This window comes from Prosthecobacter sp. (assembly GCF_049294395.1).
GTDB lineage: Bacteria > Verrucomicrobiota > Verrucomicrobiia > Verrucomicrobiales > Verrucomicrobiaceae > Prosthecobacter.
Genome location: NZ_JBAQCR010000346.1, coordinates 1 through 57,671, shown reverse-complemented (window position 1 = coordinate 57,671; position 57,671 = coordinate 1). Strand labels below are relative to the sequence as shown.

The window sequence follows — 57,671 nt, the reverse complement described above, 5'->3', positions numbered from 1 at the left end:
AGTCTTGAAGGAGTAGGGTTTGTCAGTGAGCGCACCAGAGCCGGTGCTGAGAGTGCCGGTTCCTTCTTTGAGGGACCCCTGCCATTGAGCGGATGCTTTTTGTTTCATGATCGTGTGGATGAGAGTTTGTCGGGAAAACCCATCCTACGATTGGCGGTGAAATCAGGACTTCGAAATTCGTGAGACAATCACCTCAGAGGTCTTCCGGTCGATGGAATACAGCACTCCGGCTTCACCGCGATCCCAGGCGAAGGCCTGGCCGTGGGCGCTGATCGGTATCGCGCTCTGCCAGAGCAACACGTCACCCTTGGCCGGGAGATCGAGCACATACAGCTCCTGCGCATCATGACCGGTGATGAAGAGATGCCCGGCAGGACCAAAGCTGCCGCCAGAACTGCTGTTCTTGCCAAACTTAGCCACCACTTCGCTCGGAAATTTCAGTTCTCCGAGCTTCTTCCACTGAGCATCAAACATCACGATCCGAGTCTTCGCAGGATCACCAGTCTTCGCATACTGCGCAAAGCAGGCGTACCAAACTCCATCGCGACGGTCCACCCAGGTCAGCGAGCCGTTGGCGTCCGTCAGGTCAATGGACTCCAAATGCTGCATCGTCTGTGGATCCCAAATCTCCACGGAGCTCGTCATCGGCATCGCGGGGTAGTTCGAATGGGCACAGTAGAGGTTTCCATCAAGCACGAGCCCTGCGTTCAGATGCTTGATGCGCCCATCCTTCGCTTCTTTCCAGTCGCCAACGCGTTCGCCGTTGTCTTTGCGATACTTGCCGATGGCCGCGTTTGTGATCGCATAAAAATGGATGCCATCTACCGCCACGCCCTGATGCGCCTCCTCGGCCTTGAAGCGCTTTAGCTCCTGGTGCCGCCATGCAGATTTTCTTGCGGGCTTGGGTTTGGGATTTAGCAGTTCCTGGATGCGCGCCTCTTCTTTTTTCAATGCAGCTTTCGGCACGGGCATGGGCTTTAGGTTCTCACTCACCAGCGGCTCATCAGGTGGAATCGCACGCCAGCGAAGATTCTTGAACCACACATCGGCGCCATGATCCTGCAGCCAGAGATTGCCGCCGCGTTTGGTCAGGTCGGTGCCGCGATAGCTCACCAGTTTGACGGCGTCTTTCCAGCGAGGATCAGCATAGTCGAAATCGACCACTTTCTCTCCGTTCAACCAGTGCTGAATGACGCTGCCCTTGCAGATGACGCGCGCCTCATTCCACTGCTCAAAGGGCCGCACCACATCCTTGGTCGGGGCCATGCAGAAGAACAGTGAGCCCGCGCTTTGCCGCGGATTCTCGCCGTAGGGACTGTTGGCGTTGTCGAGCAGCTGATACTCATATTGACCCGGCCGGTAATACACACCGCTGTTGCAGCCTTTCGCCACCTTCCAGTCAAAGCGCAGCTCGAAATCATCCGGCACCTTCGCCTTTTCATAGGTCAGCGGCCCGCCCTTCTTCACCCGAGCGATCTCACCGTTCACGACCTCCCAGTTGCCACCATGCTTCCAGCCATCGAGTGATTTACCGTCGAAGAGAGACTCAAATCCGGGCTCCACCGCCAGAGCGGAGCTTGCGAGTGTCAGAGAAAAAAGAAGTAGTTTCATGCGTGGTTCAAAGTGCGGTTTACCTGCCTGCGGAAGCCATTCAAGCGCAGCGAGCCATCAGCCATGATGTCGAGCATCGAGTAGCCGTTGTTTTCCAAACCGCTGCCTTCCACCATCGCGACGAGCGTGGTGTAGTGGATGCCGGCGATCTGCTGATAGTCGTTCTTGTGCGAGTGGCCCTGGAACACAGCGAGTACTTTGCCCGACTTCTCCAGCAGCGCACGCACCTCGGCGGCGTTGCGCACGGCATGCGCTTTGTCCATGTCGAGCCGTTGATGGGCGAATACAATCACCGGACCGCCTGCCTTGGTCAGCGAAGCCTCCAGCCATGCCAGCTCCGCATTGGGAAGGTTGGCATCCTGCCAGTTGAAGTTCTTCCGTTCATACGGCGTGCCATCCTCACGGAAGCAGGCGTCGAGAATCAAAAACGTCACACCCTTCTCTTCGAAAGAGGCATGCCCTCCCGGTGCCTTGGTGTGAGCGGCAAACTCCTGCTTCGTCAAAGTGCCGACGCAGTGATTTCCCAACACGTAGTGCCTGGGCATCGAGAGCTTCATGAAATGCGACTCCATCGTCTTCAGCCATTCAATTTCACGCTCCACCGAATCCGCCTGATCGATGAAATCACCCAACTCGATCACCAATGCCGGTTTTTCGCGGTTCATCACTTCCACGGCCTCATCCAGCTTCGCCAGCGCCTCGCGGTAGAATCTCGTTTTCGTCGGTTCCTTGTCGGCGTAATGCAGATCTGTCATCAGGCCGGCACGCAGCAAGGGGGCAGCCGCAGCATCGGCTGCGAAAAGTCTGCCACCCCCGAAACCTGCGAGGCAAAGGGAGCTGTGATGGAGGAAGGCGCGGCGAGAAATCGAAGACATGGCGTGTGAAAACGAGACCCAGCCCTTTCTTTTTGCCGTCAAATCATCATGCCTTTTCGAGGATACCCTTCACATGCTGCATCGATTTACCGAAGCAATCATGCACATAAGCCATGGCTTTCTTTACTTTGGCCTGGGCCGCAGGGTAATCGGCATCAATGGTGAAAAGCGTCTCCGCCATCTTTTCCGCCGGTGTTTCGTCCATTTCCAGCAGCCACTCTCCAAGACCGATATCCTTGAACATCCAGCACTTCGGCGAATGGAACTCGGAGTAAGTGTGGATGACCGGCGTACCATTGGCCAGGGCGATGATCGGCGAATGCGGCTCGTGGCAGACGATGGTGTGGGCCCGCGCAAAAATGGAGGCGGCTTCATCCGCGTTCCAGAAGTACTCCAGGTTCACCACATGCTTCTGGATCTCCGGCGGCAGCTGATCGTGAATGAGGCGCTTGTTGTGCTCCATCTCCTTCTTTACCTCGGGGGCGATGAGCACTTTATGCCCGGTCTTTTTGACCCACATCGTCACCAGTTCCCGATACTTTGCCGCACGACGCTCATCATCAGCGATCTGTTCGGCGGTGGGATGCAGCGGATTGAGCTTCGGGGTCCGGGTGTCATCCACGCCGGGCAGTTTGGCGGTGTTGGTGCGCAGTTGCAGGGTGATGAACTTCCGCTCTTCCAGCCCGAGCTTTTTCATGGTCGCCAATCCGCGCTCATCATCGCGAACATCAATGCCGAGGCAGCCATCCGGGCCAAACTCAAGCACAGGTGTTTTGATGCCTGCGTTCTTGAGGATACTCAACGTTTTGGTTTCACGCGTGTAGATGAACGAAGCCGCATTCAGCAAGGCGATACGTTCCTCCGCGCCTTTACCCTCCACCATGCTGGCAAAATACGACTGCCCAAACAGTCCGTAGGGTTTGCCTGCCTTCTGACAAAACTGCATGAAGCTGATGTCCTGACCCATGCCAGAATTGCGAATGAAAAGGTCACATCCGGCAATTGCCTGCCGCAATGCCTCATCCTTTTCACCTTTGCCCGTCAGGCTTCCCTGCAGGATCTCCACCTTGGGAAAGCGCGTCTTGAGCATCGCGGTGACGCGCTCGTCCAATTTCATCGCCCACAGCACCACCTTCACCTCCGGCAGGTGCTCTTCGATGACACGAAGCGTTCCCGGCGTGTGACCGATGTCACCAATGTTCACTGTATCCCAGGCAGACTGCAAAAGAAGGGTCTTCGGCTTGCCGTTGGCGGCAAAAACAGAACCACCAAGCGCGGCGGTGACAGAGGCGATGAAATGACGGCGGGTAGGCATGGTTGGGAGGCACTGAAGCTGAATTGAACGTTAAAATTCCGGCGGGCCGTTGAGATGCTCGCACTTCTCCGGCAGTCCGGGAATGAAATCGACCACCTGCTTCTGGGCGCGCAGCTTGTCCTGCAGTGGGGCCAACGGCACCTTCTGCACAGCGACATCGTCCTTCACTGCCAGCGCAGCGGCAATGCCTGCGGCGTGACCAGTGATCATCCACACGCTCTCCAACCGCAGCGTGCAAAAGGCCACATGGGTGAAGCTGGCAGCGCCGGGCACCAGCAGGTTGGTGCATTCGGCGGCTTTCGGCGTCAGCGCCCGATAGGGAATCTGATAAGCATAGCCCATGCGCCAGATGCGCCCCTCATTGACGAACTCGTTTTCATTCAAAGCCACACGCTGAACGTGATGGCAGTCGATGAAATGGCTGCTCATGCCGATGCTGTCCGATTTGCGACGGTCTACCTGCACATCCTGCTGCGTCACGACATATTCGCCGCGCATCCTGCGTGCCTCGCGCACATAGAGCTGATAGGGCAGGTGGCCGTTGTCAGTGAACTCATCCTTGTGCAGGCCCAGCGCCTTCATCTCCTCCTGCATGCTCGCAGGCACTGCGGCATCGGCGGCAAGGAAATGCAGCAGACCGAGCGTGTAATCCATGTGGTCCTGGTAAATGCGGGTACGCTCTTCGTACGTGGCATCAGGCCAGTCAAACTGCCCGCCAAAGTGTCCCAGGGAGTAGATGGCGGACTGCTTGTTGTTCATTTCGAACTTGCCATTACGGCGTCCGTAGAGGTCAATGATGTCCGCAAGCTTCACCGGCTTCTTTTGCTGGGTCTGATCGCGGAACCAACCGGCCAGCAGTGCGTAACGCTTTTCGTCGTAATGCTTCGGCGCGGGGATGGGCACCTGCAGCTTGGGATCCTTTGCCACCGTCAGGCGAAAATTGTAGTTCATCGGTGCACGATGAGCATCGCCTTCATGCAAATCTTTGGCCCACGCACTGATGCCAGGCAGCAACGTTCCAATCTCGTCCACCGTCCGGGCTTGGCGCGCTGTCTTGTCAAAACGGACGCCCGCAGCCTCCTCGCCAAACTCCGCCTTCGCCTCGCGACCGACGGCGTATTTGACACCCGCACGCGCCATGAGATCGCCTTCGTAACCTGCGTCGATGAAGACTTTCGCCTGAAGCTTGGAACCATCCGTAAGGGTGACCGCAGTGATGCGCGCGCCATCTTTTTCCACTTTATCCACCGACGCGCCAAAACGCACCTCCACCCCCGCCTCGCGCAGCATGTCGAGATAGGTTTTCTCAGCGACACTGGACTCAAAGAAATACTCCGGTCCACTGGTCTGATAGTGGGCACCAAGGCGGCGATAAAATTCATCCGCAATCCCACCGATGGTCCATTTCAACATGTGCTCGCTCTCGGAGGTGTTGATGCCGCTCGTGCTCAGACCGCCGACATGCTTCGTCGGCTCAATGAGCACCACCTTGGCCCCTTCACGCGCCGCCACGATGGATGCCGCAATGCCACAGGGCACTCCTCCATACACCACGATATCCGCCGCGTTGAGGTGGGTGACGCAGATCAGGCAAGCAAAGAAAAATGTCTTCATGGTGGGTGCTTCAGTTGTTCGACTCGATAAGTTGCAGTGCATCCAGTATCACGAACCCTTCAGTGCCGCTATTGCTGACAGTGATGACGGTTTCAACGCCGCTATCAAGCTGCACGCTGCCGATCGTTCGAAATGCTTCTCCTGCAGCCAGAGGCCGTGTTTGATCAACAATTATATCAGTCTTGCGCCCGTCGTTTTGAATCGTCACCGGCACCTTTGTCGCTCGCGTTTCATGAGGTGAATAGGCCATGCGTAGTTCGTAGCGTCCTGTCTTGGGTGCTTTGCAGCGTAAGATGGCGATGCACTGGCCGTCGGCGCGTTTGTCGTCATGGAGATAGCCGGTACCGATATGCGGCTTGAAGCCGGAAGAGCGGCTCCACTGGCCTTTGAGTTCAGCCTGCGAGTCATCGAGCACAATGCCGGGCAGACTTTTCGGATCGACGTTCATCACCCCCTTGGCTTCGGGTGGAACATCCGGCAGCACGGGCAATTCGAGCACCTGCTTCTGCGCCAGCAGTCTCTCACGCAGCGCGGGGTATGTCAGCTTCTGAACGGCGATATTTTGCTTCGCACTCACGGCGGCGGCAATGCCTGCGCTCTGGCCTAGAATCATCCACGTGGGCTCCACGCGGATCGAGGAAATGCCCACATGCGTGCAAGACAGCGCAACGGGCACCAGCAAATTGTCACATTCGGCAACCTTTGGCGTGATGGCGCGATAGGGAATGTGATACGGATACCCATGCCGCCGCCCCCCCATGCGCACCGGCATGATGGTCCCTTCATCCAAGACCATGTCTTTCGTCCCCACTCGCTGGCAATCGTGTGAATCGATTGGAAAGGATGAGACGATGATGGCATCGTCCTTCTTCGGCTCGTCCATGATGTCTTTCTGCGACACGACATATTCGCCGATCATGCGCCGCCCCTCGCGCACATAAAGCTGCGGCGACCAGTGGTCATAAGCAGCGAATTCATCACGACAGAGACCAATCTCCGCCATCTGCTGCCGCAGTTGCTCTGGCACGGCAGGATCGGTGCTGAGGAAGTGATGCATCTCCAGCGTGTACTGCTTGTGCGCCTCCCAGATTTTCGCGCGTCCGGCCTCATCCGCTTCGCTCCAGCCATTGCAGGCACCCACGAGCCCCATGGAGAATTGCTTCCCGATGCCGTTGTTTGCATCAAATTTGTTGCCCGGCAGCGGATACAAATCCCACAGCAGATGCGGTCTCTTTTCCTGCGCAAAGTAGCGCCGCACGACTTCAAAGCGTGCGGGGTCATAATGTGAAGGCTTTGGAAACGGCACGCGGTTTGCGGCATCTTTCGTGACGCACAGGCGGAAGCTGTACACCATCACATTCTTGTCGCCGGCTTCGTCTGGGCCTACATCAGTAGTGGTGATCAGAGGCAAGGGCTTGCCAGCGGCATCGAGACCGGAGATTGGGAGCTTTGCCTTCGAATATTGCTTTCCAGCCAGAGATTCGCCGAACTCCTGGCGCCCTTCGCGGCCGATCGTCCAGCTCACTCCGGCGGCAGCCATCAAATCTCCTTCATAGGTGCCATCCACGAAGACCTTGGCGGCGAAGTCGCCGTCAGTCGTGACCAGTTTAGTGATGTGTTTGCCTTCCTTTGCCACTGATTGCAAAACCCGCTTTGTCAGCACCTTCACTCCGGCTTCATCCAGCATCTGCTGCGTGATCTTGGCCGCCACATGGGGCTCGTAGGTCCAGGGTTTGTGATCTTTGTCACTTACGGTGTAAGGCAGTGCAACACTGCGCATCTGGTAGTCTTTTTCGATGCGTGTATGCCATTCTTCGAAGAGGCCGAGCACCGTGGTGCGCACCGTTTGATTGGAGTCGCTGAAGCACAGGCCGCCGGTGTTTACGCCGCCGACATGCGCGGTGGGTTCCAGAAGGATGACAGAGGCTCCTTCACGCGCGGCGGCGATGGCTGCACAGAAGCCGCCTGGGGTGGCTCCATAGACAATGACATCCGCCTCCGTAGCGGCGTGGGCTGAGAAACTGAGTGCAAAGAGAAGCGAGACGAGGCGAGTCATGGCTCTCATAAGAACACGCCGCTCTCATTTTGGACATCATTTTGTCCGCTCGATCACGGCGCGATGCGCGGTCTCCTGTAAATAACGGGCGTCCGTCGGATCCAGTGCCTTGGGCATGAAGGTGTTGCCCACGGCGCTCTCGCCAAACAGTACCTCGTACCAGACGCAGGCACCGAGGTATTCGCCAGCCATGCTGGCATGATGGCCGTCCATGCCGAGTGCGATTTTACCACCGTTTTTGGGCTTGGCCCAGCGCCAGCCGACGTGCAGAGAGTGTGTCTGATTCGGCAATTGGGGCTGCTTGGCGGTCTTGGAATCAAAGGTGGTGTCGGTTTGATAAGCCCAACTCGGATCGGTGTCCGCGAGATGGAAAGCGTCACCGGTAGGGATGATGCCGGCCCCGAATTCGGCGGCGATTTTGTCATAGGCGGCGCGCAGGCCTATGTACATTTCGTCCTGTGACTTGAGATCACCCGGCTTGGAGAAACGTGGATCGTCTTTGCGGTATTCCCAGGTTTCATGCACCAGCAGCTTTGCCTGCGGCGCGTGTTTGGTGATGTAGTCGCGCAGCCAGCCTGCGTAAGGCTGATAGGTGGCGAGGTCGTGGCTCTTGATGCTGGCCTGCTGGATGGTGACGTAGTCCCACTTTTGCAGCTCGAGGTTTTCCTTCAGACCACGACCGCTGGTGTAGAGACCCGCTTTGTCCTTCGGGTCTGCTTCATGCTTCTGCGCTTTCTCGGCGTGCACCTGAAATGAGGCACCGCCGATGACCAGAGGCTGATGGATGAGTGTGTGACCTCCTGCTTTTGCAAGATCACCAAGGTAATGGGTGGCGTTGGCGGAGAAGCTGTTGCCAATGGTAAGCAGCTTCACCGTTTTGGCCTCGCCCGCGACGGACGAGGCGCAAAACAGCAGCGCGGCGATCAGAGCGAACGCTTTCATACCCTTCGGTGATTAGTGGCAGCCGCAGCCTTCGCCACAACCTTTGGAGAACACTTCGGATTCGGCAGGCACGGCACCACGCTCGAGGCTTTTGCCGACGAAGCTCGTCACCACTTCGGCAATGCCGCGCAGAACGTCCTGGGCTTCGATGAAGCTGAGGATGGCGGTGTTTGCATCGCACTGATCCTGCAGATCGGTGAAGCGGGAAATTTCTTCTCCACTGGGCTCTTCGCCGTTGTGCTGCTTCTGATGCAGGGCGCGGCCGAGCGTGGCCATCTCGCGGTAGAGCGACACGGCTTCCTCATTGGCGAGGAAGGCTTCCGCTTTTTCGCGGGCATTTTTCACGTCGGTGTCGGCCACGAGGGTTTCGCACAGTTCGACGATTTTGGATTTGATTTGGGGGGATGCGTTCATGGGGGAGGCGAGATTATAGGGGAAACGCCTTTGAACAGGAAAAAGTCAGACTTTTTCACCATGCCCGCGCCGTGGCGAGGTTCCGTTTGAAGCCCTCGCGCACCAGCGAGAGGTCCGAATCCATGGCAATCCAGGTGAAGCCCAAGGCTTTGAGCTTCTCCTTGTCATCCGCATGCCGCACGAGAATGCCGCAGCCTTTGCCGTGGTCATTGGCGGCTTGGACGATGCTGTTTACACAGTCGTCGTAGCTGCGGGGTGACTGCTGTGCCTTGAGATCGAAGGACAAATCGGCGGGACCGATGAAGAGCGCATCGATGCCCTCCACGGCGGCGATTTGAGCTGCATTCCCCACGGCCTCGGCGGTTTCGATCTGGGCGAGGATGATGGGTTTGGGCATGTCGCCGTCTGGAAGACGCATGCCATAGCCATAGGCGCGCACGGTGCGTGACACGCCGCGATGGCCCTGTGGGGGATAATAAGCCGCGTCCACACAGTGCCGCGCTTCCGCGACTGTGTTTACATGCGGGATCATGATTCCTTGCGCCCCCCAATCAAGGACGCGGGCGATCAGATCTGGATGCGGGGCGCTCACACGCACGATGGCGAGGGTGTCGCTGCCACGCAGTGCGCGCAGTTGATCTGGGAGCGCGGCTTCGGATTCGCAGCCGTGTTCCAAGTCGATCAAAACCCAGTCGAAGCCGCACTCGGCGGCAAGTTCAGTGACCGCAGGTGAGCCGATGGAAAGAAAGGTGCCGATGTGAGTTTTCATGGTCGAAGAATGTCGATGCTGCTGGAGTTGCGCAAGCCCTGCAGTGCGAGGCCGAGACGTGAATGGGTGAATTCGCGCAGCGACTGGCCGGAGGTGCCGGATGAGATGAGGAAAAAGCCATCGTCACGGTCAAAGTAGCCCGCACCCACGCGGATCACGGATTTGACGATCATGTTGCGCAGCAGATGCAGCCAGAAACGGCGCAGATAATCGGGAGGGAAGGCACGGATGCTTTGATAACCCTCAAAGGCCCGGCGTAGAAACGCATCGTCATGGAAGCAGGCGAGGAGCGAGAGATCGTCCATGGGATCGCCGCTGATGGCGTCGTCAAAGTCGATGAAGGCCGAGATCTCACTTTCGCTGCCGAGGATGTTCCAGAGGGCGAGGTCTTTGTGAACGAAGCAGCCGGTGTCGAGTTGGAGGAGCGACTGATGATTTTCGATCTCGCCGCGGATTTCGTCGCTCTGAGATTGCGTGAGGAAGCCTCGGGTCACGAGGAAGGTCAGATGCTGATCAAGGCGAAGATGAAAGTAGTCGGCGTAGGTGGCGTGATAGCCACACATCGACTCATCCAGGATTCCAAAGCCCGGCAGCTTGATCGTCTGCCATTTCGCCACTGCCTCGCCGATGCCGAAGGCGATGCGTGGCACATCAATGCGGCCCTGCTTGAACCAGTGATTGAGATCAGGGTCAAAGATGCGCTCCATGGCCTGCCAGGCGAATGGGACACGGGAGCGCGAAGCATCGCAGGCATACACCCGAGGCGTCATTACTCCTGCCTCACGCACTCTCGCCAACAATGCCGACTCCACGGCGAGCTGGCCGTCCTTTTCAGGGCCGTTTTCGACACGCAGGAACATCGCTTGTCCGGCCACCCTGGCATCCCAGGTAAGGTGGTTGCCCTGACCGATTCCTGTGCTCAGCTCAACGACCTGCGTCACAAAGTGCCGCTGCAAAGCCTCGCCAAGCTGCTGCTCGATCTCAGCATCCGCCGCGCCGCGAATCTGCGTGCCGTGAAACGCCGCAGGGCGGTCGCATTTCCAGTAATAGATGTCGCGTCGGCTCATGATCAGGCATCCGGCGTGCGGCGCTTCCACCAGGCGGCCATGAGGCCGCCGACGATGTTTTGCATCACACCGCTGAAGACGGCGGCTGCAGCAGCGAGTGGCAACAAGGGAAAATGTTCACGGGCGAGCGCGGCTGCCATGCCGCCGTTTTGCATGCCCACCTCGATGCTCACCGTGCGAGCGACAGATTCAGGATACCGCAGCACTTTGGGGATGAGGTAGCCGACAACAAAGCCCATGACGTGGAGCAGAAATGCAGCGAGAGCCAGACGGCCAAAGTGTGAGGCAACGGCGTCGGCACTGGCGGCCACGATGCCACCGCTCACCAGGGTAAAAGCGAGGACGGCGACGGTGGGACCGCAGGCACCGATTTGATCGGCAGTGCGCGGCAGTTTCCAGCGAATGAGAACACCCAAAACGACGGGAGCGACTGTGAGCTGCAATGCTGACAGGCACAGGCCCCAGGCATCCACCGGCACATATTTTCCGGCCAGCGTGCTGGTCCACATGGGGGTGAAAAAGAAGGCGAGCAGGGTGGATGCGAGGGTGAGCACCACAGAAAGCGCCACATTCGCCCGGGCAAGATAGCTGATCATGTTGGAGGCCATGCCGCCGGGACAGCTGGCCACAAGGATGATGCCCACCGCGAGTCCGGGCTCAAGTTTCAGCAGTGTAGCAACCAGCCAGCCGGTGAGCGGCATGATCGTGTACTGCGCGACGAAGCCAAGCGCCACGCTGCCGGGCATGCGTGCGATGGCCTTGAAGTCATCCAGGCTCAATGTGAGCCCCATGCCTAGCATGGAGGCCGCGAGCGACCAGAAGATCCACGGCTTGTCGAACCACAGCATGGTCTGCGGAAAGAAAAACGCGAGCGTCGCGAGGCTCACAAGCCACACGGGGTAGAGATTATTAAACCAGTTGAGAAAGCGGGTCATGTTCGGTGATACCAATAGGATGTGGAGTTGATCAAGGATGGATTTCGCGCAGTGCAGCGCCCGTGCCGCTGATCAGCAGCACCAGTTTTTTGAAGTGCAGTTGTTCACCCGCCTTGACCTCTTTGCGATAAAGGCTCACGCGATTGATCTCTCCGGGGAAAAGCTGCACCTCGGGTGCTTCCACCTTCGTGAACCCGGCGCTGGCGAGTGCTGCTTCCTGGCTCGCAGCATGCGGTCGAGGCGATGGTGTGAGCGCGTAAAGCGTGCCCGGCTTGGTGACCTCCGCGTCAACCTTCTCGATGCTTGTGCGCAAAAACGGCAGGCCGCTGAGCTGCTCAAAGAAGGCTTCAATCACGTAGTCACGGTCCGTGAAGAGCTTCACACCCACCTTCATCACCGCAGCTTCCTCCGGGGGTGGCGCAGGCCAGACGATGCGCTTTTGCCCAGCCTGTGGCTCGAACTGCCCCACGTCTTCGAGTTTGCCGAACATGATGCGCTCCTTGCGGCTCGCGTCTTTGTCGCCCTGTGTCACGACGAGCCAGATCACCCCGTCGTGCTCATGAAAGGTCGGATATTGAAAGGACCGCGGCGTCTCGAAGCGGTATTTGCGCTCCCACGTTTTGCCATCGCGCGAGACGTCCACATTGAAGACGCTGCGGCTCACGCCCTGGATGCGTGTGGACTCCTGCCAGCCGAGGTAGTAGACGCCGCCAAACTTGTCGAAGGTGGGTTTCGAGTTCGCGCCATTCGGCACGATGTGCAGCGGCTCGCCCACGCTCCATGTTTTGCCATCGGCACTAGTCGAGAAATGGTAGTTTCCCTTGTCGTTGCGGCAGATGGCCATCCAAGTGCCGTCAGGCAGACGGTTCACGGCAGATTCGCTCAAGGCTTCCGACTGCGGCTCATTGTAGTGCCCGAGCACCTCAAAGGTCTTCAGATCTTCATGCACCCGAGCGAGAGCGTTCTGTTTGCCGCTGAAGTTGTTCAGGGCGACGTAGGTCTTGCCGTCGAACTGCTTGAACGAATCAAAGATGAAGAAGGAGGAGTCCAAGGCCTTCTTGGCAAACCCCTGCGCCGCTGCATCGGCATGAAAATACTGGGGCTGGAAGTCAAAAGTGCCCGCAGCCGTCTTCAGCTTTGCCTTGTGGATGGTGGGCAAGAAGTCGCCGGACTTCAGATCAAAATCGCGATACCACATCTGCGACTGCCGCTTGCCCGGATCTTCACTGGTGAAGTAGCAGCGCAGAGTGATCGCATCCTTCTGCAGGATACGCGGCACGAAGCATGCGCCCACCGGCAGAGTTTCGTTCTCAAAGCGCTGTTCGCCCCTGGCAAAGTCGATCACTTTTTCCAGAGCAAGCGTCTTGAGATTCACGATGGAGAGGGTCGCGTAAATTTCCGGCCAGCCTGCGCTCTCCCCTGCCCTCACGTCATTGGCTTCGGTCACAATGTAGGCGCGCTCCCCGACACAGACAAACTCGGCATCATGCGCGCCCTTCACGCGTGGCGAGGAGGTGTTCACGAGGCGCTGCATGACAATGTCTCCGGCCAGCGCCGGATCCCATTTCGCGGGCACCACTTGGGGCTTCTCCAGCTTGCTGATCGTCTGTTTCAGGCTCACCGCGCCAGATGCATTTTTACCGGCGAGGACATCTTCCTCACGGAACTTCGCGAGGAGGATCTCGCCTTCGCCCTGGCGGTCGCGGTCATACGTGATCCAGATGAGACCCTCGCGATCCTGCACGCCATCGGGGTAGGAAACGCCTTTGCGCTCATCCAGCAGAAGGCCTTCGTTCCAGGTCTGCCCGTCGTCGGTGGAGATCTGGGCGGTGAGGTGGCTGCGTGTCCTGCCAGTGAAGCCGTGATGATTCACAAGCAGGAGATTGCCGGATGCGAGGCGGCGGATGAAGAAGCGAGAGCCGGGATTTGGAATGGTGCTGGCTTTGGCCTCGGTCCAGGTGCGGCCTTTGTCTGACGAGTGGCTTTCCCACAGGAAGCCACCGCCCGTGCGGGTGAGCAGCCAGAGGCGGCCATCCTTCAGTTCAGTGATCATGCACTCCAGCGCCCACTCGGGGGCTTTGAGGGCACCGTGAAGTTTCCATGTCTTTCCCTCATCCGTGGAGATGCCGACGCCTTGCAGTTGTTTCGGCCCTGCAAACCAGTCGTGCACCGGCTCGGTGGCATGCGTGACGGGCATGATCCATTCACCGGTGGAAATCACCGTGGGCTTGTTCATGCGGAAGGCATAAGGGCCTTCGTAGCCCACGCGGAACTCGGCACCGAAGACGGGTGGGGTGACATCGGGATCGTCGCAGATGCGTGCGTGGACGTCATGCACGGCGGTGTCCTTGTTGCCACGATTGAAGACGTACCAAAGGCGGCCTTTGGGATCGATCCACAGGGTGGGATCAAAGCAGCGTGTGCCGTTTTTGGGCCCGGCCATGACCTGCGGTTTGGAAAAGGTCTTTGCCTGATCATCGCTGTAGCAAAGCAGGACGCTATTCTCGGGAGACGGCTCCTTGGGACCACCGGTGAACCAAGAACAAAAAACACGACCTTTGGCGGTGCGCTCCAGCCCGGGTATGCCCTGCCATGTTTCGTGGCGCTCGCCGAAGGGTAAGGCGGCACCGGAACAGGCGGTGATGAGGTAAAGGAGAAAGCAGAGTTGGCGGAAAATCATTGGCTTATCAAACGTGGGGCCGGGCAGGCTTTCATTGCGGATCGGGTTGATAAAGTGTTATGATAACACGGCACGCTTTTCGCCACCGAAGCCGCTTGAAGTGTCACCCTCCCACCGCAGCCTGAATCATCCCCGAATCGAATTCCCTCCATGTCCTCTTCTGACCTCCGCTCCCTCGAACCCCAGGCACTCTGGAACTGCTTTGCCGATCTCAACGCCGTGCCGCGGCCTTCCAAGCGTGAGGAGCGGGTCGTGGGATTCGTGCTGGGATTCGCCACGCGTCATGGACTAACGGCGCAGCTCGACAGAGCCGGCAATGTGATCGTCAAAAAGCCAGCCTCGGCGGACCGGCAAGGCCGCCCTCCGGTGATCATGCAGGCGCATCTGGACATGGTGCACAAGGCTGCGGACGGACTGAAATTTGACTTCGACCAGCAGGGAATCGACATGTGGGTGGATGGTGACTGGGTGCGCGCACGCGGCACCACACTGGGCGCGGACAATGGCCTCGGTGTGGCGGCGATCCTCGCGGTGCTTTCTGCGAAAGATTTGTCGCATCCGCCGATTGAGGCGCTCTTCACCCTGGATGAGGAGCAGGGCATGGGTGGGGCCCTGGGTCTGGAGCCCGGTCTGCTGACGGGCAAGACGATGCTGAATCTCGACTCTGAAGAGGACGACACTTTCACCATTGGCTGCGCAGGCGGCATTGACACGACCGGCTGTTTTGAATACACCGAAGTGGCTCATGATTCGGCCGGCCCCATGGCCGCCATCCAGATCACCGGACTGCGAGGGGGGCACTCGGGTCTGCAGATCCACGAAGGACGTGCGAATGCGATCAAACTCATGGCACGTCTTCTCAGCGCCTGTGGCGAAGATGTTGTGGCCCTTTCCACGATGCGTGGCGGGAGTGCGCGCAATGCCATACCGGCGCAATGCGTGGCGCAGGTGGTGATTTTGGACGAGGTCCGATTTGCAGAAAACTTCGAGCGCGAAGCTGCTGGGATCCGTGAAGAATTTCGCCTGATCGAACCCGGGCTGAGCATTGCCGCGACACCCATGGAAGCGGATGGCGGCGAGGTGGGGATCATGGGTGTAGAGCATCAGAAATCCCTGGTGCTGGCGATGCAGGCAGTGGTGAACGGGGTGTATCGCATGAGCCCGGTGGTCCCAGGGCTGGTGGAGGCGTCTTCGAATTTTTCCACCATCGCGCTCGGTGGAGGAAAGGCAGAGTGGGGCAGTCTGCAGCGCAGCTCGGTGGAATCGAGCAAGCTCGACGTGGCCCGTGCTTTTCGTGCGCCTTTTGAACTCATCGGTGCGGAGCTAAGGTCTGGCGATCCATACCCCGGCTGGAGCCCAAGTGCTGAATCACCCATCCTGGAAAAGATGAAGACGATCTACCGCGAGCTCTTTGGCCATGAGGTCAAGGTGGGCGCCTGCCATGCCGGACTGGAGTGCGGCGTCATCAGCATGGCCTATCCAGATCTCGACATGATTTCCTTTGGACCGAACATCCATGAGGCGCATTCGGAGAAAGAGTGCGCCAGCATCTCCTCCACGCAGAAGTTCTGGAAGCTGCTGACGGCGACGCTGGCAGATCTTTAGCATTGAGCGCCGTACCTTCCCGGAGCTCTGAGGTTGTCTCGATCTACGCCTTCCAAAGCCATGCCAGTCACCACCGCGCCCACGCTCAAGGACATCGCCCGTGCGACCGGCTTTTCATTGATGACCGTGTCCCGCGTGCTGCGCGGAGCGCCCAAGGTTTCCGCCGAGAAGCGTGAGCTGGTACTGAAGGAGGCGAAGCGGCTGAACTACCAGCCCGACCCGCACCTGGCGCGCATGATGCAGGTGGTGCGCGGCAAGAAGCAGCAGCGTGTGCGGGCGGTGATCGCGGTGATCCGTGAGGATGTGCCGCAGGATGGTTTGCTGGGCCCTTCGTACCAATACGTGCCGATCGATGACATCCGCAGCCGTGCGCATGGCCATGGCTACGCCGTGGAGGAGTTCTGGCTGGGCAAGGACGGGCTCACGCCCAAGAGGCTGCAGAAGATCCTGCACGCTCGGGGAATCGAAGGTGTGATCGTATCGCCGCAGAGCATGCAACTGCCGTGCAGCAAAATGGACTTCTCCCCCTTTGCTGCGGTGACCTTTGGCAATGCGATGAGCAGCCCGGCGCTGCACATGTGCGCGGGAAACATGACGCTGGGCATTCACATGGCAGCGGATCAACTCAGCGCGCGAGGTTACAAACGCATCGGCGTGGCGGTGACCAAGTGGATCGTGAACCGCTCGCAGTTTGGCTACAGTGGCGGCTTGTTTCACTGGCAGCAAAGCCTGCCGCCTGGGGACCGAGTGCCGCTGCTGCTGTTTCCGAGCAATGACATCAGCAAAGGATTCGACGCATTTGCCAAATGGATGCGTGAATATGAGCCGGATGCGCTGATCACCTTCGACACGCATGTGCCCAACTGGCTGCGGAGGCTGGGGCTGCGCGTGCCGCAGGACATCGGTTTTGTGGCGCATGACTGGACGCCCAAGATGCAGGAGTTTGCGGGCATTTACCAGCAACGCGAACATCTCGCAGCAGCGGCGGTCGATTTGATCGTGACGCAGCTTTCGCAGCACGAGCATGGAGTGCCCGCAGTGCCGCGTCAGATCATGATCCCGCCCAAGTGGGTTGACGGACCGAGCATACGGTCATTGCAGTGATTTAAACGCGCTGCCCCATCTCCTTCAGCCTGGCCTCGCCCTCGCTCCACGGGATTTCGTGTGGCATGCGCTTGGAGGTGGCGGCGAGTGCGGCGATGACGCCGGCACCTTCGCCCATGCCGACGGCATTGCCGGTCACGCGATAGCTCGCATGCGCGATGAAATCACCACTGATGCAGCGACCGGCCATCATGAGTCCATCGACATCTTGCGCGATCAAGGCGCGCAACGGGATGTCGTAGGGCTTGACCTTGATGCCGGTGGCATGCGTCGCTGCTTTCTGATTGTGGTCAGCAGTTGTGGCATGGATGTCCACGCCGAAGGTGGCGCGCACGACGGCGTCATCGTAGCGCGCGCCTTTGATGAGGTCTTCCTTGTTCACGACGTAACGTCCGACGATGCGGCGGCCGTCACGCACGCCGATTTGCTCGGCGGTGGCGACGATTTGAATGCCCTCCCACGGGCCACCGAGGCCGCGCAGGCCATTGACCATGAGGTTCATTTCCGCTCGAGCGCGCACGGTGGCGGCGGTGATCTCGGCGGCGTCCCAGGGCTTGATGCCGAATTCCTGATTCATCATGGCAAAAACGAGGTTTCCACTGACGTGCCAGAGGGTGGCTCCGGCGTAAGATGGGAAATGGCCGGTGCTGACGATGGCGTCCTTGATGCGCTTTTTCTTTTCACCGTCGGTGTTTTCGCCGGGCTTTGGCTGGCCGAAGCGCACGAACTCGCGAAGTTGCTCGACGTCTTTGACGACGAGCAGGGCATTGAGAGAAAGGGGCTGGCAGGGACACTCGGCGGCTTCGCCAATTTCGAAGGCGCAGCCTGCTTGGAAGCCGAGATCGCCATCGCCTGTGGTATCGATGAAGACGGGGGCTTTCCATGCCTGGCGACCCGATTTGGATTCGGTAACGATGGTGGTGAGGCGCTTGCCTTCGCGGAACGCAGCACAGACTTTGGTGTGATATTGGAATTTCACGCCGGCTTCGACGCAGAGCTCTTCGAGCAGGAGTTTCAGGGCTTCGGGGTCGTAGCAGAAGCGGCTGGTGCTGGTGGAGTTCGCGCGTGCGCCGCGTGCATCGAGCTTGTCGCGCAGCTCTTTGGCAAAGCCGGGTTTGTTGAAATCGAGGAAGTATCCCAGGAGGCCCGCCGTCCAGATGCCGCCGAGGCAGCCACGCCATTCAAACAGGCGGACCTTTGCGCCCGCGCGTGCGGCGGTGATGGCTGCTGTGACGCCTGCGGGTCCGGCACCGCAGACGATGACATCGGCATCCTGCGCCAGGGGGATCTCGTGAGCGGGTTCGGAGAACATGCCTGCTTTTGGAGCCGCGTCAGCCGCGATGAGCGGACTTTGGCTGACCGCGCCACCAGCAAGGGCGGCGTGCAGGAAATGACGGCGGGAAACGGGGGCAGGTTTCATGGGCCCACTATCACGAAGGGTGCGGCGTGGAGTTATCAACAGAGTTTTCCCCTCAACGCACAAAGATGAACTGCTGCGTATTGATCAGCGCAAAGACGAGGTCCTCGATGTTCAGGCCTGACTGCACTGCTTCGGCCCAGGCGGACTTCTCTGCAGCCGTGGGCGAGCGTGAGAGAAGGGTCTTGTATGCAGCGGCGAGCTGTTCATCAGGATATTTCGCGGCAGCGAGGTTGAGCTTGAGCTGAGTGTGCGGCTTGAGGATGCTTTGGAACAGTTCGCTGTTCATCAGGACGAGAGCCTGGGGCATGCTGGCGTCCGAGTTGGCATTGTCGATGATGTCGCGATCGCTCTGGCCGAATTCGCGCAGGTAGTGACCGCGGGGGGCGGGAGATTCGAGATCGGCGGCGCGGGGCCATTCGCGGGCCTGGGCGCGGCGTGACTTGAGGTAGGCGTCCGTGTCGGTGATGCCGAGGCGTTTGATCTCGTCGCGGAAGAGAGCTTCGCGCGCCTGTTCGGCGGCTGCTTCCTCGCGCGGGATGGCTTGATCAATGTCGTAGCCGGGCACGTCGATGTAGGCGCGATTTTGGCCGGCTTTTTTGAGGTCTTCGAGCGTGGGAGCTTTTACGGGAATGGGCGGCGGAGCGGGCTTGCCGGCCTTTTGAGTGTAAAGGCGGGCCACGGCGGGGACGACAACGTAGTCGTGAATGCCGGTGCGGGCAGTGAACTCCAGCGAGCGGATTTCGAGATTGAGCTTTTCGAGCAAGGGCTTGTCCTTGGCCTTCTGCGCGGCGGTGTATTGATCCCGCAGCACCTTGGAACGTGCGGCGATGCGTTCGTAGCCTTCGGAGGCCTTGGCGGCGCCGTCGAAGATTTCCTGCGAGGTGAGGAGATCGAGGGCGTCGCTGAGCTTGCCGCGATAGACGATTTTTTGCGCCATCTCGCTGTCGATTCCCTGCCTGCGCGGCAAGTCCGGCGTGGGGTGAATGAGCGTGACGAAGGAGTCGTAGATCTGCTCGGCGCTCATGCGGCGGAGCAACGGGCCGGTGAAGTGGCAGATTTCTCCGGGCAGGAGTTCTGCGCGTGAGACTTCGTTTTGGTAGGCCTGTGTATTGTACAGCGCACGCTGATAGGCCTTCACATCGTAGCGGCAGTCGCGCATGAACTGCTCCAGATGTTTCATGAGCGCGGGATTTGATGCCACGGTGCTGTCGAGGATTTCATCGACAGGCTCGATCAAGCCGACACCGAAGACTTTCTTCCAGAGGCGATTGGCGATCACGGTGGTGAAGCGAGGGTTCTCGGGAGAGGTCATCCAGTCTGCGAAAGCTTTGGTCGTTTCGCCGATGGGCTCGCACTTCACGGATTTGCCCAACATGGTGGCCGGGGAGATGACGTCCTTGGGCTTGGCGTCAGGGTATTGGTAGTCGTGCGGGAGCTTGAGCAGGCGGGTGGGAAGGGCCTGCACTTTGCTGTAGCGGACGAAGTCGCCGAGGTTTTCAAACACACGGCCCATGTTGCGCGTAGAGGGCTCGAGTTCGGGCTTCTTTCTCGCCTGCACCATCAATTCAATTGCGCCTTTCTGCTGGGTGATTCCCGTGAAGTTTGTTTCCAGGGGATAAGTGAACGCCGCCATCTGGTAGAACTGCATCTGCGTCCATTTGTCGAAAGGGTGGTTGTGGCACTGCGCGCACTCGATGCGGGTGCCGAGGAAGACGCGGGTGGTGTTGGCGAGGTTGTCCAGCGGCATGCCGATGTCGCGCATGTAGTAGCCAATGGCGGGATTGTCCCAGACCTTGCCCTGCGCCGTGAGGAGCTCGCGCACGAAGGCGTCATAGGGCATGTTTTCGCGGATGCGCCTCTTCACATGCTCGAGGTAGGGCTTCGAGGTCATTTCCCCCTGCCCGCTGTTCGCACGTGTCTGCACGCGCAGCAGGTCCGCCCAAAAGTGGAACATGCGCTGATTGTAGCCGTCGCTGGCAAGAAGCTGGTCGATGAGCCTGGCGCGCTTGTCTTTGTTGGTGCTGGTGCGGAAGGCTTGGGACTCTTGAAGGGTCGGGATGCGGCCGATGATGTCGAGGTAGAGGCGGCGGACGAGTGTTTCGTCACTCGCGGGAGGATTCGCGGTGAGCTTGTGCTGCTGCCAGTCCTTCGCGAGGAGGGCGTCGATCTGCTGCGAGGCCTCGCTGGCGTTCGCATTGATGACCAACCCTAGCGTGATGAAAAGCGTGCGCGTGAATGCTTTCATAAAGGACAGACAAACGCCGCTCAGTCCTTGCCCTTGGCTTTTTTGAGCAGCTTTTTTGCCTTCTTTTCCGCAGACTTTTCGGCACCGGCCACGGGATTGTTGGTGGTGGGCAGGTGTTTGGCCAGCTCGGCCTTGGTGCCGGCGTATTGCGGATCTTGGGCGAGGTTGGTCCATTCGTAGGGGTCCGTGGACTCGTTGTAGAGTTCTTCATCGCCATTGGCGTAATGAATGTAGCGCCAGCCTTCGGTGCGCACGGTGTGGTTGTTCAGGCCGTAGGTGGTCACGGCGGGTGTTTCCCAGGCGGAGGCCGGGTCGGCAAGGAGCGGCCTGATGCTTTTGCCCTCCACATGCGCGGGTGTGGCCAAGCCGCACAGGTCGGTGAGGGTGGGGAAGACGGAGGTGAAATCGACGGTGCGCTCGCAGATGCTGTCGGGCTTGGTCAGGCCGGGGACGACCAAGATGAGCGGGGCGCGGGTGGCTTCCTCCCAGAGGGCGAATTTGCGCCAGTGGTCTTTCTCGCCGAGGTGCCAGCCGTGATCGCCCCAGAAAACGATGGCGGTGTTCGCCTTGTGCGGGCTTTTGTCATAGGCCTCCATGAGACGGCCGATGAGCATGTCGGTGTAGCTGGCGGCGGCGAGGTAGCCTTGGATCGCTTCCTTCCACCGGCCGCTTTTGACCATTTCAGCGTGATCGCCATCGGGCTTGGCCATCTTGATGCCTGCGGGTGGCACATCGGCCAGATCGTCCTGCTTGTAAGGCGGCAGTTGGATCTTATCCTGCGGATGCATGTCGTAGTACTTCTTCGGCACGTTCCAGGGCATGTGCGGCTTGTGAATGCCGCAGGCGAGGAAGAAGGGTTTGTCCTGAGGCTTGCCGAGCTGATCGATGCAGTAGTCCACGATGCGCCAGTCGTTGAGGTCTTCGTCCTTGCAGTCGAGCGGGGCAAATTTGATGCCGCCCACGCCATCGCTCTGGCCTTTCGGCACCTTGGGCATGCCACCTTCGTTTTTCATGTAATCATCCCAGTCTTCGAGGCGCTTGTAGCTTTCGTGGTAAATTTTGCCAGCACCGCAAACGAAGTAGCCACCCTGGCGGAAGGCGTGGGTGAGGGTCTTGTCTTCCTGAATGGCGGGGCGCCAGTCCTCGTTGTTATCATAAATGCCCGTCCTCCCTGGACGCATGCCGCTCATGAGCGCGGCGCGGGAGGGATTGCATACGGGCGCGGCGCAGTAGCTGTGCGTGAAGCGCACGCCACGGGCGGCGAGCTTGTCAATGTTGGGCGTGATCGACTGCTTGTTGCGGCCAAGGTAGCCGACCCAATGGTTGAGATCATCAATGGCGATGAAAAGGACATTCGGCTTGTCGGCGGCGGAGGCCGTGACAGCGAACAGCAGGAAGGCGAGGATGAGGCGCATGGTGGCCGCTGAAACGCCGGCCACGCATGCGTCTTGCGCTCACTTCAGTGCTTCATAAGCCGTCAGCGTCGGTTCGATAGCTTTCAGGGCCGTGGCCCAGAATTCGGGCTGGGTAATGTCTTCGCCGAGGCTTTGCTTCACCACCTCTTCGCAAGTCGCGCTGCCGGTCATGGAGAGGAAGGCCTCGTAGCGTGGCAGGAAGGCCGCGCCTTCGGCTTTGAAGCGTGCGAACAAGGCCTGGCTCAGCAGGTAGCCGAAGACGTAGGGAAAGTTGTAGAAGGAGATGCCGCTGATGAAGAAGTGCATCTTGGAAGCCCAGAACATGGGATCGGTTCCGCCCTCGATGAGGGTATCGCCATAGAGCTTCTGCTGGGCTTCGTTCATGAGCCCGCTGAGGCGGCTCACGCTCACCTCGCCACTGGCACGTTCCGTGTAGAAGGCCTTCTCGAATTCGTAGCGCATCGGGATGTTGATGAGGTAGGCGTGCGCACGAAGCATCTCCTGATCAAGAAGGTAGGCCTTCGTAGCCTCGGTGATGCCAGGATTGGTCATGAGACCGTTGAGCAGGATCATCTCGCCGAAGTTAGAGGCGGTTTCTGCGAGCGTCATTGGATAGCCGGCTGCGAACGAACGTGCCGGGCGCAGCACGCAGGAGTGCCAGGCATGGCCGACTTCATGCGCAAGGGTGACCATGTCATGCACGGTGCGGTGGAAGGTCATGTACACGCGCTCCTCGTGTTTGAGCTGGGAGCCGGTGCAGAAAGCGCCGGGGCGCTTGCCAGCACGTGGCTGAGCTTCGATCCAGCGCTGGGAGAGCATCTCGCGGAAGTAGTCACCGAGCTTTGGATAGGCTGAGGTGAAGGCCTGATCCACCGTGGCGCACGCTTCATCCCAGGTGAGTTCTTTTTCATCTGGTGCGGCGATCTGCGGTGCTTCGAGGTCGAAGTAATGCAGCGCGGAGGTGCCTTGGAGTTTTGCGGCTTTGCGCAGGGCGCGGCGTGGCAGATCAATGTGTGTGTGGATGGCCTCCAGCATGGCATCGAGCGACTTGCGGCTCATCGCGCCATCAAACAAAGGTGAGTCGAGGAAGTGGGGCAGACCGCGGCGTCCATAAAGACTGAGACGGGTACCGGCGATGCCGTTCAGACCGGCGGCGAGTGTGACGGCATGATCATTGAACGGCTTCTGCCCATCGTTGAAGGCAGCCTCGCGCAGCTTACGGTCGGGCTCGGACATCAGCGCGCGACGGCGGGACATCGGCACGATTTCCTTGTGCCCATCGGGGAAGGTCATTTCGAATTCCATCTTGCCGGTGAGGGTGTCGTAGAGGCGGCCCCAGGCATGGAGGCCGTTCACATTGAGGTCAGCGGCCAAGGCTTCCATTTCCGACTTCATCTGGTGCTGGCCTTCGTGGCGCATGCGCTTCACCGCGTGCTCGGCGTTTTTCAAGGAAGGGTCGGCGAGCAACACCTCGAATGAATCATCCGTCAACGCAGCCAAGGCTGAGCGCAGTGAAGCCATGAGCTTGGTGCTTTCGGCTTCGAGCGTGGAGATCCATGCTTCATCGGCCTTCACGGCTTCGTTGTTCGCGTCATCTGCGGACAGGCAGCCAAGATAGGCGGAGAGGTGGCCGAGGCGATCACTCAAGGATTCGAGCGCATTGATGACGCGGGCCATCTCGATGGTGTCAATGCCCAGCGCGGCGGCTTGTGTCTTGAGTTCCTCAACATCGCGCACGAGCGCGGCTTTGAAGTCGGTGTAATCGGGAGCGCCGAAGGCCGAGAACCAAGATTCGAGGGACCAGCGGTCGGGGGTGGTTGGAGGAGCGATTGTGACGGGGTTGGACATAAATGATAAAAAGAAAAATTAACGGCTGACGCGTCCGCCGCCGTCGCCCTGCATGAGGTTCTCGATTTCGGTGCGGGTACTGTAGTTGTAGTCGCCTTCGATGGAATGGGCGAGGCAGCCGGCGGCGGTGGCGAAGGATATGGCGACGGCAGGAGGGGAGTTTTGAAGGAAGGAGAAGAGGAGACCGGCGGTGAAAGCATCTCCAGCGCCGAGGCGGTCGATGATCTGGGTGATTGTGTAGCGCGGTGCGGCGTGCAGTGTGTCTGTCGCAGCCTCATAGAGCGCACCGCTGAAGCACTGCGCGGCGGAGGTGCTGCCATCCCGCAGGGTGAAAGCGGCGTGGGTGAGGTTGGGAAACTGGGTGATGATCTGCTTTGCCAAAGCATGCAGATCACCATTGTAATCCATGCCGAGCATGGCAGTGGCATCGCTGATGCCACCGACGAAGACGTCTACGAATGGCAGGACCGATTTCATGGTGCGTGTGGCGAGATCGCGGACTGCGAGCGGCGGATCCCAGTGCCAGAGCTTGGTGCGGTAGTTCATGTCGCACACGACTTTGATTTTACGACGTGTGGCTTCCTGCACAGCGACGAGCGCAACCTCGGAGGCGTTGCGTGAGATGGCAGGTGTGATGCCCGAGATCACGAACCATTCGCAGCCGGAGAAGATGGCGTCCCAATCATACGCGGAGGCTGGTGTGATGGCCACTGCGGAGCCATCGCGGTCGTAAATGACGTTGCCGCCGCGTTGATTGGCGCCGTGCTCAAGGAAGTAGGTTCCGAGGCGGCCTTCGTGCGTGCGGAGGATGTGCCTCGTTTCAACGCCAAGGCTTCGCAAATCCGCGACACAAGCATCTGCGATGGCATTCGTGGGCAGGGCGGTGACAAAGGCTGCATCAACACCGAGGTAGGCCAGCGAAGCGGCGATGCTGGCCTCCGCTCCGGCAAAGCTGGCATTCAGACTGCCCGGCATGGCCTGCTGAAAACGTGCGAAGCCCGGCGTGGCAAGGCGCAGCATGATTTCGCCAAAAGTGACGACGCGGCTCATGGACGGACTTGCTTGACGATGTCCGTGGCCTCACGCGCCAGCGCGGTGATGACATCCCATCCGCCTCTGGCTACAATTTCCTTCGGTGCCAGCCATGAGCCGCCAAGAGCCAGCACTGCGGGTTCGCGCAGGTAGTGCGCAGCATTGCCAGCTCCCACTCCCCCCAGGGGAATGAACTGTACGCCGAGATGCATGAACGGCGCCATGATGCTGCGCAGGAAGATCAAACCACCGCTGGGCTCCGAAGGGAAAAATTTCAGCACCCGGCATCCGGCTTCGACGGCGATCTCAATGTCTGTGGGTGTGCAAACACCGGGTGCGAACGGCAGGCCGATGCGAATCGCCTCGGCAACGACGCGTGGATTCATACCGGGAGCCACGCCGAAGCTTGCACCAGCCTCCTTGGCCTCGTTTGCCTGCTTCGGTGTGAGGATGGTGCCCACGCCGACGGTCATCTCGGGCACTTCGGCGCGGATGCGCCGCAGCGATTCGAGCGCCGCATCGGTGCGCAGGGTGAGCTCGATGCCATTCACGCCGCCCGCCAGCAAGGCCTGCGCCAGCGGCACGGCATCCTCCACACGGTCGATCATCAAAACGGCAATCACGCCGGTTTGGCGGAGTTGCAGGCGCAAGTTGTCGGGAAAGGCGGTGTTCATGGCTGGAAGCAGGAGGGGATGCGTGTTTTTGCAACTGACATGTACAGTTAGCGGAAGGTCAATTGTGGCTGGCAGGTGCTACGAGGAGCGGGAGAATGGCACTTCTCCTGCTTTACTCTTCACCAACCTGCCATGACCCCAGCCCCTTCCGACACGAGCATCCCCACGCTCGGCCCCTGTTTGATTCATTCGCCCCTGCACCGAATCGGCGGAGTGGAGGCACCCTACAAAACGGACGCGGTGGACCGCATTCTGTACCACAGCCATCTGCTCGAAGACGGACGTGATGTGTCAAAGCCGAGCTACGAAGAGGCGGGGCCACGGGAGATGATCTATTTTGACCCGGCCAAGACCACGGTCGGCATCGTGACCTGCGGCGGTCTTTGCCCGGGCTTAAACGACATCATCCGCGGCATCGTGAACCGCTGCCATCAGCAGTACGGAGTCGCACGCGTGTATGGCTTCCGCTACGGCTATGAGGGGCTGGTACAGCGTTTCGGCCACACACCGCTGCTGCTGAAACCTTCGTCCGTGGAGCAGGCGCACCACTTTGGCGGCACCCTGCTGGGCAGCTCGCGCGGGAAGCAGGACATTGGCGAGATGGTGGACACGCTGGAGGACATGAAGGTCGATATTCTTTTCGTGATCGGCGGTGATGGCACGCTGCGCGGTGCGGCGCAGATCGTGAAGGAAATCGAACGGCGCGGATTGAAAAAGGCGGTCGTCGGCATTCCCAAGACCATCGACAATGACATCAGTTTCCTCGACAAGAGCTTCGGCTTTGAAACCGCCTTCGATGCCGCCGTGCAGGCGGTGAAGTGCGCCTATGTCGAGGCCACCGGCGCGGTGAATGGCGTCGGTTTGGTCAAGCTCATGGGGCGTGATTCCGGCTTTATCGCGTGCTATGCCGCGCTGGCGGGCAGCAACGTGGATTTTGTGCTGATACCCGAGGTTCATTTTGAACTCGACGGCGACGGAGGCTTTCTGGAGTTTTTGCGCCAGCGGCTGATCAAGCGCGGCAGCGCTGTGATCGTGGTGGCGGAGGGTGCTGGGCAGCACCTCATGCAAACCGGCGATGACACCGATGCGAGCGGCAACAAGCGCTATGGCGACATTGGCCCCTTTTTGAAGGATCGCATCAATGCCTTCTTCAAAGAGCGCAAGACCGAGGTGAATCTCAAATACATCGATCCGAGCTACATCGTGCGCAGTGTCCCGGCCAATGCGCAGGACAACGTGTACTGCTCACGCCTGGCCCAAAACGCGGTGCATGCCGCCATGGCGGGCAAGACCAACATGCTGGTGGGCCGCTGGCACAATTCCTTCGTGCATCTGCCGCTGGAACTCGTCATCCACGGGCGACGCAAGGTCGATCCCACGCAGGAGCTCTGGCACAGCGTGCTCGAATGCACGGGGCAGCCGATGGTGATGAAGTGATTACTTCACCGGGGCAGCTTGGCGCTGTAATGCACGGCACGGTGGCGGTTGTCATCAAAGGCGAAGTGGAGCCACTGGCCGTCCTTGCTGACGAAGCCATCGGGATAGTTCATGCGGCCTTTGGGGCCATCGACGGATTCCTGCTGGAGGATGCGCTGGTAGGGCCATGTCTTCATGCCGTCAAAGCTGATCCACAGGGCCATGGGGCTGCGGTGCTTACTGTTGGGATTGTGCAGGATGGCCACGCGATCCCCGCCGAGATTGTAGAGCGTGGTTTTGCTGCCGGGATTGGGGATCTGGGTGATGGAGGCAAACTTGGGCCAGGTTTTGCCGCCGTCTTTGCTTTCCGCTTTGTAAAGCATGCCGCCGAGACCATCGCCACGGATGACCATGGTGATGCGGCCGTCGGGATGCTCGAAGAGATCGTTCTCGGCCCAGCCGAAGTAGCGGCTGTTGGGGGTGAGGCGGATGTTGCCGTGCTCACTCCAAGTTTTGCCACCGTCGCTGCTGATGAGGACGCCGTTGCGCGGATTGGTGAAGTCGCGATCAAGCGGCGCACGATCCTGCTGGTCGTCAGGGCCGATGTAGTGCTGGAAGGGGAGCATGATGCGACCGTCTTTGCAGACGATGTGCTTGCGGATGAAGGTGCGCTCTTTGAGACGACCGGGGACTTCAATGGGCTTGCTCCAGGTCTTGAAGGAGTCGTCGCTGGTGAGGTACCAGGAGCGCCAGTCATTGGCCCAGTGCTTGGAGTGCGTGGAGAAGAAGAGCGTGCTGCGCTGGCCGAGGATCATGAGCTCTGTGGGGCCCTGGCCGATGGTTTTGCCTTCACGCGGGAAGCCGACATCGAAACGCTCCAGCGGTGTCCATGTCTTGCCCAGATCCGTGCTGCGAGTGACGCCGGTGTAGTTCAGCGGGCTGGGTTCGGTGTCGCCACCGGCGAGGATGAAGAGAATCCATGAGCCATCCGGCAACTCGCGCAGCGTGGTATCGCAGACCATCTTGTTGGGGGTGATGCCGTCATACGGGATGCTCTTGAAGTCCTGCTTCGCGTCTTCAATAGCTTGCGCAGCCCAGGTGGGATCTGGCGTGATGGACTTCGGCAGCTTGGGAGCGAGCGCTTTGTTGACGATGGTCTTGCCGACAGTGGCGCGGCGTTTGATCTCCTCGGGGTCCATCGTGAGTTTGCCGATTTCTGCCTGCTTCTGCATGGCCTCTTCGGTGAACTTCACATGCAGGATCTCGGCATCGGTGTGGCGGTTCCAGTCATAAAGGATGTGGATGTCGCCATTCGGTGCCTGGAAGCCATCGGGGTAGGAGACTTCGGCGCGATCATCGATGAGGAAGCCTTTGCCCCAGGTCTTGCCGTCATCGTCGGAGAGGAAGGCTTTCAGGTTGGAGCGACGTGGCAGGCGTGTGGTGACGGGGCCGTTCTTGACGAGGATGAGCTTCCCTGAGGCAAGGCGGCGGATGAAGAAGCGGGCGCTGGGGTTTTGAATGGCGGAGGGCTGCGGCTCGCTCCAGGTCGCGCCTTTGTCGGCGGAGGTGCTTTCGCTGATGCCGTCCTTGGTGCGGGCGAGCATCCAGAGGCTGCCGTCTTTGCGTTCGACGATCATGTGTTCATCGAAGTCGGTACGTGGAAAGGCCACGCCGCCGCGACGGGTCCAAGTCTTGCCCTGGTCGGTGGAGGCGAAGACATTGGCCATGCGGATGACATCGAGATCTTTGTGCGCTTCCTTGTCCACGCCGGGGCCGTGCATGCGGTCACGAGTCCAGAGTGAGACGGGCAGGAGCCAGTCGCCATTGGTCAGCACGGTGGGCTTGTTCAGGGTGCAGCCATCGGCAAAACGTACGGGGGCCGTCCATGTGGGCTCTGCGGCATCAGGATCATCGCAGCGGATGTACCAGTCGCCACAGCGGCCGTCGAAGTAGCCGAGGCTTTGATCGAAGAAGCACCACAGGCGGCCCAGGGGATCGGTCCAGAGATTGCCCACCAGTGCGCGGCGCTCGTACTTCGCGCTATTGAGTTCGCCGTCCTGAGGATCAATCACCACACGCGGCTTGGACCACGATTTGCCATCGTCCTCACTCGTCGCGAGCATGAAGAAGCCATTCGGTGAATCACCGTTGCCGACCCAGGCGGCCCACAGGCGGCCTTTCGGCGTGCGGTCGATGCCGATGATCATGTTTCCCGGCCGCTTATCTGCGTCATACTCGGGCCCAGGCTGCGTGTTAACCACGGGCGGTTCGAGAGCGAGATCGAGCAGGGCCTTGTCCTGAGCGACGGCATGCACAGCGAACAGAGAGAGAAGCAGGAGCGTGTGTTTCATGGTTGGATGTAGAAAAAGAACGCTGCCAGACATCGCATTCACGACCCATCCGGGCAAATCCGGGTGTTATGTTACCACCGAAATACTCAACCATGTACTACCTTGCCGGATAGCTCTGCTGATCCAGCACCTGCCCTGCGAGACTCTTGATTTCGATCTTCATCGGCGACTTTGGTTTGAAGGTGAGCAGGATGTAGCTGTGTTCGCTGGCGAAGAAGGCGGACTTTGGGTCCGGGTAGCGATCTCCATCTCCTTTGAGCGCGGTGTTGTAATAGGGGAAGCCATCAACCATGGCTCGCTCCGCGAAATAGCCAAAGCCGGTGATGACGGCGGAGCCCTGCTGAAAGAGCCGACCCCATTCGCCTTTCAACTGGCCGCGCATGGTGGCGCTGCGTTCGTTTTGGAGGGTGATCGTGTGGCCTGCGTGCGGCGGCTGCATCTGCTGGCGATACCATGCGAGCTGTTCAGATGCAGCGTCGAAGGGATGCCCCGTCTGCCACGTGGTGCCCATGTCCTGGATGTGCTCAAGGTCGAGCGCGATGAAGCGCGCATCGAAGTCAGGAAACGCGAGCGTCCAGTTCCATTCGTTGCCGGGCAGCGCGAAGAATTCACGATATGCGGTGGCGTCCACGTCATAGACGGCTTCGGGAGGTGGCTTGGGGCCACGCGAACGGATTTCGCGATCATGATTGCCGAGCACCGGCATGAAGGGAGTGCTGCGAAAGAGCTCGGGCTGCGAATCGATCAGAGTGCTGAAGGCCTTCGTTCCCTCGCGGCCCTTTTGATGCAGGCTGCCGACATTGTCGCCCGCTGTCATCAGCACATGCACGTCATCTTTGATTAATGCGGCGAGATCTGGCTGCGCAAAACCCCAGTCCCCCACCACGGCGATGCGCAGTTCTTTGGACGGCATGCCTTTGAACGTGTGAACTGCGGATGTCTCCGCGCCTGAACGCACCTGGTAGTGATACGTCACGTCCTTCTCGGGAATCGGAATCTCGATGTGATGCAAGGTGACCTGCTCTGCTTTGGCCACCTTGCCGGCCAGTGCGGAGCTGATCCCAAAGGACACCTCCGAGTCTCCGGGCTGCGCGGTCTCCCAGTTCACGGTGATGTGAGTCGGTTCGGCCCGCTGAAAGCTCAGCCAGATGCGCTGAATGGTGGCTGCCTCGGTGGTGGAGCAAAGCAGGAGGAAAAGGAAAAAACGCGTCATGAATGTAGGAGGAAACAAACGCATGCCATGCATGGATTTCTCCGAAGAAGACAAGCGACACCGTCCTTGATCATGCGCTCATCTCAGGATACCCTTTGCGCATCCTGGTCCGGCTTTATGCTGTGGCCTGCTCTTTGAAAAATTTCCTGCGGTGTTCGTTTTCGAGCTTTGTGGCCCGGCCCGATTCATCAACTGCGGGGGCTACGCGCTGAAGTGACATGTCATGCCTTCACTGGAAGACAGAGCTTCATCACGCGGGTTCCCACCTGGTCTCATGGGATACGTGAGCCCTTTGTATTCGGACGGCACAGGCGGGTCTGAAAGCGTCCCGGCTCCGCCCGGGGCGCTTTCTTTTTTTCAGCGCACAAGGCAGGCATGCCTTGCAGCCTGCCCTCAAGCCTTCGGCTTCTTCTCAGGCAGCGGCTTGGGATCTTTGTCGCCGATGGCTTCGGCGGGACGGATGATCACACCAACGGGCATCGAGGCCTTCTCCATGTTCAGGAGCTGGCTGACGGTGACGAATTGATAACCCTTGGCCAGCAGCTGGTCGAACATCGCCGGCATGGCGGTGATGGTGGGCGGATGGATGTCATGCGAGAGCATGATGGCTCCCGGATGCGCACCATTGACGAGGCGGCTGGTCACAGCGGCCACACCCGGACGGCGCCAGTCCTGCGGATCGACCGACCACATGATGGTGGAGTAGCCAAACTCGGTGAACATCAGGTTTTTGATGCGGGTATTGATGGCTCCATAAGGCGGGCGCACCAGATGCGGACGCACCCCGGCCACTTCGAAGACGGCGTCTTCGGACTTTTTCAGCTCACTGCGGATCTGCTCATCCGAGCGGCTGGTGAGGCTGCAATGCGTCCAGGTATGATTGCCAATCTCATGGCCTTCTTCGATGATGCGGCGCACAATGGCGGGATACATCTTCACCTGCGCACCAATGAGGAAGAACGTGCACTTGATGTTCCGCTCCTTGAGGATGTCGAGCAGTTTCGGGGTCAGGCTCGGATGCGGGCCGTCATCAAAAGTCATCGCGAGCGTCTTCTGCTCGATTTTGACGGAGGAATACGAGAGGCGCACGCCCGCAGGCGGCACCACGGGCATGGTGGAAGGATTGTTCAGCCGCTTCACCAGCGGGTTTTCCTTTGGCTTCTCTTCGGCGAGCGGCAGCGCTTTGCGCGCCTCTTCAATGGCGAGTTTGTCCGGCTTTGCAGCCTTTTGTGTTGTACAGCCCGACTGGCCTGCCAACATGATGCCAAACCAAATGCTAAGATACATGCGTGGGGGGATCACAAGGGGTAGAGATTAAGGGGTGAAATTCATCTGCGAAAGCTGGATTTTTTGAAAAACAAACAACCACCAGAAATCTGACTGCGCTTTGGATTTAATCATCACCGGCTGCCGTCAGAACCTCCTGCGAGGTCAGCGCCCGCCATGCTCCCGGCGGCAGATCGGCTGGAAGGCTCAGGGCACCAATGCTCTCGCGATGCAGGTTGATGACACGATTCCCGACACGGTGGAACATGCGTTTCACCTGATGATAGCGCCCTTCGTGCAGCGTCAGCCGGGCTTGATTCCCGCCTAAAAGGACAAGTTCCGCCGGCAGTGTCGTGATGTCTTCGGTGTGGAAGTAAAAGCCGCGTGCGAAGGCTTCCACGGCATCCGGGGCTATGGGATCGAGAGTTTCGACGAGGTAAACTTTCGGCACCTTTTCCTCGGCTGTCATCAGTCGTTTGGACCAGCGGCCATCGTTTGTCAGCAGGACGAGGCCGGAGGTGCTGCGATCCAGCCTCCCGGCGATGTGCAGGGTGTGTTTGTCGGGATCGTCGATCAAATCGATCACGGTGGGGTGCTGATCGTCCTTCGTGGCACTGAGAATGCCGACCGGCTTGTGCAGCATGAGATACAGCGCCCGTTCCGACGCCTGAATGACTGCATCATCCAGCTCCACCAAAGTGAAGCGATCCACCGGATGGTGGCCGTCCGTCACATACACTCCATTCACCCGCACGCGTCGCGCGGCGATGGCAAGATGCGCGGCCTGCCGGCCCATGGCCTCATACCCGGCGATGAGTCGGTCCAGTTTCATGCCGTCATTCCATCCCGGCCGGGTGCGGCAGAATCAAATCTCGCCAAAGTGCTTCTCACGCATCTGCACGATGGCATCCAGCATCTGGTCCGCCTCGCCGCGCAGTTTGGCATCCAGACTGGACGCGCTGCGGTTGTAGCGGCGAAACAGCATTTTCAGCTGGGCCTTGATCTCGTCCTTGGGCATCTTGGGCGTGATGCCGCAGAGTTCTTCGGGACTTTTGGAAGGTTCCACCTTGGCGGCGACGGGAGCCGCTTTGTTGACCTTGTCGAGCAGGCTGCCCTCCTTGGCGGTGGATTTGGGTTCAGCGGCGGGTTTGGAGCCACCGAGAGATTTGGAAAGCGATTTGAGGATCTTGAACATGATGTTGGTTCCTTCAGTTGTTTACTCAATACGCATGGCGCGAAGATGCTGGCTGCGGCGCTTCAATTCTTCCTCTGAGAGCACGCCTGCGCCCTTGTAGGTAACGGCGACTTCCTTGCTGCGGCCGGACTGCTTGTCCACCACCAGGGCGCGCACGCGCTGATTTTCATCGTAGCTGAAGGTCACGGCCACTTCGCAGCCTTTCGGGCGGTTCGGCGGCACGTCCAGAGTGAGGCGGCCGATGACATCGACGAACTTCGCGTCTTCATCCTCGCCCTGGGTGATGTCCACTTCGATGACGCGCTCGTTGTCCTCGGAGGTCTGATACACCTGGGTGCGAGAGCAGGGAATCGGCGTGTTCTTGGGAATCACGATGGAGTTCATCAGCTTCTCCTCCTTCGTCTTCGCGTTGTAAACCATGGCCAGCGTGCCGTAGCTCGCATTGCAGACTTCCTGGATGCGCGCCGATTTTTTAGCGAACAAGGCGGCGCCAAGCGCCACGCACTCATCCACGTTGCCGCAGGATTTGGGCGTCTTGCCGAACATCTTCTCCAGCATGGACTTCACCTTCGGAATGCGCGTCGAGCCGCCGACGAGCACCACATGGTCGATGTCGGTGGTCTTCAGCTTCGCGGAATCCAGCGCCTGCTCGACAAGGAAAACCGTGCGGGTGAGCATGTGGCGGATCAGCTTTTCAAAATGATCGCGGCTCAGGTCAATGCGGGCGATGCCGCTGTTCTGGTCATTGGCCACGGTGTCGTTCACGCGCTGGAGCTTCGAGAGCATCTTTTTCGCGTCCTCCGTGGCCTGCAGCACGCGGCGGCGGTGGCGTTCATCGCTGTAGAGCGCCGCGCCGGTCTGCTTCTTGTACTGCTCGGCGTAGGCTTCGAGCAGGATGTCGTCAAAGTTGCTGCCGCCGAGATGGCGCGCGCCCTCGGAGGTGAGGATCTTGATGTTGTCGCCTTCGACATCGAGGATCGTCGTGTCCAGCGTGCCGCCACCAAGGTCAAACACCAGGATGCGACCCTTAACGCCCTGGGAGTGGGCGTAGTAAACCGCCGCCGCCGTCGGCTCGTTCACCAGACGCTTCACCTTCATGCCTGCCATTTCAGCGGCGGCGATGGTGCTCTTGCGGGCCAGTTCGTTGAAGTTTGCCGGCACGGTGATGACGACCTCGTTGATGTCACCGCAAATCTTGGAACAGTCACGCTTCAGCTTGGAAAGGATCAGCGCGGAAATTTCCGCCGGCGTCCATTTCTTGCCATCGATCTCCACGAGATGCTCCGGGTCGTCCATGTAGCGTTTGATCTGGAAGATGGTGCGGTCGGGTTCACCACCGTCACGTGCGGCGCTGCCCACGAGCTTCACGTCCTCATGCGAATCGAAGAACACCACGGAGTGCGTCAGTCGCTCGCCGTCAGCGTTGGGCACGATTTCTGGGTTGCCATCAGGTTTCAGGTAGGCCAGCCCCGAGAGGGTGGTGCCAAGGTCGATTCCAACGTATTCAGCCATAACAATGTGTGTGAGAAAATTTTCCGGAGGGGGCTACTGGCTGGAGGTCCGGACCTCCACTTTGCGCAGGATAATCTCGTGTCCCTCCCCACGCGAGAAGATAAAGCCGGAGCGGCAGCTTTCGGTGACCCGGGGTTTGGACTTGCCTGGGAGCGAATCCACGACGGCAATGCGTTTGCGCAGATCAATATCGACTTCGGTGCCGTTCGGCACGTCAAATTCGGTCACCCCGTGCTGGTGCAAAATATCCTCAAAGGAAGCACGCAGGGTAACAAGCTGCTGCGGCACGTCGCTGCCGTTTGTCCCGGCGTAGCGGGCCACCAGGGCGTCAATGAGGTCGATGCGCTTGATGATGTCGTTGGCAAACATGACCACCGTGCTCTCTTCGGTGGGCAGGCCCCGGCGCATGATCTCGTGTTTCTCCTCCAGCTCGACGAGCTGGCCGCGCAGGCGTTTTTCGATGTCCTGCCAGTGCTTGAGCTGGGCCTCAGCCTGAGCGAACTCCTGCTTTTTGCCTTCCAGCCGGACCAGTTCGGCCTTGGTTTCGTCGATTTGCCCAATGGCTCGCTGCTGCGTGGCGCCCAGGTCGGTGATGCGTTTTTCCAGCTCGGCGATGCGCTTCTTCTGCTCCAATTCGTAGTTTTGCAGAGCCGCCGCCTGTTTTTGAATATCAGCACTGAATTTCTTGAATTCGGCATCGGCAGCCTCGCGATCCTTGCGCACCTGCTCGGCACGTGCGGCTTCACGGTTCAGAGCTTCCTGTGCAGCGTTTAGTTTGACCTGGATCGCCAGATCTTCCTCTGAGGCCTTGCGCAGAGATTTGTTGATCTCCGTCTGCCGTGATTCCAGCCCTGCCAGCGCCTGGCCAAGACCCAGAATTTTGCCACCGACGTTGATGAATTCGCCCAGCTCGTTCTTCCGTGCCTCGATCTTGGTGTGCAGTTCCTTGTGGGTCATGTCCACCTCTGCGAGCTCCGACTTCTGCGTCTCGATGACTTTGAGCAGGCGTTCCTCGTCAGCTTTAAGGTTCTGCACGCGGTCAAGGCGCTGGCGCAGTTCGCCCTCGATCGCGGCGGCATCTTTCTTCGCCGCATCCGCCTTCAACTTGGCGTCTTTGACTTCTTTTTCCAGTTCACTGAGCTGCGCCTCGGCCGCACGGGACTGGTCCTGAGCCGCCTTCAGACGTGCGGACTCCTTGTCCACCTCCGCCTGAGCTTTCATCACGCGCTCTTCGCGAACTTTGTGCGCCTCTTCCAGCTGGGTGACCTGCTGCTGCAGTTCGGCCAGCTTCTTGTTCTGGCCGTCGGTGGTGACGTTCAGGCGGGTGACAAACTGCGAAGCCTCCTCGCGTTCCTTCGTCACCGTGACCAGCAGCGCCTGGATACCCGCCAGCTCAGTGGTCAGCGCAGGAATCTGTTTCCGCAGGTTCCTTTCCTCCGCACGCGCCTTATCGGCAGCGGCTTCGGCTTCGATGCGCTTGTGTTCGGCCGCCTGCTGCGCGGCAACGGCTTTGTCCGTGCGTTTTTCAGCCTCCAAAGCTTTGGTCTCACTGGTTTTGACGGCCTTGGTCAGCTCCACAAGCTTCGCATTCTCGGTCTTCAGGGACGCATCAAGCGTGGCGCACTCCTTCTTCAGCCTGTCCTGATTGCGGGAAAGTTCCACCAGCACCTTCTCCTCCGCCTGCCGCTGTGCTTCGGTATCTCTGAGAGTCTTGGTGGCCGTGGCGAGGCGTGCATCCACCTCCGCCAGTTCGGCCAGCCGCTTTTCAGCAATGGCAATGCGCTCTTCCACACCCTTGAGGCGCGTTTCTGCTGCGTTCGCCTCCGCGAGTTTTGCCTTGGTCTCGGCTTCGAGATTGCTGCGCTTGTCGCTCAGAATTTTGTCGAGATTGATCGATTCGACGCGCAGAGCTTCGACGGCGGTCTCGGAGGCCATGCGCTGAGCCAGCGATTCCTTCAGCGTCGCCGCAGCGGCGTCACGGTCCTTGATCAGGCCCGCGAGCTCGGCCTTCAGATTGTCCGCTTCGGCGCGGGTTTGCGTCACATTGCCGCGCAAGTCTGGCAGCACCGACTCAAGCTCGGCGCGCTCCTTGGTCAGACGCTGTGTTTCAGCCAGCAGCTTGTCACGCTCCTGCGTGGCAGCGGTGATGGCGCTGTTCAGTTCGGCGTTCTGCTTGTTTGCGGCAGCCAGCTCCTTCAAACGATCATCGAGACCTGCGGTCTGCTGCGTGAGTTCGGCCACACGGGCCTCAGCCCCGGCGATTTCCTTCTGCCGCGCGGTCAGGCGGTCCTGCAGATTCTGGTGGTCCGACTCGGCGGCGGAGAGTTTCTGCTGCGTGCTGGCGTGAGTCGTCGTGAGCGTGGCGATGACGGCCTCCAGGCCGCTGATTTTTTCCACCAGCATGAGCTGCTGCTGAGAGCTTTTCTCGGCGGCGGCGGCGGCGGTGGCAGCGTCTTTCTTCTTTTCAATCGCAGCGGCAACCGACTGCTCAAGATCCGTTTTGGCCAGCGAAAGCTGTTCCGTGACCTTCTTGTGCTCGGCCTGCAAGGTTTTGAACTGCTGATCAGCGGTGGCGGCGAGTTCTTCGAGATTTTTGGTGCGCTGCTCGGCGGCGGCGAGGGAGGCCTCGCGCTCCTTGAGCTCGGCTTCAACCACCCTCACCTGCTCGCGCAGCCTGCCCATGGCCTGGGAAAGTTCAGTCTGCTGCTCCTCGATGAGATGAACCTCTTTTTCCAGTGTCTCGCGGCGCTGGGTGAGAGTTTGTGTCAGCAGCGTTTGCGCACGGCCATGCTCGGTGGCGGCGAGAAGCTCGCGAGTGCGTTCATCCCGGTCTTTGACCAAGGCGGCCACCGCAGCCAGGACCTCGGCTTTGTGCGATTCGACGGCCTTCAGCGCGTCGGTTGCGTCTTTGAGTTTCGAATCGGTCGAGGCAAGATCATCCAGCTTGTTGGTGAGATCCGCAGCCTTGTCTTCGAGTTCTTTCACCTGGGCCTGTACCTCGGCAAGACGCGTCCCACGCTCTGCGATCTGCGCTTCGAGATCCGCCTGGCGCTTCTCAGCCTCCAACCGTTCGGCCTCGTCCAGCTTGCGCGTGTCCTTGGCCTGCCGGTCAATGTCCGCGAATTTCGCCAGGGCTTCCTTTTCCTGAGTGGCGAAAGCGGTTTCAGCCTCTGACTTCTGCGTATGCAGCGCTGCAAGCTGCTGCTCGGCGGCGACGTGCTGCTGCTCCAGTTCGATCAGCTCGGCACGCAGGGCCTTCATGCGTTGCTCGGCGGTGCTCGCATCGGCCTCATGGGACTGCTGCCTGCCAAGCAGGGCGGCAATGGCGGCATCGAGCGCGCCGCGCTGGTTTTCCATCTGGCCCAAGGTCTGGGTCAGGGCATTGAGTCGTTCTTCGTTGCCGCGCAATTCGCCAACGCGTGCGGTGATGGCCTTTTCTTCGCCGCCCAGCTGCGCGATCTGGCTCTGTGCATGCTGCACCTGCTCCTGAGCTTTTGCCAGAGACGCGTTGACGGCCTCGATTTCGTTCTGCCGGGTCTCCCGCTCGGCATCGAGCTTCGCCAAATCCGCGCGGCGCAGGTCGAGCTGCTTGTCGAGGTCCTGCAAATCAGCGCTGCGTTTCGTGAGCTGTTCGGCTTCGGACTTCTGCGCATCAGCCTGCAAAGCAGTTAGACGCTTCACCTCCGCATCGGCATCGCTGATCTGCTTTTGCAACCCGGCGAGCTTCTGCGCGGCGGCAGCTTCATCGGTGGTGAGTTTGGCGACGGCGGCTTCGCGTGCTTTCGCATCTTCCGTGGTCTGCTTGAGAGCGCCTTGCTGCGCAGTGAGATCACTTTGTGCTTTCGCCAGATCGGCCAGTGTCTTCTTGAGTTCAGTGCTCTTCGTCTCTAATTGCTGATCGAGTCTCTGCAGTTCTCCACTGCGTTTGATTTGCTGCTCCGCTTCGGACTTATGAGTGTCCGCCTGCAAGGAGACAAGGCGCTGCACCACCGCCTCGGCACTGCTGACCTGTTCCTGAAGTTCGCCAAGTTTTTTGGCTCTGGCAGCTTCATCCGTGATGAGTTTGGCGACGGTGGCTTCACGCGCCGACGCCTCCGCCGCGGTCTTTTCCAGAGCATCGCTTCGGCTCGCAAGATCCCCCTGCACTTTCGCCAGTTCCGTCTGGGTCTTCTCCAGATCGACACGCCGGCCTGCCAGCTGACTGTCGAGGTCTTGAAGTTCGGCACTGCGTTTTGTGCGCTGCTCGGCCTCGGATTTCTGCGCGTCTGTCTGCAGCGCGGTGAGGCGCTTCACCTCGGCATCCGCAGCGGCTGCCTGCTGCTGTAAAGCTGCCAGCTTCTGCGCAGTCGCGGCCTCGTCAGCGGCCAGTTTGGCCAGTGTGCTCTCCCGGGATTGGGCTTCTTCGGCGGTTTTGCCCAGCACAGCCTGCTGCGCGGTGAGATTTCCCAGCACCAGGGAGAGATCCGCCTGGGCCTTCGCAAGCTCAGTTGCTTTGGCCGCAAGCTGGGCATCGAGCGCCTGAAGCTCTCCACTGCGCTGCGATTTCAGATCCGCTTCAGATTTTTGTGCCGTGGCCAGAAGCTGGTTGATGGCGGCCACCTTTTCCTTCGCAGCCGCTTCTTCGGCCGTGAGTTTGGCTATCGCAGCTTCACGATCTTTACGCTGCTTGTCAGCCTCTGCGTGCAGGGCCTGCAGGCTCTTCTGCGCGGTGCCCAGGTCCTCCTCGGACTTGGTGACGAGGGTGCGGGTGGATTCGAGCTTGCTCTCAAGGTTGCTCAGATCACGGCGTTTGGCATCAAGCTTGCCAGCGTCCGTCTTCGCGTTCTCCACATCGGCCCGGGCGTTCTGGACCTGGCCACGCAGTTTTTCGAGTTCGCCTTTGAATCCGGTGATCTCGGCCTGCGTCTGGCTCAGTTCCTTGCGCCGAACCTCAAGTGTGGCATCCAGTGAACGGATCTCGTCACGCCGTTTCTGCTCCACTTCATTGTCTGCAGGCACAGAATCGCGCGGCTGGCGGAGTTTTTCCGATTCGACCGCCTGTTTGGAAGGCGCTGGAGGAATGAAAGCGGACGGCTTGGGAATCAGCGCAGGAGGCGGTGCACTGCCGCCGGGCGGGCGCGGTGCATCGGTCTGGGCCCGCTGCACGACCGGCTTGGTGACTTCAATCTTGCCGGTTTCAGGGGTGGATTTTGGCAGGTCATCCTTGTCCCGCGCCGGGATGCTTTCGGTGTCGCCTTTTTTCCCATCCTCACGACTTGGCTGCCCCTTGGCGACGGAAACGGATTTGGAACCGCCGTCCGATGCCAGCCCCTTGGGTGCCCGTTCTCGAAAGCGGCTTTCCAGCTGGCCGAACATGATGCGATCCCCCCCTTTGACGCGAAAACGTTCCACGCGCCTGCCATTGACGAAGGTGCCGTTGGATGACTTTAAATCGACGATTTCGTAGCTGCCATCCGGCTGGCGGATAAATTCCGCGTGAAAGCTGGAAATGAACGTGTTGTCGATGACAATGTTATTGCTGGCTTCACGTCCGATGGACAGCCGTTCCTCGAGGATGTCGAAGACGAACTCATTTCCATCATTAAGGTTGAAAGCCAGATATGGCATGCCGGACGCGCAGAAAGAACTAAAGGGTCGAGAGAATAAGGGTGAAAAATCAGTGAATCAAACTTAATGAAATCAGTCGATAGGGAAGATGGGTTAAGAACCTATTGTTACAAAAACCACTTCGATTGCACAGCATCATTTAAGATTTCTAAAATATGAAAGCCATGCGATTCATCAAATATTTCAGCCTTTTGGCGCTGGTTTTGAGCAGTTTGGAGGGTTGTGCTGAGGTTCCGCCCTCCAGCGGAGGCACCGGAACGCGTTTATCCTCAGCGCAAATGGACCGCGTCGGCAGGCGGATCTGGCAAAACGAATGCGGCGGCACGGTGGCGGGGCTGACCAGTTGGAATGGGGGGGAGGATTTCGCCTCCTTAGGCATCGGGCACTTCATCTGGTACCCGCAGGGACGCAGCGGTCCATTTGCAGAAAGTTTCCCACCGCTGCTGGCTTTTCTAGAGGCTCATGGCATTGTCACGCCTGCCTGGGCGCGGAGTGCCTGCCCTTGGCCGAGCAAGGCCGCCTTTGAGGCAGACCGGAATGGTGAACGGCAGCAGGAACTGCGGGCGCTGCTCAGCCGCACGGTCAGGCAGCAGACGGAATTCATCATAACCCGCATGGAAGCTGCGCTGCCCAAGATGCTGGCGGAAGCTTCGGCCAGAGAGCGCGCCTGGGTCAAAATGGCCTTTGATTCCCTGAAAACAACACCAGAAGGCACGTTTTGCCTGATCGATTACGTGAATTTCAAGGGCGAGGGCACCAAAGCGACGGAACGCTACAAGGGCCAAGGCTGGGGGCTGCTCCAAGTTTTGCAGGCCATGGGAGCAACGCCCAGCAGTTACACTGCCTGGAATGTACAGTTTGCCGAAGCCGCCAAGCGCGTGCTCAGCCGCCGGGTGGCAAATGCTCCGGCGGAACGCAAAGAACAACGCTGGCTGTCCGGCTGGCACAACCGGTGTGATGGCTACCGGCGGTCTTTGTGAAGACCTCTATTCTTCCTTGCGCTCGATTTTGATTTTGGGCATGGAGCCAAAAACCTTGTCCTTCAGGTCTTCCAGGAGGTTGCCATCCATCTCTTTCGAGTGGCGCATGGCCAGTCCCACGACAAAAGCTATGACGAACATGCCCGTGACAATGATCCCGGTCATGCAGCCGCTCTCGGTGGTGTCCGGATAACTGCCTGCGGAAGGCTTGGCATAAGCACGCCTCACGGGGCTGAGAGGGCGCCCAGCAGGGGCAGGCGACGGCCTGGCCGCCGGGGTTGATGGATCAGCACCGACGGGAGCCGGCGGTGGCAGCGACTTGGAGAAGCGCGGCGTGGCCAGCGGCTTCTCCTCCAGAACTGCGGGCGCATCCCCGGCGTAGAAAACAGCCTGCACATCCCCGAAGCCCACGCGGTCGCCGTCCTTGAGCAGCGCCTCCTCGATCTCAGCGCCATTGACGCGGGTGCCATTGCTGGAGCCCAGATCCTGTACAAAAACACCCTTTTCTGACGCCTTGATGATGGCATGCCGCCCCGAGGAGGAAGGACAGGTGAGCACGACATCGTTTTCAGGATGTCTGCCGATGGTGGCAACATCACTTTCCAACTTATGAACGAGCGTAGTGCCGTCCTCCATGTAAAAGACTACAGAAGCCATGAATGAGGGGGATTAAAGGGGGGGTGAATATTCGTAAAACCAGAAAAGGCACGAACAGCGGAACAGAAACTTGGGATTTTCCTGATGCAACGGCTATGTTCGCATGTGAGAGTAAAATTTCTCCGCCCCTTCGTGTCATGCGCACCCCAGCCGCCCCATCCCCCTTCGCTTTCCTTGCCCTCTGCATCTTGATGCTGCTCACCCCTGCGGCCTGGCTGCATGCGGGTGACAATGAAGACGCCGAGAAAGCCGCCAGCGCCCTGGCCTATGATCAGGAGGCGGAAGGCTACAACATCCGCGCCGAGGTCAGGACCTACGTGCTCGAACCCAAGCTCGGCAAGGCCACCCGCATGCAGCTCTTCAAGGGCAATGAGTACTGTTTCTGCATTGCAGTGCCGAAACATTCCGGAGTCCACGTCACCGGCGCTGTGCTCGACCTCGAAGGCAAACCCTCCGGGGACATCCTGCCTGTGCTCGACGGCTGGGGCTTTGTGCTTTTCTACAAGCCGAAGAAAACCGGCATGTACATGGTGGCCATTCACCAGACGGAGGAGGGCAAGCGCAAAACAGTGCCCTGCGCGATGGTCACCGGCTACAAGTGATCAGCCGATTTTGAAGCTGCCATCCGGCAGCTTCGTCACGGTGTGCAGGACTCCGCCATCCGCCGAGTGATGCGTGAAGGTCAGCGCCTTCGACGTGACCTGCAGATGCGTGAAGCCATGCACGTCCTTGCCAAACGGCACCTCATGCTTGCCATCGAGTTTACGCGTTTTTGCGCCGCCACCGCCTGAGAGCAGATGCGTGGTGAACAGGCCCTTCATCTCCAGATGCTGCAGGTCATGATCGTGGCCGCACAGATAGGCGTGAACCTGATGCTTCTGAAACAGCGGCTCCCACTGCGCGATCAGCTGTTTCGTGTCGCCATGATCGCCGTTTGAGTAAAGCGGGTGGTGGCCGATGACGATGGTGAATGGCGCACGCGGTTTCTCCAGCTCCGCCTTGAGCCAGGCGAGCTGCTCCTTTTCCTCCGCCGCGGTCAGTGAGCCGCGTGGTTTCTTCGTCTTCTTGTTCTCGCCGCCCGAAATGGCGGGAAAATTGGTGTCCAGGCAGATGAACGTCACCAGCGGCTTGGTCACGGGTCCGAGATCAAAGCGGTACCACTTCGCCGGCATCTTCCAGCGCACTCCAGGCTGCGCCGCATAGGCCAGCTGCACCTTTTCACCGCCCGGGTTGTCATGGTAGTCGTGATTTCCCAGCACGCTCCACATGGGGCCGGGAAAAATGCTGGCCGGGTACATCTTCTCGATGTCCTTCTGCCAGCGCGGCGAATCCACGCTGAACCCCTCCTTCACAGGGCCGTAGAAATTATCTCCCAGCATCAGCAGCCCCTCGGTCTTCACGCCATTGTCGCTCACGAATTTCTGCATGGCTCCCGCCACCTTGATCTGGTCCACACCGCCAGTTCCAAAGTCGCCGATCATGAGCAGATGCAGGCCCTCCCTGGCGATCTCAGCAGCAGCCCGGTCCGGCCGCACATTCAACGCCAGGGCAGCAGAGGAGCAAAACAGCGTTTGAAGGGCGCGGCGGCGGGAAAGGGGGGCTTGATTCATCGTGCTGGCTGAAACGGCAGGCCTCGCCACTTTCTCTCATCATGCGTTTTGCTCTTTTGCTCCTGCTTCTCAGCGGCTGCTCTCGTGATGCCCAGCCTGTCACTCTCGGCGGTCGCACCATGGGCACGACGTGGAGCCTGCGAGTGGATGGTGGGGCTGGCATCATCTCTCAAAAAGAGATACAGCAGCAGCTCGATGTCTGGGAGTCCATCCTCAGCCACTGGCAGCCTGACTCCGCTCTTTCGCAGTTCAATTCCTCCACCAGCACGGGCTGGATCGCGGTGCCGGCTGAACTCGTGGAAGTCGTGGAGCTCGCGCAGCAAATTGGCAACGACACCGATCACGCGCTGGACATCACTCTAGCTCCGCTCATCGATCTGTGGGGCTTCGGTGCCAGAGGCAGACGCGACATCGCACCCACTGAGGCCGAAATCGCGGGTGCCAAAGCCCAATGCGGCTGGCAGCATCTGCACACCCGACACGATCCCCCAGCCCTGCGCAAAGACATTCCGGAACTGCGCATCAATGTCAGCGCCGTCGCAGAAGGCTGGGCCATGGATCACCTCGCGCAGCATTTGGAATCCAAAGGCATCACCCATTTCCTCCTCGAAATCGGAGGTGAAGTCCTCGCACGCGGTGAATGGCGCGTCGGTATCCAAACACCTGCGGCACCGCCCGGAGAATCTGCACAGACGCTCCGGCTTAAAGATCAATCCATCGCCACCAGCGGTGTCTATCGGCAGCATTTCTCTGCGGATGGGAAAGACTACGCGCACATTCTGGATCCGCGCACGGGTCGCCCCATTGAGCACAAGCTCGCCTCGGTCAGTGTCATTCACCCCAGCGCAGCCCAAGCTGATGGCTTTGCCACGGCTCTGCTGGTCCTGGGACCGCAGGTGGGTCGTCAGCTGGCGGAAAAGCTCGGGCTGCATGTCGTGTGGTTCGAGCGCGAAAAATGACCCCTTGCTCAAAAACTCCGTTGCCCTGAAGGCTGCGCTCTCTGCTATCACCCTCCCCCGCATGTTTCACGTCGCCGAAGATCACGAAGAAGGAATGACAGGCCGCATCTCGCGACCGCCACTGGCGCCGCGCATGCACTACGCGTTCTCGGATCAGGGCAAGATGTCCGAGTCGCCGCAGTTTGAATATCGACCGCAACAGCAGCGCATGGCGGAGCTGGTCGGTGCGGCGCTGGACGGCAATCACGCCTTTGTGTGCGAAGCTGCAACGGGTGTCGGCAAGTCTCTCGCCTACCTTGTTCCCGCCGTCACGTTTGCCCTGGAGCAGAAGCGCAAGGCCATCATCTGCACCCATACGATCAATCTGCAGGAGCAGCTCATCACGAAGGACATTCCCATCGTGAAACAGCTCATCGGCGATTTCCATGCGGAGATTCTCAAAGGCCGTGGCAACTACATCTGCCCCACGCGTCTCAAGCGAGCGCTCAATGAGTCTGGCGATCTCTTCTCCACCTCCGAAGCCAGCGAATTGAAGATGCTGCTCGACTGGGTGGCCGAAACCGAGGACGGCACGCTGAGTGATCTCGACTTCACGCCAAGCGCACGCGTGTGGTCGCTCGTGTGCAGCGAGCCGCATGCCTGCACCCCCCGTCGCTGCCCGCCCGGCAGCCGCTGCTGGTATCAGGACGTGCGCCGTCGCATGGAGCAGGCGGACGTCGTGGTGCTGAATCACACGCTCTTCTTCACGCTGCTGGCCTCCGCCGATGAAACCAGCACCGAGGACTGCAATTTCCTCTTCCCGCGTGACTTCGTCATTCTCGACGAGGCCCACACCATCGAGAACGTGGCCGCGCGCGCCTTCGGCCTGCACATCAGCGAATCGAACATCAAATTCGAGCTGGGCCGCCTGCACAATCCGAAGAGCCGCAAAGGCTTCTTCCAACTCGTGGGCGACAAAGACGGCGTGCGAGAAGTGCTTCAGACGCTGGACAGCGTGGACACCTTTTTCCGTGCCGCTGAGGCCGCGTGCAAATTCAACGCCATGGGCCGGGAATTCCGCGTGCGCGAAGCAGGCCTGATTGAAGACACACTCAGCCTGCCGCTACAACGCCTCGCACTGCGTGCCCAGAAAGCAGGCGATGCCGTTGATCGTGAAGGCACGAAACTCGAACTCCTCGATCTTTCCAAACGCCTCACTGCCATTCGTGTCGGCATCAAAGCCTTCCTTGATCAGGAAAACGAAGACCATGTTCATTGGGTTGAGCGCACCAGCCACGAAAACCGCATCGTTTCTTTTCACACCGCGCCCGTCGATGTCGCGCCACGTCTGCGACAGATCTTCTTCGCCAGCCACAAGGCCTGCGTCTTCACCAGTGCCACGCTGGGCATTGGCGATGACACGGAATTGAACTACTTCCGCAATCGCGTCGGCGCTGAGGATGCCCGTGCGGCATGCATTGAGAGCCCCTTCGATTTCAAAAAGCAGATGAAGCTCTATCTGCTCAAAAAGATGCCGCAGCCCTCGGAACCCGGTTACCTCGACCGGCTGGAGCACTGGATCACCCATTTCATCGACCTCAGCAGCGGCCGCGCCTTCATCCTCTTCACCAGCTACAGCCAGATGACCTCGCTGGCCGGCAATCTCGAAGCCCACTGTGAAAAACGCGGCTGGCGGCTGCTGGTGCAAGGCCGTGGCATGCCACGGCATCAGATGCTCGCCGAATTCAAGAACGACACCCACAGCGTGCTCTGCGGCACCGACAGCTTCTGGACCGGTGTCGATGTGCCCGGCGAAGCCTTGAGCAACGTCATCATCACCCGCCTGCCCTTTGCGGTGCCTGACCATCCGCTGACCGCCTCGCGCATCGAGCACCTCGAAGCACAGGGACTCAATCCCTTCACCGAATACAGCGTGCCCGAGGCCATCCTCAAACTCCGCCAAGGTGTCGGCCGCCTCATCCGTACTGCCACCGACAAAGGCATCTGCGCCATCCTCGACAACCGCATCCTTACCAAGCCGTATGGACGGGCGTTCCTGTCATCCCTGCCGGAATGCCCGACAGAGATTATGCAGTGATCGTGAGACCGGCTGGCGGCCCATTCCACATCATGGGAACAACCCGCGCATCTGCTTCGCCTCATGCACGCGCTGGATGCCCAGGCTCAGAGCGGCGAAGCGCATGCTGACATTGCGTTTGCGGCTGAAATTCAAAGCCTGCACGAAGGCCTGCTCAAGGATGCGGTAGAGTTTGCTCATCACTTCGCCCTCGTCCCAGAAGAAGCTCTGTAAATCCTGCACCCATTCGAAGTAGGAGACGATCACGCCGCCGGCATTGCAGAGAATGTCGGGAATCACGAAGATTTCAGGACGTTGGGCGATGATGGCATCTGCCTCGGGCGTGGTCGGGCCGTTCGCGCCTTCAGCGAGGATGCGGCACTGGATTTTCGCGGCATTTTCACCGGTAATCTGGCGCTCCATTGCGGCGGGAACCAGCACATCGCAGGGCGTGACCAGCAGTTGCTCGTTGGTGATCGCGTCCGCGCCTTCAAAGCCAACGATGCTGCGCGTTTTCGCCACGTGTTCGTCGAGCTTGGCCAGATCAATGCCGTTCGCATTGTGCAAACCACCAAACGCATCGCTCACAGCGATGACCTTGAGTCCCATGCGGTTCAAGGACGCTGCCGCCACGGCACCGACGTTGCCGTAGCCTTGCACCACCGCCGTCGCGCCCTGGGCTGTGATGCCCACGGTATCCATGGCGCGAGAAATCAAATAGGCCACGCCGCGACCTGTCGATTCCTTGCGTCCCAGCGAGCCGCCCAAACCCACCGGCTTGCCCGTCACCACCGCCGGCACGCAGTGGCCGCTTTGCAGTGAATAGGTGTCCATCATCCAGGCCATGGTCTGCTCGTTCGTGCCCATGTCCGGTGCAGGAATGTCGATCTGCGGGCCGATGAACGGGATCAGCTCCTGCGTGTAGCGACGTGTCACACGCTCCAGTTCATTGAGCGAAAGCGCCCGTGGATCGCAGGTCACACCGCCCTTGGCACCACCATATGGCAGGCCGGTGAGCGCACATTTCCAGCTCATCCACATGGCCAGGGCACCCACTTCTCCCAGTGTCACATCCGGGTGAAAACGCACACCGCCCTTGGTGGGCCCAAGTGTAAGATGATGCTGCACGCGGTAGCCCATGAATACGGTGGTGCTGCCATCGTCACGCCGCACGGGCATGGCCACGCTCACGGCGCGCTTGGGCATTTTCAGGCGGTCACGGGCATTTTCAGGAATGTCCAAAAAGTCGGCCACCAGATCAAACTGCTGACAGGCCATGCGAAAAATCGGCGAATCATACACTAGAGGGATCATATTGCTCATGGTACCCAAGCATACGCGGGCCGGAGAATCTGCGAGCACAGATTCTGTCATTGTCAGCAACACGGTCTCACATGTAAATGAGTTCCATGCCAGCCGCCAAAGCGCCCACCAGCCTCCGCCGTCTCTTCGATGAGATCGGCACCGTCGATCAAGTCGGCATTGAAGAGCGTGTGGCGAAATTCACCACACGCAGTCTCAAGAAGAATTCGAAGGTCTTCGGCCTGCGCCTCGCTGTGTCTATGGTCGATCTGACCACGCTCGAAGGCAAGGACACGCCCGGCAAAGTGGCCTCACTGTGCCAGAAGGCGCTGCGACCGCATGACGTGGGCGACATTCCACCCACGGCCGCCGTCTGCGTGTATCCCGCGATGGTGAAGCACGCGAAAAAGCATGTCGGCGGCACCTCGGTGAAAATTGCCTCCGTCGCCACCGCCTTCCCGAGCGGCCAGGCTCCGCTCAAAACCCGCCTCGCGGAAGTCACCGCCGCCGTGAACGATGGGGCCGATGAAATCGACATGGTCATCAATCGCGGTGCTTTTCTCAGCGGTGAATTCGGCCGCATGCAGGATGAGATCTCCGCTGTGGTCGAAGCCTGCGGCCAGTCCACGCTCAAGGTCATTCTCGAAGTCAGCGAGCTCGAAACTTTTGATAACATTCGCGCCGCCAGTTTCCTGGCCATGCGCGTGATCCGTCCTGGTGACTTCATCAAGACCAGCACGGGCAAAACTTCTTCCAATGCCACGCTCGGCAACAACCAGGTCATGCTGGAGGCCATCCGCGACCACTTCCTCGCCACCGGCATCCCCATCGCCATGAAACCCGCCGGCGGCATCCGCACCGCCAAGCAGGCGCTGCACTTCCTCATCGCCGTCAAAGAAACCCTCGGCGATGAATGGCTCAACAACCGCCGCTACCGCTTCGGTGCCTCCGCATTGCTCAACGACCTCGTGCGCCAGCTCGAAAAAGAACGCACCGGCGCCTATCAGGCCCCGTGGAATTTCAGCGAGGCCACCGAAGGATATTAAGGCCATGATTTTTTTGTTTCTCTCCTCTTTCAACCTCTCGAAACCCTTTTTCACCCTTTTTGGTTTTTTGGCGATTCCATGCGCTGTTTTTTACGCGAGCCCCCGCATTGGACTTCCGGGGTTGCTCCAGCTCGGATTCATTCTTCTCGCGGTTGGAGTAAGATTATGGCGCTTTCGCTCCATGAAGCTCTCTCTGTCCATGCGTTTTCAGGTTGCGTTGATCACCTACCTCCAGGCCACTCTCATCTCGAACGTCATAGCTTTCGCTCTCATTCCTGATCTCCTTCACTAGCGCCATGCCAAAATCGCCTGCCCGAACCAAGGCCAATCCCGCCCGTGAACTCGTCTTCGGCGATCTGTGGGAGTTTGATCCAGCTCCTGAGACAGCGGACCCGAAATTGAAGCCGCACTACGACTTGTTCATCAACGGGTCCTTCGTTCCGCCGCATGCGGGAAAATACTTCGCAACCATCAATCCGGCACATGAAACGAAGATTGCGGACATCGCGATGGCGGATGCTGCGGATGTCGATGCCGCCTGCAAAGCAGCGCAGAAGGCATTCACTAACGTGTGGGGCAAAATGCCGGGAAAGGAGCGCGGCAAATACCTCTATCGCATCGCACGACTGCTCCAGGATCATGCACGTGAGTTTGCCATCGCGGAGACCCTGGATGGTGGGAAGCCCATCAAAGAATCGCGTGATTTCGATGTCCCAATGGCGGCAGCGCATTTCTTTTATCATGCAGGCTGGGCCGACAAGCTGGAGCATATCGCGCCGGGCAGACAAGTGGCGCCGCATGGAGTGGTGGGACAGGTGATCCCGTGGAATTTTCCGCTGCTCATGCTCGCGTGGAAGATCGCTCCCGCGCTCGCCGCAGGAAATTGCGTGGTGCTGAAACCGGCCGAGACCACCAGCATCACCGCGCTGAAGTTTGGCGAAATCTGCCAGGAGGCAGGCCTGCCAAACGGCGTGGTGAACATCGTCAGTGGCGCGGCAGAAACGGGCGCGGCGGTGATCAGCCACCCGCTGACAGCGAAGGTGGCCTTCACCGGCAGTACCGAAGTGGGCAAGAGCATCATGCGCAGCCTCGCAGGCACGGACAAGAAGCTCACGCTCGAACTCGGCGGCAAGGCTGCGAACATCGTCTTCGATGATGCGCCGCTGGATCAGGCCGTGGAGGGCATCGTGAACGGCATCTTCTTCAATCAAGGCCATGTCTGCTGCGCTGGCTCACGCCTGCTCGTCCAAGAAAGCATTGCCGATACCGTGCTCGCCAAACTGAAGCGCCGCATTGCGGTGCTGCGCGTGGGTGATCCGATGGACAAGAACACCGACCTCGGCGCCATCAACAGCCGCGAGCAGCTCAGCAAAATCACCGAACTCGTCCAAAGCGGTGTCGCTGAAGGCGCGGAGAAGTACGACAACGGCTGCAAGCTTCCCGCCAAAGGCTTCTTCTTCCGCCCGACGATCTTTACCAACGTCAGCATGAGCCACCGCATCGCCCGCGAAGAAATCTTCGGCCCCGTGCTGAGCATCCTCACCTTCCGCACACCTGAGGAAGCCGTCGAAAAAGCCAACAACACGCCCTACGGCCTCAGCGCCGGCGTCTGGACCGACAAAGGCAGCCGCATCCTCAAGATGAGCACCCTCCTCAAAGCCGGCGTCGTTTGGGCCAACACTTACAACAAGTTTGATCCGACGAGTCCTTTTGGAGGATATAAAGAGAGCGGATTTGGGCGTGAGGGTGGGAAGCAGGGGATGCTGGATTATTTACGCGTGGATTGATGCGGTACCTTTTTGACAGGATTTACAAGATGACAGAATTCCAGGATTTCCCCAAACCATCACACTCCACCTGAATACTTCCGAATCATCCATACCCAATCCTGTGATCCTGAAATTCTGTTAATCCTGTCCCAATTCGTTGCTTATGTCTCCCCGCCTCCACATCAACAAAACCCCCAAATGCTACGTTGGCGGAGCCTTCATCCGCAGCGAGAGCGGACGCGTGACGGCACTGCATGACGCCTCCGGTGCGTTCTTTGCCAACATCCCGCAATGCACACGCAAGGACCTGCGCAATGCCGTGGAAGCAGCAGCCAAAGTGGGCCCCGGCTGGGCCAAACGCTCGGCCTTCAACCGTGGGCAGATTTTATACCGCCTCGCAGAGATGATGGAATCACGCGCTGCTGAACTGGCCGAAGCGGTGGCATTGGGCGGCGCTTCAAAAGCAGACTCCTCGCGTGAAGTTGCGGCCAGCATCGAGCGCGTGGTGCACTACGCCGGCTGGACGGACAAATACGAACAGATCCTCGGCAGCGTGAACCCCGTCGCGTCCGCTCATTTCAATTTCACCGTGTCGGAACCGATGGGAATCATTGGCGTCATTGCCCCTGATGACTCACCCCTGCTGGCCTTGGTTTCCTTGATCCTGCCCGCCATCACAAGTGGCAACTGTGTCGTAGCACTGGCCAGCAGCACCCAGCCTCATCCAAGCATTCTGCTGGGAGAAATGATGGCCACCAGCGATCTTCCCGGCGGCGTGGTGAACCTGCTCACCGGCCAGCGCAGCGAAATGCTGCCCACCTTTGCCACCCATGAACACCTCCGCGCACTGAGCGGCGCAGTGAACGCTGCAGACCGCAAGACTCTGAAACTCGGCGCAGCGGAAAGTGTGAAACGTGTGCGCCTGATGAAGTCCGATGAACCCATCGACTGGTTCGCTGACAAGATGCAGGGCGTGGAAGAAATCCGGTCGCTGATCGAATTCAAGACTACGTGGCATCCAGTGGCGGCTTGAAGAGAGGCTTGCGACAGTGAGGGAAGAAGATAAACTTGAACTCATGTTCGTCGAATCCGACATCGAGCACATGACCGTAGCAGAGCGCTTCCAAGCCATGGAGGTGATATGGGGCTCATTGCTGAAATCGCCCGAAGACGTGTCGTCGCCCTCCTGGCACGGAGATGTTCTATCCAAACGTCTGGCCAAGGTTGAGGCAGGTCAGGGAAAGTTTCTCACGCTTGAAGAACTCAAAGGACGACTTGGCCTGCCCCGGTCATGAAGAGAGTCATCGTCCTGGAGGAAGCGGCGGAAGACATCGAAGCCGCACGTGACTTCTATGATGAAATCGAGCAGGGGGTTGGAGATTACTTTCTCCGGCGCATTGTCGAAGACCTCGAGCGGCTGACGGCGCTCAGCGGTATTCATGGTCTCCACTTTGGTTTTCATCGGATGCTTTCTGAGAAGTTTCCTTTCGGCATCTACTACCGAGAAACAGCTGGCGAAACGCAGGTGTTTGCGATTCTCGACCTTCGCCGCGAACCGACATGGATTCGCGCCGAGCTTCACAACAGGAACTCGTGAATCGTGCTTGAAGATGACTTCGGTCACTGTCAGTTCATTCACACATGACCGCCTACCAATCTCTCCGCGAAGTTGTTTCTGAAATCGCCCTGCTCACTTCCACCGAAGCGGTGCTGGGCTGGGACCAGGAAACTTACATGCCAGCGCATGCTCTGGAGCACCGGGCGCGGCAGTTGTCCTATCTGACAGGAAAAGCGCACAGTCTGCTGACCTCAAAGAAAACGCTGAAGCTACTGGAGCGCGCTGAAGCAGAGACGCAGGAAAATCCAACCCACGCAGCAAACGTGCGCGGACTGCGCCGCGACATCGACCGTGCGACGAAGCTGCCGCAAAAACTCGTGGAGGAGGAAAGCGAGGTCTGCGCGCATGCCAAGGCGGCATGGGTGGAAGCACGGGGGAAATCCAACTTCTCCATGTTTGCCCCCCATCTAGAGAAGGTGCTGGGCATCGCACGCAAAAAGGCAGATCTGTTTGGCTACGAAGATGAGCCTTACGATGCGCTGCTGGATCTCTACGAGCGTGGTGCGAAAACACGCGAAGTGGCCGCGCTGTTTGCCAAGTTGCGCCCGCAACTCGCCGAAATCGCCCGCGAGGCCGTGGCCAAATCTGCCAAGGTGAAGCCGGGCACGCTCAAAGGTCGTTATCCGATCGAAAAGCAGCAGATTCTGAACCGCGAAATCGCACAAAGCCTGGGGTTTGATTTCGAGGCGGGTCGCATCGACACGACAGCACATCCCTTCTGCACCACCCTTGGCCCCGGCGACGTTCGGCTGACGACGCGCTATGACGACAAGGATTTCCTGTCCTCGCTCTTCGGCGTGATGCACGAAGCCGGTCACGGATTGTATGAGCAGGGGCTGCCGGGTCTGGACTACGGCCTGCCGAGCGGCAGCGCTGCCTCACTAGGCATCCACGAATCACAAAGCCGTCTGTGGGAAAATCACGTGGGCCGCAGCCGCACCTTCTGGGCCAAGTGGCTGCCCCGCGCGCAGGAGCTCTTCCCGCACCTGCGCAAAGTAAAACTCGATGCCTTCATGAAGGAGATGCTGCGCAGCGAGTTCAGCTTCATCCGCGTGGAGGCTGACGAAGCCACGTATGATCTCCACATCCTCCTGCGCTTCGGCATCGAGCGCCGCCTCGTGAAGGGCGAGCTTGCCGTCCAGGACGTGCCAAAGGTGTGGAACGAGGAGTATCGCGAACTCTTTGGCATGACACCTCCGGACGACCGTCACGGCTGCCTGCAGGACATTCACTGGAGCATGGGCGGACTGGGTTATTTCGCCACCTACACCCTGGGGAACCTCAATGCCGCCCAGCTTTTCGCTTCTGCGAAAAAGAATCGGAAGATCGCAGCCTCCTTGGAAAAATGCGACTACGCGCCGCTGCTGCACTGGCTGCGGGAAAACGTGCACAGCAAAGGTGCCGCCCTGCTGCCCCAGGAGATCATCACGCAGGCGACGGGCAAACCAACCGATGCCAAGTGGCACATCAAACACCTGCGCGAGCGCTACGTCGGCTGATCAGGGTCAGCCCTGACGCACATGCCGGATGAGCCCGATCATGACGCCTTGGATGAGAAGTTCACGTGCCGGCAGAAGATCAGGAAATTCGGGATTCTCAGCCTGAAGGTAGGGCTGAGAATCTTTGACCACGTAGCGCTTCAAGGTGCTCTCACCATCGATGAGTGCGGCGACGATGTCTTTTGGGCGCGGTTCGCGAATTTCGAGAATGACGAGGTCGCCATCGCCGATGAGAGCGCCGATCATGGATTCGCCACGCACTTTCAGGGCGAAGCTTTTCGCCGAGCGTGGAATGCCGAGGGTGTTCACATCCACAGAGATGCAGCGGTCGGCATGCTGCACCATGTCAGCTGCGGCCATGCCGGCGGGAATCTGGCCGAACACCGGAATATCGACGATTTCAGCGCGGTCGAGATCTTCCGGAAAAACGACGGCACGCGCTTTGTGCGCATGACGCTGGATGACACCTTTTTTTTCCAGCGCACGCAGATGGCTCATCGCGGCGGTCTGGCTGGAAAAGCCGAAGTGGCGCTGGATGTCACGCGTGGAGGGCATCACACCGTTCGTGCGCTGGTAGCTGCGCAGGTACTCGAGGAGTTCCTGCTGGCGGGCCGTGAGGCGGGAGTCAGTGTCGGTGAACATGGATAAATTAAGGCTGTTCGGGCGAACATTCCCTCTCACGCTCCGTACGCAAGATGTTTTCCTGCGCCAATTTCAGCGCATAGTCACTGCCATGTTGTGTTCGAATCCCCTGAAAATCTCCGCGCTGCTGGTTCTGGCCACGGTCAGCCATGCCCAGGAGGCTGCACCGATCAACCCGGCCAAGATGGATAAAACCGGCATGCTGCCCCCTTTCACCAAGGTGTTGGGTGAACGTGCAGCAGCAGCCTTCGGCAAGCAGGACTGGCCCGCAGCCCGCAAGGCCTACCAAGAAATGCTGGAGCTCGACGATGGCAATGCCCTCATCTGGGCCAATCTGGGTGCCGTGGAGCAGCAGGCAGGAAACACCAAGCAAGCCATCGAATGCTTTGAAAAATCCGTGCAGCTCAATCCGCAGCTCGCGCAAACGTGGACGGCCCTGGGGCTGCTGCTGCAAAAGCAGGGAGACACCTACCGTGCCATTTCCTGCTTCACCCGGGCCATTCACGAAGAGCCCGAGGATGCGCGCGCTCATAATTACCTGGCCATCGCCGCCAAAGGCCTGGGCTGGACGGATGCGGCCGAAGCAGAACTGCAGCGCGCGATCGAACTGAAGCCGGATTACGGCATCGCTCATTTCAACATGGCCCTGATGCTTCTGGAGCGCCGACCGCCTGCCATCGAGCTGGCGCGCAGGCACTATGAGAAGGCACTGACCCTCGGTGTGGCAAAAGACGACGTGGTGGAACGCCGGCTGAAGGAGTGACGCATGCAGGAACGCACCGACCCATGGGACATCACTGCTCAGCTGGATGAGCTGCGTACGCAGGGACTCTGGCGCGAGCTGCGCCCACTCGATGAGCTGAACGGAGTCACCGTGCGCGCCGATGGCCGCGAGTGGATTAATTTTTCTTCCAACGACTACCTCGGCCTGGCGCACTCCATTGAGATGAAGCAGACGCTTGCCGAAGGCATCGTCAAATACGGCGGTGGCTCCGGTGCTTCACGTCTGGTGTGCGGCACCCATCGTGCGCATGCCGAGCTGGAGGAAGCCTTGGCGGATTTCAAAGGTACAGCCGCCGCGCTGACCTTCAGCAGTGGCTTTGCCGTGGCACTGGGGACGATTCCGGCGCTCATGGGTGCAGGCGACACGATCATCCTCGACAAACTCTGCCATGCCAGTCTCGTCGATGCAGCGCGTTTGAGCGGAGCAACGATCCGTGTCTTTCCCCACAATCACCTCGAAAAACTCGAACGCCTGCTGCAAACGGCCAAAGGGCGCGTGCTCGTCGTTACAGAGTCGATTTTCAGCATGGATGGCGATGCCGCCCCGCTGCGGGAGATTGCAGAACTTAAGGCCAGATACGGTGCCTGGCTGCTGGTGGACGAAGCCCATGCCGTGGGTGTTTTGGGCCCGCAGGGGCGGGGGCTCGCCGCCGCACTCGGCGTGGATCAGCAGGTGGATCTGCATCTGGGCACCCTGAGCAAGGCCTTCGGCCTCAGCGGTGGCTATCTAGCGGCCTCACGCCAGGTCATTGACCTGCTGATTAACCGTGCACGCAGCTTCATCTACTCCACCGCCCCTCCCGTTCATTTGGCCCATGCGCTGAGCTCCATTTTGAAACTGATTCGCGGTGAGAGTGGCGATGCCTTGAGGTCCCATGTCCTCAGCCATGCAGCGCAAACCCAAGCCCTGCTGTCTGAAATCGGCGTCACTTCACCGCCCGGCCCGGCAGCCATTCTGCCGGTCATTCTGGGTGAAGCGTCACGGGCTCTGGAAGTCAGTGCTCGCCTGCGTGAGGCTGGCTTCCTCATTCCCTGCATCCGCTATCCTACCGTCGCCCGCGGCAGCGCCAGACTGCGCATCACCGTCAGCGCCTTGCACACTGCCGCACAGATCCAAGCTCTGGGCAGCGTCCTGCGAGAAACGCTTGAGCCTCAAGGCTGAGACAACTGCCCAACAATCTCCAGCGCCCGTTTTCTAGCATCCTTGATCTCCTGCGGGTTCAGAGAAACGCCATTCTTTCCCGACGCCATCAAATTGGTGCGCTCCTGCCGATGCTGCAGGAACAAAACGTGACCGAGTTCATGGGCCGTCACGCGGGCCACGGGGTTGCCTGAGCCGCCAGAAACCTTGTGAAATTCAGGATTTTCGCAGACCACCACCGGCTCGCCGTAAAAAAAGCCGTTGGGACCCATGTCCTTCACAAAACAAACGTCAATGGCGGTGGGACTGAACAGATCCGTTGGAATCGCTTTTTTGACCCAGTCTCGATCCTTGATGTACCACCTTTTAGGGGCGAGATTGAGTGCTTGCAGGTTGTCAATCGCCTCCAGTTCGAATCGAATGCCAGCCTGGGCCCAGATGTCGTTCACTTCATCAAAAAGGGCACGCGTTTCATTTTCCTTAAGTGTCGTTTGCAACCTTGGATTCGTAATGGACCGCATTAAATGCACCCGGACTCGCAAATGAATGAGGGGAAACGGCTCACTGGAATGCAATGGCAATGACCACACTATGAGCAAAGTAAAAATCAGCAGACGAGTCATGACAAGGGTTAGCCATCTTCTGCAATCCGTTCAATGCCAATATTTCACCGATTTTGGCATGAAGGCTGCTTTACAAAGATCAATCATATAATTAAGGCAGCAATTAAGGATGCAAAAATTTGTTCCATAATTGCAAAAATTGCTTTTCACGTGTTACGGCCCCTGCTAGTTTTGGGGCTGAACGGCTCACGTACTTTGGGTTAAAGCACATGCTTTGATCCATCCCATGCGAGTGTCCGACCTCAACCAACCAACCTAATACCAAACTAATCAGACTATGAAATTGAACGCATTGCTGAAAACGCTGGGGTTCTTGGCACTGGCCGCCACTCCCGTTGTGGCCGGACCATCCGCTCCTGCTCCTAAAAACCCAATCGCTCCCGCTCCGGTGAACGATGACCTCGGCATCACCGCCTCCATCGGTTACGACTCCAACTACGTCTGGCGTGGCATCAACTACGGTCAGCATTGGGTCCGTGCCGGCCACAACGGCGAGCTTCTCCTTGTGGGCGGCGCTTCCGAAGACGGCGCTGGCAGCACCTCCCTCCTCTGGGACGTCAACTACGGCTCCCTCGCAGGTGACCATGACAGCTTCTCCCCTAACATTGCCACTGCTGTTCCCGCGATCAAAAACACCAACTCCTTCCAGCGCCTTCAACTGGGTGCTGCGATCTCGCATGACTTCGGTCCTGCCGCAGTGAGCTTCGGCTACAGCTACATCCACAACATGGGCTCCTTGGCCAATGGCAGCGGTATGAATGGCGTTTTCGGCCAAGGCTTCGGCATGAACGACATCCAGCAGCTC

The 57,671-nt window shown here is 59.4% G+C and carries 46 protein-coding genes and 1 other RNA gene (1 of these 47 running past the window's edge); 17 read left to right on the top strand and 30 right to left on the bottom strand.

What is annotated here, in order from left to right:
* The 12 genes in view from WAW39_RS23310 to WAW39_RS23255 are tightly spaced (at most 55 nt apart) and all read right to left on the bottom strand, a layout consistent with a single transcriptional unit that may run on beyond the window.
* Positions 1 to 108, bottom strand: partial view of an OsmC family protein gene (locus WAW39_RS23310; RefSeq protein ID WP_422321558.1) — the beginning only. Its footprint begins 315 nt before the window's first position; only the first 108 of its 423 coding nucleotides appear in the window; its start codon is at positions 106 to 108; its stop codon lies off the left edge, out of view.
* A gap of 54 nt (positions 109 to 162) precedes the next feature.
* Complete coding sequence (locus tag WAW39_RS23305) at positions 163 to 1,611, bottom strand: 3-keto-disaccharide hydrolase (protein WP_422321557.1); 1,449 nt, start codon at positions 1,609 to 1,611, stop codon at positions 163 to 165.
* A complete protein-coding gene (locus WAW39_RS23300) occupies positions 1,608 to 2,486 on the bottom strand; it encodes a metallophosphoesterase (RefSeq protein ID WP_422321556.1) in 879 nt (292 codons plus the stop codon). The genes WAW39_RS23305 and WAW39_RS23300 overlap by 4 nt, the downstream gene beginning before the upstream one ends.
* A gap of 46 nt (positions 2,487 to 2,532) precedes the next feature.
* The gene (locus WAW39_RS23295; RefSeq protein WP_422321555.1) at positions 2,533 to 3,801 is read right to left on the bottom strand and encodes a polysaccharide pyruvyl transferase family protein; all 1,269 of its coding nucleotides are present in this window, start codon (positions 3,799 to 3,801) and stop codon (positions 2,533 to 2,535) included.
* Between the two features lie 30 nt (positions 3,802 to 3,831).
* Entirely contained in the window at positions 3,832 to 5,415 is a 1,584-nt protein-coding gene (locus WAW39_RS23290; RefSeq protein WP_422321554.1) for an FAD-dependent oxidoreductase, read from the bottom strand.
* A gap of 10 nt (positions 5,416 to 5,425) precedes the next feature.
* Entirely contained in the window at positions 5,426 to 7,471 is a 2,046-nt protein-coding gene (locus tag WAW39_RS23285) for an FAD-dependent oxidoreductase (protein ID WP_422321553.1), read from the bottom strand.
* Between the two features lie 36 nt (positions 7,472 to 7,507).
* Positions 7,508 to 8,413: a DUF4886 domain-containing protein gene (locus WAW39_RS23280; protein ID WP_422321552.1), complete on the bottom strand. Its 906-nt coding sequence runs from the start codon at positions 8,411 to 8,413 to the stop codon at positions 7,508 to 7,510.
* A gap of 12 nt (positions 8,414 to 8,425) precedes the next feature.
* Complete coding sequence (locus tag WAW39_RS23275) at positions 8,426 to 8,827, bottom strand: YlbF family regulator (RefSeq protein WP_422321551.1); 402 nt, start codon at positions 8,825 to 8,827, stop codon at positions 8,426 to 8,428.
* Between the two features lie 55 nt (positions 8,828 to 8,882).
* The gene (locus WAW39_RS23270; RefSeq protein ID WP_422321550.1) at positions 8,883 to 9,596 is read right to left on the bottom strand and encodes an HpcH/HpaI aldolase family protein; all 714 of its coding nucleotides are present in this window, start codon (positions 9,594 to 9,596) and stop codon (positions 8,883 to 8,885) included.
* Complete coding sequence (locus tag WAW39_RS23265) at positions 9,593 to 10,663, bottom strand: phosphotransferase family protein (protein ID WP_422321549.1); 1,071 nt, start codon at positions 10,661 to 10,663, stop codon at positions 9,593 to 9,595. Before WAW39_RS23265 ends, WAW39_RS23270 begins: the two co-directional genes overlap by 4 nt.
* A 2-nt stretch (positions 10,664 to 10,665) precedes the next feature.
* A complete protein-coding gene (locus WAW39_RS23260; RefSeq protein ID WP_422321548.1) occupies positions 10,666 to 11,598 on the bottom strand; it encodes a bile acid:sodium symporter family protein in 933 nt (310 codons plus the stop codon).
* Between the two features lie 31 nt (positions 11,599 to 11,629).
* A complete protein-coding gene (locus WAW39_RS23255) occupies positions 11,630 to 14,278 on the bottom strand; it encodes a sialidase family protein (RefSeq protein WP_422321547.1) in 2,649 nt (882 codons plus the stop codon).
* Positions 14,279 to 14,428: 150 nt separating this feature from the next.
* Between WAW39_RS23255 and WAW39_RS23250 the strand changes: the two genes are divergently transcribed.
* Together WAW39_RS23250 and WAW39_RS23245 are read left to right on the top strand one after the other, a co-directional pair.
* The gene (locus WAW39_RS23250) at positions 14,429 to 15,883 is read left to right on the top strand and encodes an aminoacyl-histidine dipeptidase (RefSeq protein ID WP_422321546.1); all 1,455 of its coding nucleotides are present in this window, start codon (positions 14,429 to 14,431) and stop codon (positions 15,881 to 15,883) included.
* Between the two features lie 60 nt (positions 15,884 to 15,943).
* A complete protein-coding gene (locus WAW39_RS23245; protein ID WP_422321545.1) occupies positions 15,944 to 16,987 on the top strand; it encodes a LacI family DNA-binding transcriptional regulator in 1,044 nt (347 codons plus the stop codon).
* A 1-nt stretch (position 16,988) separates the two neighbouring features.
* Here WAW39_RS23245 and WAW39_RS23240 read toward each other — a convergent pair whose 3' ends face one another.
* From WAW39_RS23240 to WAW39_RS23215, 6 genes are read right to left on the bottom strand one after another with little or no spacing between them, the layout of a single operon-like run.
* Entirely contained in the window at positions 16,989 to 18,407 is a 1,419-nt protein-coding gene (locus WAW39_RS23240) for an FAD-dependent oxidoreductase (RefSeq protein ID WP_422321544.1), read from the bottom strand.
* A gap of 52 nt (positions 18,408 to 18,459) precedes the next feature.
* Positions 18,460 to 20,652: a DUF1549 domain-containing protein gene (locus tag WAW39_RS23235; RefSeq protein ID WP_422321543.1), complete on the bottom strand. Its 2,193-nt coding sequence runs from the start codon at positions 20,650 to 20,652 to the stop codon at positions 18,460 to 18,462.
* A gap of 20 nt (positions 20,653 to 20,672) precedes the next feature.
* Positions 20,673 to 22,067 carry a sulfatase gene (locus WAW39_RS23230; protein WP_422321542.1) on the bottom strand — a complete coding sequence of 465 codons (1,395 nt, stop codon included), beginning with the start codon at positions 22,065 to 22,067 and terminating at the stop codon, positions 20,673 to 20,675.
* Positions 22,068 to 22,106: 39 nt separating this feature from the next.
* A complete protein-coding gene (locus WAW39_RS23225; RefSeq protein ID WP_422321541.1) occupies positions 22,107 to 23,915 on the bottom strand; it encodes a M3 family oligoendopeptidase in 1,809 nt (602 codons plus the stop codon).
* Between the two features lie 18 nt (positions 23,916 to 23,933).
* Positions 23,934 to 24,965 carry a PfkB family carbohydrate kinase gene (locus WAW39_RS23220; protein ID WP_422321540.1) on the bottom strand — a complete coding sequence of 344 codons (1,032 nt, stop codon included), beginning with the start codon at positions 24,963 to 24,965 and terminating at the stop codon, positions 23,934 to 23,936.
* Entirely contained in the window at positions 24,962 to 25,621 is a 660-nt protein-coding gene (locus WAW39_RS23215; RefSeq protein WP_422321539.1) for a bifunctional 4-hydroxy-2-oxoglutarate aldolase/2-dehydro-3-deoxy-phosphogluconate aldolase, read from the bottom strand. The genes WAW39_RS23220 and WAW39_RS23215 overlap by 4 nt, the downstream gene beginning before the upstream one ends.
* Positions 25,622 to 25,753: 132 nt before the next feature.
* Between WAW39_RS23215 and WAW39_RS23210 the strand changes: the two genes are divergently transcribed.
* Positions 25,754 to 27,058: an ATP-dependent 6-phosphofructokinase gene (locus tag WAW39_RS23210; protein WP_422321538.1), complete on the top strand. Its 1,305-nt coding sequence runs from the start codon at positions 25,754 to 25,756 to the stop codon at positions 27,056 to 27,058.
* A gap of 5 nt (positions 27,059 to 27,063) precedes the next feature.
* Here WAW39_RS23210 and WAW39_RS23205 read toward each other — a convergent pair whose 3' ends face one another.
* Positions 27,064 to 29,388 (bottom strand): sialidase family protein, encoded by a 2,325-nt coding sequence (locus WAW39_RS23205; protein ID WP_422321537.1) that lies wholly within the window; start codon positions 29,386 to 29,388, stop codon positions 27,064 to 27,066.
* Between the two features lie 97 nt (positions 29,389 to 29,485).
* The gene (locus WAW39_RS23200) at positions 29,486 to 30,601 is read right to left on the bottom strand and encodes a metallophosphoesterase (protein ID WP_422321536.1); all 1,116 of its coding nucleotides are present in this window, start codon (positions 30,599 to 30,601) and stop codon (positions 29,486 to 29,488) included.
* A 140-nt stretch (positions 30,602 to 30,741) separates the two neighbouring features.
* Between WAW39_RS23200 and ssrS the strand changes: the two genes are divergently transcribed.
* Positions 30,742 to 30,923, top strand: a non-coding RNA gene (gene ssrS, locus WAW39_RS23195) — 6S RNA.
* 71 nt (positions 30,924 to 30,994) lie between these two features.
* Here ssrS and WAW39_RS23190 read toward each other — a convergent pair.
* The 5 genes from WAW39_RS23190 to WAW39_RS23170 form a co-directional block, all read right to left on the bottom strand.
* Positions 30,995 to 31,888, bottom strand: coding sequence for a polysaccharide deacetylase family protein (locus WAW39_RS23190; RefSeq protein WP_422321535.1), 894 nt, complete (start codon positions 31,886 to 31,888; stop codon positions 30,995 to 30,997).
* A gap of 106 nt (positions 31,889 to 31,994) precedes the next feature.
* Positions 31,995 to 32,699 carry a pseudouridine synthase gene (locus tag WAW39_RS23185; RefSeq protein ID WP_422321534.1) on the bottom strand — a complete coding sequence of 235 codons (705 nt, stop codon included), beginning with the start codon at positions 32,697 to 32,699 and terminating at the stop codon, positions 31,995 to 31,997.
* A 33-nt stretch (positions 32,700 to 32,732) separates the two neighbouring features.
* Positions 32,733 to 33,062 carry a hypothetical protein gene (locus WAW39_RS23180; RefSeq protein ID WP_422321533.1) on the bottom strand — a complete coding sequence of 110 codons (330 nt, stop codon included), beginning with the start codon at positions 33,060 to 33,062 and terminating at the stop codon, positions 32,733 to 32,735.
* A gap of 21 nt (positions 33,063 to 33,083) precedes the next feature.
* On the bottom strand, positions 33,084 to 34,574 hold the full coding sequence (locus WAW39_RS23175; RefSeq protein ID WP_422321532.1) for an Hsp70 family protein: 1,491 nt from the start codon (positions 34,572 to 34,574) through the stop codon (positions 33,084 to 33,086).
* Between the two features lie 33 nt (positions 34,575 to 34,607).
* Positions 34,608 to 40,181, bottom strand: a complete 5,574-nt coding sequence (locus WAW39_RS23170; RefSeq protein WP_422321531.1) for an FHA domain-containing protein — start codon at positions 40,179 to 40,181, stop codon at positions 34,608 to 34,610.
* A gap of 164 nt (positions 40,182 to 40,345) precedes the next feature.
* Between WAW39_RS23170 and WAW39_RS23165 the strand changes: the two genes are divergently transcribed.
* On the top strand, positions 40,346 to 41,161 hold the full coding sequence (locus WAW39_RS23165; RefSeq protein WP_422321530.1) for a hypothetical protein: 816 nt from the start codon (positions 40,346 to 40,348) through the stop codon (positions 41,159 to 41,161).
* A gap of 6 nt (positions 41,162 to 41,167) precedes the next feature.
* Here the strand turns inward: WAW39_RS23165 and WAW39_RS23160 are convergent, their stop codons facing one another.
* Entirely contained in the window at positions 41,168 to 41,818 is a 651-nt protein-coding gene (locus WAW39_RS23160; RefSeq protein ID WP_422321529.1) for an FHA domain-containing protein, read from the bottom strand.
* A 137-nt stretch (positions 41,819 to 41,955) separates the two neighbouring features.
* Between WAW39_RS23160 and WAW39_RS23155 the strand changes: the two genes are divergently transcribed.
* A complete protein-coding gene (locus WAW39_RS23155; protein WP_422321528.1) occupies positions 41,956 to 42,420 on the top strand; it encodes a hypothetical protein in 465 nt (154 codons plus the stop codon).
* On the opposite strand, the gene WAW39_RS23150 is transcribed toward WAW39_RS23155, so the two are convergent.
* A complete protein-coding gene (locus WAW39_RS23150) occupies positions 42,421 to 43,428 on the bottom strand; it encodes a metallophosphoesterase (protein ID WP_422321527.1) in 1,008 nt (335 codons plus the stop codon). It lies immediately after the preceding gene.
* Between the two features lie 41 nt (positions 43,429 to 43,469).
* Here WAW39_RS23150 and WAW39_RS23145 point away from each other — a divergent pair, with 41 nt between their 5' ends.
* Positions 43,470 to 44,387 (top strand): FAD:protein FMN transferase, encoded by a 918-nt coding sequence (locus tag WAW39_RS23145; RefSeq protein WP_422321526.1) that lies wholly within the window; start codon positions 43,470 to 43,472, stop codon positions 44,385 to 44,387.
* Positions 44,388 to 44,448: 61 nt separating this feature from the next.
* The gene (locus tag WAW39_RS23140) at positions 44,449 to 46,464 is read left to right on the top strand and encodes an ATP-dependent DNA helicase (protein WP_422321525.1); all 2,016 of its coding nucleotides are present in this window, start codon (positions 44,449 to 44,451) and stop codon (positions 46,462 to 46,464) included.
* 30 nt (positions 46,465 to 46,494) lie between these two features.
* On the opposite strand, the gene WAW39_RS23135 is transcribed toward WAW39_RS23140, so the two are convergent.
* Positions 46,495 to 47,766: a Glu/Leu/Phe/Val family dehydrogenase gene (locus WAW39_RS23135; RefSeq protein WP_422321524.1), complete on the bottom strand. Its 1,272-nt coding sequence runs from the start codon at positions 47,764 to 47,766 to the stop codon at positions 46,495 to 46,497.
* 86 nt (positions 47,767 to 47,852) lie between these two features.
* Here WAW39_RS23135 and deoC point away from each other — a divergent pair, with 86 nt between their 5' ends.
* From deoC to WAW39_RS23105, 6 genes are all read left to right on the top strand, one after another.
* The gene (gene deoC, locus WAW39_RS23130) at positions 47,853 to 48,791 is read left to right on the top strand and encodes a deoxyribose-phosphate aldolase (protein WP_422321523.1); all 939 of its coding nucleotides are present in this window, start codon (positions 47,853 to 47,855) and stop codon (positions 48,789 to 48,791) included.
* A gap of 356 nt (positions 48,792 to 49,147) precedes the next feature.
* On the top strand, positions 49,148 to 50,578 hold the full coding sequence (locus tag WAW39_RS23125; RefSeq protein ID WP_422321566.1) for an aldehyde dehydrogenase family protein: 1,431 nt from the start codon (positions 49,148 to 49,150) through the stop codon (positions 50,576 to 50,578).
* A 145-nt stretch (positions 50,579 to 50,723) separates the two neighbouring features.
* Positions 50,724 to 51,593: an aldehyde dehydrogenase family protein gene (locus WAW39_RS23120; RefSeq protein ID WP_422321522.1), complete on the top strand. Its 870-nt coding sequence runs from the start codon at positions 50,724 to 50,726 to the stop codon at positions 51,591 to 51,593.
* Positions 51,594 to 51,636: 43 nt separating this feature from the next.
* The gene (locus tag WAW39_RS23115; RefSeq protein WP_422321521.1) at positions 51,637 to 51,855 is read left to right on the top strand and encodes an addiction module protein; all 219 of its coding nucleotides are present in this window, start codon (positions 51,637 to 51,639) and stop codon (positions 51,853 to 51,855) included.
* Positions 51,852 to 52,157: a type II toxin-antitoxin system RelE/ParE family toxin gene (locus WAW39_RS23110; protein ID WP_422321520.1), complete on the top strand. Its 306-nt coding sequence runs from the start codon at positions 51,852 to 51,854 to the stop codon at positions 52,155 to 52,157. The genes WAW39_RS23115 and WAW39_RS23110 overlap by 4 nt, the downstream gene beginning before the upstream one ends.
* Before the next feature lie 44 nt (positions 52,158 to 52,201).
* Complete coding sequence (locus WAW39_RS23105; RefSeq protein WP_422321519.1) at positions 52,202 to 53,677, top strand: carboxypeptidase M32; 1,476 nt, start codon at positions 52,202 to 52,204, stop codon at positions 53,675 to 53,677.
* A 6-nt stretch (positions 53,678 to 53,683) separates the two neighbouring features.
* Here WAW39_RS23105 and lexA read toward each other — a convergent pair whose 3' ends face one another.
* Positions 53,684 to 54,319: a transcriptional repressor LexA gene (gene lexA, locus WAW39_RS23100; protein ID WP_422321518.1), complete on the bottom strand. Its 636-nt coding sequence runs from the start codon at positions 54,317 to 54,319 to the stop codon at positions 53,684 to 53,686.
* 91 nt (positions 54,320 to 54,410) lie between these two features.
* Between lexA and WAW39_RS23095 the strand changes: the two genes are divergently transcribed.
* Positions 54,411 to 55,082, top strand: a complete 672-nt coding sequence (locus WAW39_RS23095) for a tetratricopeptide repeat protein (RefSeq protein WP_422321517.1) — start codon at positions 54,411 to 54,413, stop codon at positions 55,080 to 55,082.
* Positions 55,083 to 55,085: 3 nt separating this feature from the next.
* On the top strand, positions 55,086 to 56,264 hold the full coding sequence (bioF, locus tag WAW39_RS23090) for an 8-amino-7-oxononanoate synthase (RefSeq protein WP_422321516.1): 1,179 nt from the start codon (positions 55,086 to 55,088) through the stop codon (positions 56,262 to 56,264).
* On the opposite strand, the gene WAW39_RS23085 is transcribed toward bioF, so the two are convergent.
* Positions 56,255 to 56,866, bottom strand: a complete 612-nt coding sequence (locus WAW39_RS23085; protein WP_422321515.1) for a hypothetical protein — start codon at positions 56,864 to 56,866, stop codon at positions 56,255 to 56,257. The genes bioF and WAW39_RS23085 overlap by 10 nt on opposite strands.
* 277 nt (positions 56,867 to 57,143) lie before the next feature.
* Between WAW39_RS23085 and WAW39_RS23080 the strand changes: the two genes are divergently transcribed.
* Positions 57,144 to 57,671: hypothetical protein (locus tag WAW39_RS23080; RefSeq protein ID WP_422321514.1), on the top strand; the 528-nt coding region annotated here is incomplete at its 3' end.

Bases quoted from the DNA above. Each gene is read 5' to 3' on its own strand.
- WAW39_RS23280 (WP_422321552.1), bottom strand. From the start codon at position 8,413: ATGAAAGCGTTCGCTCTGATCGCCGCGCTGCTGTTTTGCGCCTCGTCC.
- WAW39_RS23295 (WP_422321555.1), bottom strand. From the start codon at position 3,801: ATGCCTACCCGCCGTCATTTCATCGCCTCTGTCACCGCCGCGCTTGGT.
- WAW39_RS23205 (WP_422321537.1), bottom strand. From the start codon at position 29,388: ATGAAACACACGCTCCTGCTTCTCTCTCTGTTCGCTGTGCATGCCGTC.
- WAW39_RS23235 (WP_422321543.1), bottom strand. From the start codon at position 20,652: ATGAAAGCATTCACGCGCACGCTTTTCATCACGCTAGGGTTGGTCATC.
- WAW39_RS23275 (WP_422321551.1), bottom strand. From the start codon at position 8,827: ATGAACGCATCCCCCCAAATCAAATCCAAAATCGTCGAACTGTGCGAA.
- WAW39_RS23150 (WP_422321527.1), bottom strand. From the start codon at position 43,428: ATGAATCAAGCCCCCCTTTCCCGCCGCCGCGCCCTTCAAACGCTGTTT.
- WAW39_RS23155 (WP_422321528.1), top strand. From the start codon at position 41,956: ATGCGCACCCCAGCCGCCCCATCCCCCTTCGCTTTCCTTGCCCTCTGC.
- WAW39_RS23095 (WP_422321517.1), top strand. From the start codon at position 54,411: ATGTTGTGTTCGAATCCCCTGAAAATCTCCGCGCTGCTGGTTCTGGCC.
- WAW39_RS23305 (WP_422321557.1), bottom strand. From the start codon at position 1,611: ATGAAACTACTTCTTTTTTCTCTGACACTCGCAAGCTCCGCTCTGGCG.
- WAW39_RS23180 (WP_422321533.1), bottom strand. From the start codon at position 33,062: ATGTTCAAGATCCTCAAATCGCTTTCCAAATCTCTCGGTGGCTCCAAA.
- WAW39_RS23245 (WP_422321545.1), top strand. From the start codon at position 15,944: ATGCCAGTCACCACCGCGCCCACGCTCAAGGACATCGCCCGTGCGACC.
- WAW39_RS23260 (WP_422321548.1), bottom strand. From the start codon at position 11,598: ATGACCCGCTTTCTCAACTGGTTTAATAATCTCTACCCCGTGTGGCTT.
- WAW39_RS23185 (WP_422321534.1), bottom strand. From the start codon at position 32,699: ATGAAACTGGACCGACTCATCGCCGGGTATGAGGCCATGGGCCGGCAG.
- WAW39_RS23270 (WP_422321550.1), bottom strand. From the start codon at position 9,596: ATGAAAACTCACATCGGCACCTTTCTTTCCATCGGCTCACCTGCGGTC.
- WAW39_RS23285 (WP_422321553.1), bottom strand. From the start codon at position 7,471: ATGACTCGCCTCGTCTCGCTTCTCTTTGCACTCAGTTTCTCAGCCCAC.
- WAW39_RS23255 (WP_422321547.1), bottom strand. From the start codon at position 14,278: ATGATTTTCCGCCAACTCTGCTTTCTCCTTTACCTCATCACCGCCTGT.
- WAW39_RS23215 (WP_422321539.1), bottom strand. From the start codon at position 25,621: ATGAACACCGCCTTTCCCGACAACTTGCGCCTGCAACTCCGCCAAACC.
- WAW39_RS23240 (WP_422321544.1), bottom strand. From the start codon at position 18,407: ATGAAACCTGCCCCCGTTTCCCGCCGTCATTTCCTGCACGCCGCCCTT.
- WAW39_RS23115 (WP_422321521.1), top strand. From the start codon at position 51,637: ATGTTCGTCGAATCCGACATCGAGCACATGACCGTAGCAGAGCGCTTC.
- WAW39_RS23170 (WP_422321531.1), bottom strand. From the start codon at position 40,181: ATGCCATATCTGGCTTTCAACCTTAATGATGGAAATGAGTTCGTCTTC.
- WAW39_RS23105 (WP_422321519.1), top strand. From the start codon at position 52,202: ATGACCGCCTACCAATCTCTCCGCGAAGTTGTTTCTGAAATCGCCCTG.
- WAW39_RS23175 (WP_422321532.1), bottom strand. From the start codon at position 34,574: ATGGCTGAATACGTTGGAATCGACCTTGGCACCACCCTCTCGGGGCTG.
- bioF (WP_422321516.1), top strand. From the start codon at position 55,086: ATGCAGGAACGCACCGACCCATGGGACATCACTGCTCAGCTGGATGAG.
- lexA (WP_422321518.1), bottom strand. From the start codon at position 54,319: ATGTTCACCGACACTGACTCCCGCCTCACGGCCCGCCAGCAGGAACTC.
- WAW39_RS23165 (WP_422321530.1), top strand. From the start codon at position 40,346: ATGCGATTCATCAAATATTTCAGCCTTTTGGCGCTGGTTTTGAGCAGT.
- WAW39_RS23190 (WP_422321535.1), bottom strand. From the start codon at position 31,888: ATGTATCTTAGCATTTGGTTTGGCATCATGTTGGCAGGCCAGTCGGGC.
- deoC (WP_422321523.1), top strand. From the start codon at position 47,853: ATGCCAGCCGCCAAAGCGCCCACCAGCCTCCGCCGTCTCTTCGATGAG.
- WAW39_RS23145 (WP_422321526.1), top strand. From the start codon at position 43,470: ATGCGTTTTGCTCTTTTGCTCCTGCTTCTCAGCGGCTGCTCTCGTGAT.
- WAW39_RS23225 (WP_422321541.1), bottom strand. From the start codon at position 23,915: ATGTCCAACCCCGTCACAATCGCTCCTCCAACCACCCCCGACCGCTGG.
- WAW39_RS23160 (WP_422321529.1), bottom strand. From the start codon at position 41,818: ATGGCTTCTGTAGTCTTTTACATGGAGGACGGCACTACGCTCGTTCAT.
- WAW39_RS23265 (WP_422321549.1), bottom strand. From the start codon at position 10,663: ATGAGCCGACGCGACATCTATTACTGGAAATGCGACCGCCCTGCGGCG.
- WAW39_RS23290 (WP_422321554.1), bottom strand. From the start codon at position 5,415: ATGAAGACATTTTTCTTTGCTTGCCTGATCTGCGTCACCCACCTCAAC.
- WAW39_RS23230 (WP_422321542.1), bottom strand. From the start codon at position 22,067: ATGCGCCTCATCCTCGCCTTCCTGCTGTTCGCTGTCACGGCCTCCGCC.
- WAW39_RS23220 (WP_422321540.1), bottom strand. From the start codon at position 24,965: ATGAGCCGCGTCGTCACTTTTGGCGAAATCATGCTGCGCCTTGCCACG.
- WAW39_RS23250 (WP_422321546.1), top strand. From the start codon at position 14,429: ATGTCCTCTTCTGACCTCCGCTCCCTCGAACCCCAGGCACTCTGGAAC.
- WAW39_RS23120 (WP_422321522.1), top strand. From the start codon at position 50,724: ATGTCTCCCCGCCTCCACATCAACAAAACCCCCAAATGCTACGTTGGC.
- WAW39_RS23300 (WP_422321556.1), bottom strand. From the start codon at position 2,486: ATGTCTTCGATTTCTCGCCGCGCCTTCCTCCATCACAGCTCCCTTTGC.
- WAW39_RS23085 (WP_422321515.1), bottom strand. From the start codon at position 56,866: ATGACTCGTCTGCTGATTTTTACTTTGCTCATAGTGTGGTCATTGCCA.
- WAW39_RS23140 (WP_422321525.1), top strand. From the start codon at position 44,449: ATGTTTCACGTCGCCGAAGATCACGAAGAAGGAATGACAGGCCGCATC.
- WAW39_RS23110 (WP_422321520.1), top strand. From the start codon at position 51,852: ATGAAGAGAGTCATCGTCCTGGAGGAAGCGGCGGAAGACATCGAAGCC.
- WAW39_RS23210 (WP_422321538.1), top strand. From the start codon at position 25,754: ATGACCCCAGCCCCTTCCGACACGAGCATCCCCACGCTCGGCCCCTGT.
- WAW39_RS23200 (WP_422321536.1), bottom strand. From the start codon at position 30,601: ATGACGCGTTTTTTCCTTTTCCTCCTGCTTTGCTCCACCACCGAGGCA.
- WAW39_RS23135 (WP_422321524.1), bottom strand. From the start codon at position 47,766: ATGAGCAATATGATCCCTCTAGTGTATGATTCGCCGATTTTTCGCATG.